Below are 57,671 nucleotides of genomic sequence, written 5' to 3'. Positions count from 1 at the left end.
CGCCGCACCGGGGCGAGGCTACGAGGTCCAGGATTTCGAGCTTCTGGCGTCCCTGGGCGGGTCGTCGGGGTATCTGTCGGTGCTCGTGCTAGCCCTCTACATCAACGACGTGGCCTCGCTGCACCTGTATGGACACCCGAAGGTGCTGTGGGTGGCGTGCCCGTTGCTGTTGTTCTGGTTGAGCCGGGTCTGGTTGATCGCGCACCGGGGGCGCATGAATGACGATCCGATCGTCTTCGCACTGCGTGACCGTGTCAGCCGCTGGATCGGCATTGCGTTCGCCGCCACTTTTGTTGCAGCCGCATTTTGAACTCGTCCGCACGCCTGTCGTGGGGGCGGTATCCCCACCACCCGCAAACGGCACACGCCGTTCATTGGCCGTCCGAGGTCGAAGGCGCTGCCGGATCCGCGCTGGCGCAAGGCAGTGGTGGCACGCTCGCGTTCGGCATGGGGCGCAGCTACGGCGACTCCTGTATGGCAGCGTCCGACCATGTCGTGGCGATGGCAGGCATGGACCGCGTGATCGCAGCGGACTGGGAAACCGGCGTGGTCGTCGCACAAGCCGGCCTCACCCTGGGAGCGCTCATCGACATCGCGCTGCCTCGGGGCTGGTTCCTGCCGGTCACACCGGGAACCAAGTTCGTCACGCTCGGCGGCGCCGTGGCCAACGACGTGCACGGCAAGAATCACCATGTGATGGGCACCTTCGGTTGCCACGTCAGGCGGCTGGCGCTGTTCAGGACGCAGGACGGGGTGGTGGACTGCTCGCCGCAGGACAACGCCGAGCTGTTCCGTGCGAGCGTCGGGGGGTTGGGCCTGACCGGCATCGTGCTGTCGGTTGAAATCCAGCTGCGTCGCGTGCCCTCTGCCTACATGGCGCAGCGCTCGATCAAGTTCGGTGGATTGGGCGAGTTTTTCGACCTGTCCGAGCAGCTCGATGCGCAGCACGAATATGCCGTGGCCTGGGTCGACTGCCTCGCCACCGGCCGGCAGGCGGGGCGAGGGCACTACATCGTGGGCAATCATGCACAGGAAGGTGGCTTGCAGGTCTCTTCCGCGAAGCCCAAGAGCATGCCGGTCGATCCTCCTGTGTCGCTGGTCAATGCGGCCAGCCTGCGGATCTTCAACACGCTCTACTACCACCGGCAGCAAGCCAGGCAGGTCCACGCGACGGTCGGCTATGACCCGTTCTTCTATCCGCTCGACAAGCTGCTGCACTGGAACCGGATGTATGGGCGCGCCGGGTTTCAGCAATACCAGTGCGTTGTGCCATTCGCCAGTTCGCGGGACGCGATTCGTGCGGTGCTCGCAGAGATCGCGCGCAGCGGCAGCGGCTCTTTCCTCGCGGTGCTCAAGCGGTGCGGCGATGTTCCGTCGCCCGGACTTCTGTCCTTCCCATTGCCGGGCGTCTCGCTGGCGCTCGACTTTGCGCAGCGCGACATTGCCAACGCACGGTTGTTCGCCAAGCTCGATGCATTGATTCACGAGGCCGGAGGACGCCTCTACCCGGCGAAGGACGCGCACATGAACGCGGTGCATTTTCAGCAAGCCTACCCGGCTTGGCCCCAAGTCGAAGCGCTTCGCGACCCGCATCTGAAATCGCGGTTCTGGAACCGCGTAACTCCCTGAGACCCATTCCATGTCAACAAGAAAAAAGATCCTCATCGTTGGTGCGACCTCCGGTATCGCCGAGGCCGTGGCGCGGCAATATGCCGCCGAAGGCTGCACCTTTGCGCTTGTGGCGCGCGCACAGGACAAACTCGAGGTCGTCGCAAGCGACCTGAGCGCCCGCGGCGCCACGGGGATGTGCAGCTATGTGTGGGACGCGGCCGAGCCAAAGCAGTTTCCCGATGTCGTCGAGCGCGCATGGCGCGACCTCGGCGAGGTCGACGTGGCGCTGATTGCCCACGGCACGCTGCCCGATCAGGCGCGTGCGGCAGTAGACCTCGACTATGCCATCGAGCAGTTCCGTACCAACGGCGAAAGCGCGATCGTCTGCATGCTCGCGCTGGCGCCTCGGTTCGAAGCGCAAGGAAGGGGCACGCTGGCGGTGATCGGCTCCGTAGCCGGAGATCGCGGCCGGCCGAGCAACTTTCTTTATGGCGCCGCAAAGAGCAGCGTGGAGGCTTTTGCTTCCGGCATGCGGGGAAGGCTTTTCAAGCGCGGCGTCAACCTGTTGCTGATCAAGCCGGGCTTCGTTGCCACGCCCATGACGGCCGGGCTCGATCTGCCCAAGAAGCTGACCGCGACACCGGAGCGCGTGGCCCGGACGATCGTCGATGCGGTGAGCGCAAGGAAGGCCGTCATCTATGTGCCCTGGTTCTGGCAAATCATCATGACGATCATCAAGATGATTCCGACATTCATTTTCAAGAAACTTGGGCTGTAAGGGTGAGGGATAACCTGATGAGTGAGTCAGTTCGAGGCAATTCTGCGGCCCGTGTCGAATGGCGATATTGGTGGATCGTATTTTTTGCCGTTTTTGCGATCGTCCTGGCAACTGCGGCTGGCTTCGTCTTCGGCCCCTACAGACTGGAGGTGGGCGATTTTGCGGCCAATGCGCTGAACATCATCCGCGCCAAGAGTTTCCATGAGATCTACGGGAACTACTCGAGATGGCAGTTCAACCATCCGGGCCCGTTCTTCTTCTATGTGTATGCCTTCGGCGAGATGGTTCTGGTCGACCTCTTGCACTTCGTTCCCTCGCCGCATCAGGCGCACGTGTTCTTCGGCATCGCTCTCCAGAGCGGATTCATTGCGAGTTCGGTCGCCATTTCATTGTTTCTGGTGCGCGACAAGAGAATTCTTCTCGCATGGATTCTGGTGGCGTGCCTGGGCGCGGGCATTGGCTACATCGCGGTATCGAGCATCTGGGCGCCGCATGTGCTGTTCGGCCCGTATCTGCTGCTTCTGATTTCCTCGGCGGCGCTGAGCTTGGGCTGGTTCCGCTTCCTGCCCGTGTGCGTCTTCTGTGTCTGCGTCCTGTGCCACGGGCACATCGCGCAGCCGGTGCTCACGTTTCCGGTTTTTCTTGCTGCAATCCTGAGCTTTGCATGGGCGGCGAAGGCGCGGCAGGTGATCGATCCTGCGTGGACTTCCGGCCGCAAGCGCATAGGGGTTTTTGCTGCCTCGTTCGTGATCATGGGCATCTTCCTGATTCCTATCATCATCGACCTGACCCGTTGCCCGGATTGCAACGCGGTGCGAGTCCTGACGTACATGAAGTCGAACCATGGTCAGACGCCCAAATTCAACCAGGCGATGAACTACGTCGCTTCCTTTTTCATCTTCGACAGAAAGCCGGAGTGGCTGGACACTGCCCGAGACGTGAAGCTGGGCAGCCTCAAGGTTCTTTTCGAACTGCTCATGGTGGCCGCCGCACTTGTGCTTCCGACGAAGTGGCTGCTGAACCTGAAGACCTCGAGGGTCGAACTGCAGCGCTTGGCCCTGTTCTGCATTCTGGCCTTGGCGTTCTCGACGCTGTGGGCGCTTCGGATCACGGGGCCTCTCTACGAATTCAATTCCTTCTTCGTGTACTCGATCGTCGGCCTGCTGGGATTGCTGGTCGTCTACTGCCTCATCGCGCGGCTGCCTCGCCCAGTGTTGCTGGTTTTTTCGCTTCTCTGGATCGCGGCCGCCTTTTTCATCGTGCCGCGGTACAACGCGAACTTCGAGGTTTTCAGCAAGCACTCGACGATACTGGGTGGCAGCGAGCCGTTTCATTTTGAAAAGCCCGGCAGCCGGATCGCTATCAACCAGATCGACGGACAGGATTGGGGCATCAATACCGGCCTGGCCGTGCGCTTGACCCGATCAAACGTTCCCTACTTCGTCCCGAACGACTGGACCTATGTCTTCGGCTGGGGAACCGGCTACACCGAAGAGCTCTTGAGAAACAAGAACAACTCGATGGAAATCTGGACCGCGAAGGTGGACCATCTTCCTCCCGAGTTCACCGAGAGCGACTATTGCCGGATCCATGACGATTCGCCGATCCTGGACACCCGCGGCGAGATCGAAAAATTCAATCCGCTGAAAGCGAAATGCGAAATCGTTGCTGCACCGTCCGCGCGTCCCGGCAAGCCGGACGAATGGGAATGGTTGTCCGCCAACATGATCGCGTTGCAATTCAAGTCAAAGAGCGCGTCGAAGCCAGTCGACCTGAGCTTTGAGGTCTTTCCTTATCTGGGCAACGGAAAGATCAAGTCGCAGCACGTGGGTGTGCTTGTCAATGGCGAGGAGATCGGCGGCGAGGAAGTTTCAGGTCAGGGCGTCGTGCACGTGAGCGTCGCCCCGACGCTGTGGAACAGATCTCCCATCACGACGGTCGTGCTGAAGCTCGATGGAAAGCAGTCTCCCAAAGAGTTGGGTCTTTCCGGCGACGACCGGCGTCTCTCCATCGGATTGCTCGGCGTTGGCGTTCGCTACGCGCAATAGCATGTGTCTCATTTTGTTTGTTAGGGCTTCGGTATGAAAATAATTCTTCCTGGAGGGGCTGGTCTCGTCGGGCAAAACTTGGTTGCCCGCCTGAATCGCGAAAAATTCACGCAGATCGTCGTGCTGGACAAGCACCGTCCCAACCTCGAGGTGCTGGCGCGAGCGCATCCCGACGTGGTTGCGGAATACGCGGATGTTTCCAAGCGCGGCGACTGGCTTGCGCATTTCGAAGGTGCCGACGTGGTAGTCATGCTGCAAGCGCAGATCGGCGGCATCGACTACCAGGAATTCGTGGACAACAACGTGACTTCCACGGAACTCATCCTCGAAGCCGTCAAGAAGAACAAGGTGCCCCAGTTGGTCCATATCAGCTCATCGGTGGTGGAGTCCGTGGCCGACGATTTCTATACCCGCAGCAAGAAGGACCAGGAGCGTATGGTCCTGGACAGCGGCATCGAATGCCCGATCCTGCGACCGACCCTGATGTTCGGCTGGTTCGATCGAAAGCATCTCGGATGGCTGTCGCGTTTCATGGCGAAGGTGCCCGTGTTTCCCGTGCCGGGAAACGGTAAGTTCATGCGCCAGCCGCTGTACGTCGGCGACTTCTGCAACGTGATCATCAGTTGCATCGAAAACACCGTCCGCACCGGGATCTTCAACATCACCGGGCATCAGCAGGTCGACTACATCGACATCATTCGCGAGATCAAGCGCGCCACGAAGGCGAAGGCTCGGATCGTCAAGATTCCCTATGACTTGTTCTACGGCTTGCTGTGGACTTGGTCGTTGTTCGATCGCAATCCGCCGTTCACCACACAGCAGCTCCAGGCCCTGGTGGCGCGCGACGAGTTCGAGGTGATCGACTGGCCCGGAATCTTCGGTGTGCGCAGCACGCCGTTCAATGAGGCTGTCGAGGAGACGTTCAATCATCCGGTCTACAGCAAGATCGCACTGGAGTTCTGACGTGGCGGAATCGAACCTTGTCGCTCCGGGCTCGCCGCACGGGCAACGCATCGCCGTTCTGGGAGCCGGCCCTATGGGTCTGGCTGTCGCCTACCAACTGGCCCTCGACGGGCATCGGCCCGTCGTGTTCGAAGCCGACGACCGCGTGGGCGGAATGACCGCGGCCTTTGATTTCGGCGGGCTGCAGATCGAGCGCTACTACCATTTTCATTGCACCTCGGACACGGCCTTTTTCCAGATGCTCGAAGAACTCGGCCTCTCCTCGAAGATGTACTGGGTGGCCACGAAGATGGGCTACTGGTACCAGAACCGTCTTCAGCCATGGGGAAATCCGATGGCCTTGCTGACGTTCAAAGGCTTGGGGTTGGTCGCCAAGTTCCGCTACGGCCTGCACGCTTTTCTTTCAACCAAGCGAAACGACTGGAAGCCGCTCGACCACGTCGAGGCCACCGGCTGGATCAAGCGATGGGTCGGTGCCGAAGCCTACGAGGTGCTGTGGAAGCGTCTGTTCGACTACAAGTTCTACGAGCACAGCTCCAACCTGTCGGCCGCGTGGATCTGGAGCCGCATTCGCCGCATCGGGCGTTCCCGCTACAGCCTGTTCAAGGAAAAGCTCGGCTACCTGGACGGCGGATCGCAAACGTTGCTGGATGCGCTGAAGGCGGCGATCGAGGCCAAGGGCGGCGAGGTCCGTCTCGCGTCTCCGGCCTCCAAGGTGGTGATCGAAGATGGCGCCGTGAAGGGGGTGCAAACGGCGGCGGGGATGGAGGTCTTCGACAAGATCGTCAGCACCGTTCCCTTGCCCTATGTGCCGCGCCTGATGCCGGGGCTGCCGGCGCAGACGTTGCAAGCTTTTGCCGCACTGAAGAACATCGCCGTGGTCTGCGTCATCGCCAAGCTGCGCAAGCCCCTGACCGAGAATTTCTGGCTAAACATTAACGACCCCGAGATGGACATTCCGGGGTTGGTGGAGTACAGCAATTTGCGACCCCTGGACCCTCATGTCTTGTACGTTCCGTTTTACATGCCGGGTGAGCATCCGAAGTTCCAGGATGCGGACGAAGTCTTCCTGGCCAAGGTTCGCCGGTACTGCATGAAGATCAATCCGGCGCTGACGGAAGACGACTTCATCGACATGCGCGCCAGCCGCTACCGTTACGCGCAGCCGATCTGTGACCCGGGCTATCTGGATCGCCTTCCGCCTGCCGCCTTGCCGGTACAGGGTTTGTGGGTGGCGGATACGTCGTACTACTACCCCGAAGACCGAGGCATCTCGGAGAGCATCGGATTCGGACGCGAACTGGCGAAGTCGGCCGCGGCCGCGCAAACCCGATGAATAGCGCGTTGCTGACGCCGCAGTTCCTCCGGTTTCTTATGGCAGGCGGCATTGCCGCCGCCGCAAACTATGGGTCGCGCTTCCTGTTCAGTCTTTGGCTGGGCTACGGCACGGCCATTGTCCTGGCCTACCTGGTGGGGATGGTGGTCGCCTTCGTGCTGATGCGCCAGCATGTGTTTGACGCAAAGAAGAGCGCGCTCGGCCCGCAGATCATGAAGTTCGTCGGCGTGAATGTGCTCGCTGTGCTGCAGACGCTGGCTATCAGCCTCGTTCTTGCCCGCTGGGTGTTTCCGAAGCTGGGCATCGTCGAGCATGCCGAGGCCGTGGCGCACCTGGTCGGTGTTCTCGTGCCGGTCGTCACGAGCTACTTCGGCCATCGGATGCTGACGTTCAAGTAGCCTTGCCGGATCCGGCCGCCTGCAGCATTCGCTGCAGCGTTTCCTCCAGCGGCGGACTGAGCAGCGTGACGCCGTGCGTTGCAAAAAGTGCCTGCAGCTTCGTCGCACTGCCGCAAAGCCGATGCACCTCATTGGCCCGGACGAACGCGGGGTTCACCTCGATGCGCGGCGAATATCCCGTGAGGCGCGCAAAGGTGTCGATGACGAAACGCAAGGCGTAGGGCTGGCCGGAGCAGATGTTGTAGGTTTCGCCGGGCTCGCCGTGCGAAAGCAGCAGCAGGTACGCGTCGCAGACCATTCGCACATCGTTGAACTCGCGCTCCACGTCCAGGTTGCCCAGCGCGATGGAAGGCTCGCGGGCCGCGAAATGCATCGCAAGCTTGGGAATCAGGAAATGGTCGTCCTGGCCGGGCCCCGTGTAGTTGAACGGGCGCGTGATCACGAGATCCAGCCGGTCGGCATACGTTCGCGCCATGTACTCCATGGCGAGCTTGCTCATGCCGTAGTGGTTGACGGGTGCCGGTGCGTGCGTCTCGCCAATGGGCGACTCGGCCGTGTTGCCGTAAATGTTGGCGCTGCTGGCTAGCAGCACGCGCCGCGGGCGAACCGGTAGCTGCACCAGCGCGTTGAGCAGGTTGGTCGTGCCGATCACGTTGACGGCATAGAACGCTTCGTCATGGGCATGGCCAACGAAACTGATCGCGGCAAGATGCACGACGGCATCCGGCGCGGTGTTCAGGACTTCGTCGCGCAGGGCGTCTGCGTTCGTCAGGTTGGCCTGCAGTGCGACCACGGTGTGGCCCGCCGCGGTTGCATGCTCGGCAAACAGGCGACCGGTGAACCCTTCCGCCCCGGTCAGCAGGATCTTCAAAACGAGAAGCCTTGTGCGTTGCGCCGCAGATCGGCCTCGACCATCATCTGGCACAGTTGCTCCAGCGTGGTGGTTGGTGCCCAGCCCAGCTTGGCCTTGGCCTTGGCGGGGTCGCCGATGAGCAGCTCGACTTCCGCCGGTCGGTAGAACTTGGGATTCACGCGCATCACGGTCTTGCCGGAGGCGGTGTCGACCGCGATCTCGGATTCCGCGGCGCCCTTGAACTCGACATCGATGCCCGCGCCCTTGAACGCGAGCGTGACGAAGTCGCGCACGGTCTCGGTGCGGTTGGTGGCCAGCACGAAGGTGTCGGGTTCGTCGGCCTGCAGCATGCGCCACATGCCTTCGACGTATTCTTTGGCAAAGCCCCAGTCGCGCTTGGCGTCGAGGTTGCCGAGCTCAAGCACGTCGAGCTTGCCGAGCTTGATCTTGGCGACGCTGTCGGTGATCTTGCGCGTGACGAACTCGCGGCCGCGCAGCGGGCTCTCGTGATTGAACAGGATACCGCTGGCGCCGAAGATGTCGTAGCTCTCGCGGTAGTTGATCGTCATCCAGTGAGCGTAGAGCTTTGCCACGCCGTAGGGGCTGCGCGGATAGAACGGCGTGCTCTCGATCTGTGGAATGGCCTGAACCTTGCCGAACATCTCGGAGGTCGATGCCTGATAGAAACGAATCTTCGGGTTGACTAGGCGAATGGCCTCAAGCAGATGGAGTGCGCCGACGCCGGTGATCTGGGCGGTTGCGGCAGGCTGGTTGAAGCTCACGCCAACGAAGCTCTGTGCGGCGAGGTTGTAGATCTCGTCAGGATTCGCATCCTTGATCAGCGTGATCGAACTGCCCAAATCAGTCAGGTCGTATTCCACGAGGTGAAGGTCGGGATTGCCCTGAATGCCGAGCTCTTCGATGCGCCAGAAATTGACGGAGCTCGTGCGGCGATAGGTTCCATAGACCACGTAGCCCTTGGCCAGCAGCAATTCCGCCAGGTAGGCACCGTCCTGGCCTGTGATACCTGTTACAACAGCGCGCTTTTTCATCGAAGTCCTCTTTCCTTTTCTAACTGAATGACTGAGTGGCGCATGAGCAGCCTGGGCGGCATTTCCTGAATGCTGACGCAAGGTCTGCGCAATGCACCTCGGGTTGAAATCAATTGGACCGCGATGGCACGGTCCGTGGGCAAGACGGGTCGAGAAGGGCCGCCTTGAATTGTTCTGCGCTCTGTTGCCAGGTCAGGAACGACATTGTCTCCGAGCGCGGATGCCGGCCCAACTTGAACAGTTCGAGCCACTGCATAACGGCTGCCGCAATGTCTTCGCCTTTCGTGCCATCGAAGTAAAACGCGTGGCCTGCCGCGACCTCCCTGAAGACGGGCAAATCCCTCGCGAGAATCGGCAGCTTGTGCATCGCGGCTTCGATCAACGGCAGTCCAAAGCCCTCGCCCTCGGAGGCCAGGATCAGGCAAGCGCTGTCGTCGTAGAGCCGCTCCAGGTATTCGTCGCTGATCCCTTCGAGCCAGAACAGCCGCCGGCCCCGCTGCGGATGCTGCTGCAGCCGTTCGACGACCTCTTCGACCATCCAGCCCTTCTTGCCCGCGATCACGAGGTTGACGTCGATGCCGTTGCGCCAGAGTTGCTCGAACGCGTCGAGCGTTTGCGCATGTCCCTTGCGGGGCTCGACCGTGCCGACCATCAGGAAGGCCGGCGCTGCCGCGATCTGGGCCAGCGTCGACTTGGCCGCGAGCGGCAGGCCGCTCGTCGGCAACGAGTACGAAATATCCGCCCCCAGGTGGAACGCCCGTACCTTCAGGCCCGCCGCGATGCGTTCGGGCGCGTGCTCGCAAGCCCATGCCGTGAACTCGTCCGCGACGGCATTGGAAATTGCGAGAACACCATCGCTCTGGGCAACGACCTTCAACCAGCGCTCGTGCACCGACTTGGCGTCCTGGAAGAATCGGTGGCTCAACAAGACAGGCAACAGGTCGTACACGACGAATTCGACGCGGACACCCTGCTGCCTCAGCGCCTTGTAGAAGTCGGCCTGCTCCGGAACGATATGTGGCTGCAGGTCCAAGCCCACAAAAACGTCGCCGTCGCGCGCATCGATGGGCGCGTCATCAAGGCCCTGGGTCGAGCAGCCGAGAAAACGCAGCGAGAATTTCCGTGCGTAGTTGTATCCCGGCTCGCCCTTCAGGGCGTAGACCGGCTCGATCCGATAGCCCTCGGGCGGACTGTCGAACAGCGAGCGGAGCAATGACCTCACCAACCGTTGAATGCCGCTTTGCCAGTCGCGTTGCACGAGTTCCGACACATCGACGAAGAGTTGGCGCTTCGCAGCCGGCATCGGCAGGGCGCGCGCAATGCCCTGCGCAGCTTCGGCCAAGCCGTCGTCGGACAACGAAGTGTCCGCTGCAATCGACTTGATCAGCCCCGAGCGCGCGTATTGCGCGCGCGATGCGAACAACTCGATCGCCTCGGCATACTGTTGGGCGCAATCGGCTGGCGCATGCGTCGTGCTGATCAGTTCCTTGCCTTTCTCTCCGAGAGCACGCGCCGTGGCAGGCGATTGACGCAAGTCTTCCAATGCCTTGATTAGTGCTTCGTCGCTGAACTCTTCGGGCAGCATCACGACCGCATCGGACGGCAGGTACGCCATCGATCCATTGGCGTTGACCACCGTGGCAACACCCCGACCCAAGGCATCCAGGACGGCGGCCGAGGTTTCGCCGCGCGAAAGTGTTCGCAGTTGAACCGCGACATCCGTCGAACTCAAGTAGCGCTGGAATGTTTCGGAGTCAACCCAGCCGGTGATGCTCACTTGTGCGGCTCGGTCGCGACGGGCAACAACCTGCTCGAGCTGCTCCCCGTAGTGTCCCTTGTCGTTCTCTCCGACAAACACGAGCCGGCATTTGGGATCTGTGGCCAGGGACGATTGCAGCCATGCGTCGAGCAGGCGGTGGTTCAACTTGGTCGGCCCGAGCAGGCCAAATGCGCAAACCATGAACTGGTAGTCGTCCAGGCCCAATTCCTTGCGTGCGCGACGTCTTGCCTCGTCGATCGATTCGGGCATCACGCGCAGCAGGGGAATCAGTGTCCAGTTGTCCGTGCTCTTGCTGCCGAACCATTGCCTTGCAAGCTCCAGCGAGTAGGGCGAATGAACGATGACACCCGACGCGAGCCGCAGCACGTCGAAGTTGCACGGGTATTTGAAGATCACATCCGCTGTGTCTGCCGCCTTTGCACGCTCGGCAACGGCGCCATATCCGTGGGACTCGTAGAGTGCGCGTGTCCATGCAAACGCTTCGCCGCCGACGCTCTCTCTGTGTGCCTGGATTCCGCTCAGATAAAAATCATGCAGGACAACGGTCCCGGGAATCTCTTCCAGCAGCGAAAACATATGCTGGTGAAACTCGGAATTTCCGAAGTGATAGAGGACCCGATCGAAAGCGGATGCGTTGTTGCGGAACCATTCGACGCTGTGCAACGGAAACGATTCGCTCAGTTCGCGCTTGTCAATGGCCTGGAGGTCGGTCACCAGTTCGATGTCGTAGAACTTGGCAAGCTCTGGCAACAGCTCGGCGCTGTAGTTCGAGATGCCGCTGCGTTCGGGGGGCAATGGCGATACATATGCCAAACGAGGGCGCGTTGCACCGGCTGGAGTGCTGGCACCGGACTTCGCAGGGCGTGTCGAGTCGTGCAGTTGCTCGAAGGCCCGCAGCGCGCGCCGTCCCGACTCATCCCACGAGAACTTCTTGCTCTGCTGCTCGCCGTGCGCGAGCAGGGCGCGTCGGAAAGCGTCATCACTGAGCGCTTGCGACATCTTTGCTGCAATGGACTTGTCGTCTCGCGGATCGAACATCGCGTCTTCCCGCCCGATGACTTCGGGCAGGCTGGACGTATTGGCGCCGATCACGGGGGCACCGCACAACATCGCCTCGAGCGCCGGCAGGCCGAACCCTTCGTGCCACGATGGGAAAACGAACAGCGCGCATAGGTTGTAGAGATCGACCAGGTCTTCCTCTGGCACAAACCCTGTGACCGCCACATCTCCTTCGGCCAGCCCTTGCTGGCGGGCCAATGCCATCAACGCTTCGCGGTCCTCGGGGCGGGCCGAACACACCACCGCGAGTTGGTACTCAGAACGCAATTCGGGAGGGAGCAACGCGAACGCCCGGATCAGGCCATCAATGTTCTTGCGATGGTCGATGCCGCCTGTGTACATCACGAACGGCTTGTGAAGGCTGTACCGGGCACGCAATGCATGTGCGCGCTCGGGAGCAACGTCGAGCTTCCTGAAATGGTCGCCCGCGGCCGTGGACACATTGACGCAGCGTGCCGCATCCAAGTCCAGGTGAGAAAGGCCTTCCTGTCTCGACGACTCCGAAATGGCGAGCCAGAGGTTCGCCTTGCGCATCGCCTCCACCTTGCCCATGTACCAGTCGCGGATGACCGGGTTGTCGAGGTAGGGTTGCGGGTTGATCAGCGGGATGAGGTCGTAGAGCGTGACGGCCGTGGGTGTGCGCGCGAAGCGGCCCACGCTGGTGACCGTGGCATCGCCCAAGCCTTCGAACAGGCTCGACACATGCACCGCGTCGGGCTTAAGGCTGGCCAGGAATGCTTCGTAGAGTTTCTCGTCGGCAAGTACTTCGCTCGGCGCCCGGGCGCCGGCGCCCGATTGCGCGGCCGGGTACCAAACCTTGATGTTCGCCGGATCGATCAGCCCGTTGAAGGCGGCTCTGATGTCGTCCGCCGCTTCTGGGAAACGCCCATTCAATGCAAGCAGAAGCTCGTGCTTTCCTGCTTGCCGCGCCATCGACTGCGCCAGAGACAAGGAGTAGCGTCCGATGCCGCGATGTCTGTTGCCGGTGGATTGGGCGCCCTGAAGGTCAATGACGATCCGCATCAGGCATGCCCCGATCTTTGCTGGCTTTGACGCAGCTGCCGGTACACCAAGGCGGTGTCGGGAGACATGGACTGAGGTTTCTCCAATGGGCTATGCGATGCAGAAGGGGGTGGGGGCGCGAGCATCGTTTGCAGGCGCCGCCTCAGTGGCGGGACACAGCTCAAGGTGAGTATTGCCGCTCGCTTGAGCTGGGGATGGCGACCTACCGTAATCGCCACAACGCGAAGGACAGTCTTGATGCGACGCTTGAGGCCGCTGGTAATGCGGCCTTCCATCGCAGCGGAAGCCAGTCGCTGCAGCGGCGTAGTCGTCGCTAGTGATGCACGCGCCTCGGCATCGAGGGTTCGCTCATTTGCATGGGTGGCACTCGCTTCAGCAATGGTTGCCCGCGCCTCAGCCTTGACGGTGCGCATCGCAGCTTCGTGGGCCCGATTCTTTGCATCGTCGAGCGCCGAGCGTGCGCGATGGAGTTCGGTGCGAGATCTCAGTTCGAGTTGTACTCGTTCGGCACGCTCGGCTTCGAGTTGAGCCGCACACGCGCGCAATTCTTCCTTGTGGCGCGCGATGAGGCCGTTGCACCACGTTCCGGATTGGCCACTGAGTTCGGCGTAGTCGAACACGTTGGGCGGGATCTTCAGTGCTGGCAGCAGATCCGCATGTTCCACCGCCACGTAGAAGCGATTGAGCCCATCGAAGTAGGCGAATTGGTAGCCTGCGTCGACCAGAATACGTTCGGCGCCGTCGTAGCGGAGTTCAGTCGACATCGGCACGGTGGCCTCGATCACGATGATCCAGGGCCGCAGCGTCTTGCTGTCCCAACCTCGAAGCACCTCTTCCTCCAGTCCCTCGACGTCGATCTTCAGCCAATGCACGGGACAGCCGTCCAGCGATGCCAAGGCGGTCTTCATCGGCAGCATGGGCGTCGGTACTGTCTTGTATGCAAAGCCATGCTCGGTTCGATGGATGTCGGCATAGGCCTTCACACCCGTACTGAGGCCCGTATCCTCGATCACGTAAAGTTCAAGAATGCCCGCCGCGTCAGAAAGCGCAACCTGCAGGACGACCTCGTCGGGCCTGTCCTGCCTCAGCAATTCCGCATAGTGCGGAACAGGTTCGACATGCACGCCGCGCCACCCCTGCTCGTAGAAAGCCTTGCTGACGGAGTCCACCACGGGATGCTGGGCACCGATGTCGACGTAGACGCCCGCAGGCACGTGCTTCAGCGCCCGCCAGAGCATTACGTCCTCGAAGTTCTGTGCGTACGAAGTAAAAACCTTGGAACTGTTGTGTTGAGTCATGTGCGACTTGCGGCTGAGCCGATGGTCCTCCCAGGGAAATGCATGCTTTCGCGCATACCGCTATTTTACGAGGCGGAAACAGGTGATCATTAGCATGATGACCGCACTCGAATAAGACTCGCCATGATGAAGTTACGTTTATTAGCGAAATTGCCGCGTTGCCATGCGAAGGCTTGATGTGCTGCGCCGGGCCGCGCGCAAGGTTCCCAAGGCCGCTTATTGGCTGATGACGCCTTGGCGCATGCCGGAACGACTGCAGTTTCTTCGGGAACGCGCTATCCGTGATGCAAGAGCGCAGTCTCTGAAGTTGCTGTTTGATGAGGAGCGCTCACGCCAAGAGGCTCTGCAGCTGGAGGGGGGGGGAGCTCTCGTTGCCGCCCTTGATCTTTATAGTGCCGGCGACGCCCTCGAAGCTGCGGGTTTGCCTCGAGACCAGGTTTTCTGGCCGCAGACGAACGCCCGGTCAGTTGTAGATCGAAAGAGTGCCGCACGCTTCTTGATGGATACGTTGCGTCAGCGAGGGGATCTTCGTGATCGTTTTCCCTACGTGTTTTCCGCTCCAGGCGGGAATGGCGTTGCCGAATGGCTGCTCAGTCGCGACGGACAACAGGCTCTGGAGTTGACGTCCGAGAGCGTGCAGCATTTGGTTGCACTTCTTTCGGGAGACTTTGCCGAGCGGGCGAGGCAGTTTTTTCTGGCGAATGATGATGTTCGGGCGGTCTTCCCACACGGGCTGATGCCGTCGGGCCGACGCGGTCTTTTCCGGTGGTTCATGCAGCACGGACTGGAAACTGGCGACTTGGCGCTCGAAGAAGTCTGGTGGCTGTTCCTGCAGGCGCAGGAGAACCCGCAAGCCGAGTTGGTGCAGGCCTTTTTGTTTACACCGGAATGGCAGCAGCGTTTCCCTGACGCACTGACAGTTTTTGGCTGGACCCGATTTTCGGCCTGGATTGCGAATACCTATGGCTTAGACCGGTTCCCGTCGGGTTCGGCCGAGATTTCTGGGTTTCCGGAGCCAGCACTGCAAGTGCGTATGGAGTATTTGGCGCAAGCAGCATGGCAGCGTGCACATCCCGATGCATTTTCAAGCATCGCTGCCGCTCGAGCGTTGCTCGTGTGGCTTGCATCCGGCGCAGAGGCCTCAATTACGCCGGAGGCGCGCGCATGGTGTGCTGGGCTCGATATCGACGCGGTGGCCCCCGAATTGCTCAACGGTGGAGTCAATGTCATTGGCCATTTCTGCTATCCCTCAGGGTTGCGCGTTTCTGTGGAGGCCATGATCGAGTCGTTGAGACTCGTGGGCATTCGGACGTCGTTGCGCGATGTCAGGACGGATGTGCGGGATGACCCTCGCCATGTGCGTTTCGATGGCCTCGAGTCCAGCGATATCACAATCATCCACGTGCAGCCCGAGCCTTTCTTTGCAAGGGCTTACGCCAGGGCGGATTTGGCTGAGCGCACGCCGCGTACCTATCGCATCGCCTATTGGTACTGGGAGTTCGATTCGATACCGCAATCTTGGTGTACCTACGCCGATCAAGTCGACGAGGTTTGGACGGCCACTGAGTTCATTGCAAGCGGTCTTCGCGAGCGGTTATCCGTGCCAGTGCGAACGCTCTTTCCGGGCGTGACCTTGGCTCCTTTTCAGATTCGTGATCGCGCGTATTTCAAGCTGGATGCGAACCGCTTCACTTTTCTTTTCACTTTTCACATGGTGAGTGTGATGGAGCGCAAGAACCCGCTCGGACTCATTCGCGCATTCAAGATGGCGTTTCGCGGCGACGAGTCAGTGACGCTGGTGTTGAAGACATCGTTCGGGGATCGATATCCCGTCCAGTTTCAGGAGTTGTGCGATGCGGCCGCCGATTTTCCGACGATCAAGATCATTGACCAGGTTTTAAGTTCAGACGAGGTGCTTTCGCTGATGGATGCGTGCGACGCGTATGTATCGCTCCATCGCAGCGAAGGACTTGGACTGACCATGGCCGAAGCGATGCTGATGGGAAAGCCCGTGATTGCAACGGCCTTCTCGGGAAACATGGATTTCATGAACGACGAGAACAGCCTCCTGGTGCCCTACGAGCGGGTGAAGGTCGGCAGGCCTATTCCACCGTACGACGCCGATTTGGAGTGGGCTGAACCTTCGGTCGAGCATGCGGCCCAGTTGATGCGTCGCTTGTACGAGGATCAGCAATGGGCGCGCGAGATAGGGGCTCGCGGCAAGCAGAGCGCTGAAATCAATCTGTCGCTCGGCGCGGCGGGGCGCCGCATTGCTGAACGCCTCGATGAAATCGGGGCGCTTCGACGGCGTGCGCCGAGCTAGCGTTCGACGATCCGCCCATGCTCCAGGTGGATCACCCGGTTGCACTCCTTGGCGATCAGGTCCGGCGAATGCGAGGCGAGCACCAGAATGCCGGATTTGGCCACCACGTCTTTCATCCGTTTCTCCGCCTTTTCTGTAAAGGCGGCGTCGCCAACTGACAGCCACTCATCCATCAGCAGGATGTCGGCCTCGACGCTGGTCGAGATCGAGAACGCGAGCCGCATCAGCATCCCGGTCGAATAGGTCCGCACCGGCATGTTCACGTATTCGCCCAGGCCGCTGAATTCGCAGATGTCGGGCGTGAGGCGGTCGATGTCCTTCTTGCTCATGCCCATCACGAGGCCGCGAAGCATGATGTTCTCCACACCCGTCGCATCCATTTCGATACCTAGCGAAGGGTCGATCAGGCTGGCCACCGATCCTTGACGCGCGAACTCGCCTGAGGACGGCTCGTAAACGCCGGCAAGTGTGCGCAGCAATGTCGACTTGCCCGCACCGTTGTGACCAACCAGTCCGAGTCTGTCCCCACTCTTCAATTCAATATTGATGCCGCTGAGCGCCTGCACCACGGTCACGCCGGTTTCCTTGCCAAAGCGTCCACCGGTCACGGAGGCTGCGAGCGTCTTCTTGAGTGAATTGGCTCCAGCGCCGTAAATTGGAAAGTTGACCGCGACGTTTTTAAGTGAGATGAATGCCATGGATCAGAGCCAGTAGACGACGCGACGGCGGTACTTCGAGAACAGCAGAGTGGCTGCGGCGAGGCACAGGACCGTCCAGAACAGGATGCCCAGCCAACTGTGGACGTGTGCCACTCCCCCCATCAATGGTGTTCGAAGCAAGTCCAGCATCTGCGCAAACGGGTTCCACAGCACGTATTTGGCGCGGCCAGGAAGGCTCTCGGGCAACCAGAACACCGGCGTCAGGAACATCAGCATCTGCATCACACTGGTGACGATCTGTGTGACGTCGCGGTAGCGCGTGCAGACTAGGCCGAGCAACAAGCCCAGCGCGTGCGCATTGATGATCAGGATGACAAACGCCGGCACGACAAGCAACACTGACCAAGACAGCGAGATGCCAGCCCAGATCGCCACCGGAATGTAGAGCACGATCTGGTGCGCAAACTGGATCAGGTTACGCGCCAGGCTGCGCCAGACGAACAGGCTAATCGGAAAGTACCCCTGCTTGAGGTAGTTGGACGACCCGACGAAGGCGTTGCACGCGTCGGTCACGATGCTGGAGAAGAAGCCCCAGAAGATGATGCCCAGCGCCAGATGTGGGAAGAAGCGGGAAAGCTCCGTGCCGAACAGCGAACTGTACAGCGGCCCCATGCCGCCGATCATCACGCCCATGCTCAGGGTGAGCCACATGGGGCCCAGCATCGAGCGGCGATAGCGCAGGACGATGTCGAACCAGGCGAGGGTCCACCAGATGTCTGTGCGGCGGGTGCCCTGCCACCACTCGGACAGGGCGCTTCGATGGAGATTGGAATGGACTTGACTCATGTACGGCCGTAGGTGTCTGCAAGGCGGACAATGTCGTCTTCGCCCAGGTACCCGCCGCATTGGACCTCGATGAGCACCAGTTCCTCATCGCCGATGTTGGTCAGGCGATGCTTTTCCTTCAGGGGAATGTAGCGGTATTGGCCGGGGAGGGTTTCGTACTCGGTTTCTCCGATCTGCACGATGCCACGCCCTTGCACCACAACCCAATGCTCCGCGCGCTGATGGTGATACTGCAGCGACAGCGCCTCGCCAGGACGCACCGTGATGCGCTTGACCTTGTAGCCTTCTTCTTCCTTGAGCGAGGCGTAGGTTCCCCAGGGACGATGGACCACCGGCGGGAGATGAACCGTCTCGTGTTTGCGTGCCTTGAGCACATCGACGACCTTCTTCACCTTCTGCGCACTGTCCTTGTGCAGTACCAACAGGGCATCGGGCGTGTCGACGATCACGAGGTCGCGGACACCCACGGTGGCAACAACCTTCGGGCCATAGCTTTCGACCTGCACGTGGGTGCCCGTCGTGTCGAGGGCCACGACGTCGTCGGGGAGTGTGTTGCCGCTGGCATCGGGTGTCAGCGCATTGGACACCGAAGGCCATGAGCCGACGTCGCTCCAGCTGAACTTGGCGGGAACGACATGCACGTTGGAGGCATGCTCCAGCACTGCGTAATCGATGCTGATGTCCGGCTGCAGGCCGAACGCGTGCAGGTCGAAGTTGACCGAATTGCCGGAGGTCTTCGAGGTTTCCAGCGCATGCCTTGCCGCCCGGATCACGTCGGGAGCATGCTTCTCGAGAGCCGCGATGATCGTGTCCGCTGTGAAGGCGAACATGCCGCTGTTCCAGTAGTAGCGGCCCGTGGCCAGGTACTTCTGCGCGGTCTCCAGGTCGGGCTTCTCGACGAAACGCTTGACTGCCTGGCTCTCGCGCGAGACGTGCTCGACCTCGATGTAGCCGAAGCCGGTGTCGGGGCTCGTGGGGCTCACGCCGAACACGACGAGGTTGCCTTCCTGCGCCAGGCGGAAGGCTTCGGTGGCGCTTGCGACGAAAGCTTCCACATCCGGGACGAGATGGTCTGCGGACAGAACGAGCATCACCGTGTCGCCGCTGAACTGGCGAACACACTGGAGTGCGGCCAGCGCGATCGCCGGACCGGTATTGCGCCCCTTGGGTTCGAGGAGAAAAGTCGTCGATGGCGGATCGCTCATCTGCCCGAGCACGTCCTTCGTCAGGAACAGGTGATCCTTGTTGGTCACAACCATCAGGTCACCGGTGCCGCAGGCCTGCCCGCGCTCGACGGCCTGTTGAAGCAGAGTGGAATCACCGAGCTTCATGAACGGCTTGGGAAAGGCCTGGCGCGAAGCAGGCCAGAGCCTGGAACCGGCGCCTCCCGAAAGCACCACAGAGAGTAGCCTCATCGTTTTCCTTTAGCTTTTTAACCGGCCAATTTTACGGGAGCCCTCCGGCTGGCTGGCGGGGCGGACAAAACGCCGGCCTTCGGCTCTCATTGTTGCGGCTGGTTGCGAAGATAATCCCCTCCCGCAAGGCCCGCGATGTCATGTTCCGGTGCCCCGGCTGATTCAGCTACTCCTCGAGGCTCCGCTTCGCCCGCCCACGGGTGCCCAATCTCTCTATGAAATCTGTCTATCGATTCTTCCTCGGCCTGGCCGGACTCTGGCAAGGCCCCGGAATGATGGGGCGTGTGCAGCGGGCATGGCGAATGTTCAATAAGTCGGGCTGGCCGGGCATCCGCTGGGAGCTGGGGCGGCGATTCGGCGGCTACAACGACTATACGAAGTGGGTGCAGCGCTACGACACCCTGACTCCCGAACTGCGCGAGAAGATCGCCCAGCGCGTCGCTGCGATGAAGGACCGGCCGCTGATCTCGGTCGTGATGCCTACCTACAACCCCAACCCGGCCTGGCTGCGCGAGGCCATCGAGTCGGTGCGCGGCCAGATCTACCCCAACTGGGAGCTCTGCATCGCTGACGACGCCTCGCCTTCGGCAGAAGTGCGCGAGATCCTCAAGTCGTACAGCGAGAGCGATCCGCGCATCAAGGTCGTATTCCGGCCGAAGAACGGCCACATCTCGGCCGCTTCCAACAGCGCACTCGAGCTGGTCTCCGGGCCCTGGGTCGCACTCATGGATCACGACGACCTGCTGCCGGCCCACGCGCTCTTCTGGGTGGCCGATTGCATCGCGGCTCATCCTGACGTGAAGCTGATCTACTCCGACGAAGACAAGGCCGACGAAGGCGGTCATCGCTTCGGCCCCTATTTCAAGTCGGACTGGAACGTCGACCTTTTCCGTTCGCAGAACATGTTCAGCCACCTGGGCGTGCTCTCGACCGAGCTCATGCGCTCGGTTGGCGGCTTCCGCGTGGGCATGGAGGGCTCGCAGGACTGGGATCTCGTGCTGCGCTGCATGGAGCGTATCGAACCCGGCCAGATTCGCCACATTCCCCGCGTGCTTTACCACTGGCGTGTGCACGTCGAGAGTACGGCCAAGTCGATGAACGCCAAACCCTATGCCGCCATCGCGGGCGAGCGCGCGCTGAACGAGCATTTCGAGCGCACCGGTGTGCGCGCCACGGCCGAGCACCTCGATTTCGGGTATCGCGTGCATTACGCCTTGCCTGATGTCTTACCGCTGGTTTCCGTGATCATCCCGACGCGCAACGCATTGCAGCTGACGCGGCAGTGCGTCGAGTCGATCCTCCGTAAAACCAGCTATTCGAACTACGAAATCATCATCGTCGACAACGGTTCCGACGATCCGGACGTGCTGGCCTGGTTCAAGCGCATTGCCGCCGAGAAGCCGAATGTCCGCGTGCTACGCGACGACCGCGATTTCAACTACGCGGCGCTGAACAACGGCGCGGTGGCGATAGCCAATGGCGAGCTTGTGGCACTGGTCAACAACGACATCGAAGTCATCACGCCGGACTGGCTGAGCGAGATGGTGAGCCTTGCGCTGCAGCCGGGCGTGGGTGCCGTGGGCGCGCGACTCTGGTTTCCGAACAGGACGCTGCAGCATGCAGGCGTGATCCTCGGTGTGGGCGGAATCGCCGCGCATTCGCATCGCCGTATGCCCATGGGTCGTGAAGGCTATGCCGGTCGCGCGGCGTTGATCCAGACGCTCTCCGCAGTCACCGCAGCCTGCCTTGTGATCCAGAAGCGTCACTACCTCGAGGTCGCAGGCCTCGACGAGGTGCATCTGAAAGAGTCCTTCAACGACATCGACTTCTGCCTCCGGTTGCGTGAAGCAGGCCTGCGCAACGTATGGACGCCCTATGCGGAACTGTTCCACCACGAGTCCGCAACCCGCGCCAAGGATGTCTCGCCGCAGAAGCAGGCGCAGTTCCAGGAAGAAGCCGCCTACATGCACAAGCGCTGGGGCGACCTGATCCAGAACGACCCCGCCTACAGCCCCAACCTCATGCTGGCCCGCGAGGACTTCAGCTACGCCTGGCCGCCCCGTCTGCCTCCGGTCTGATCCGATGGCCCTCCAAGTCTCCGTCGCGCTCTGCACCCGCAACGGCGCGCGCTATCTCCCCGAGCAAATTCGAAGCATCTGCGTGCAGGCGCCTTTGCCGCGGGAGATCGTGCTGTCCGACGACGGCTCCACCGACAACACGCTGGCCGTCGTGCGTGAAACCCTTGCGGAATGCGGCATGGCGGATCGCATCGCCCTGCGCGTGTTCAGCAACTCGCCGCCGCTGGGTGTCACGCGTAATTTCGAGCAGGCCGTGCGCGCTTGCAGCCACGATCTCATCGCGCTGTGCGACCAGGACGATGTCTGGCACCCAGGCCGTCTGGCGCGCATGGTGGCGCAGTTCGAGGCACGGCTCGATCTGCTGCTGCTGCACACCGACGCACGTCTCGTCGATGGCGAATTGAAGCCGCTGGGCTCCACGCTCTTCCATGCGCTCGAGGTTCAGCCTGCCGAACTGGAGGCCATCGCGAGCGGCGAGGCCTTCGGCGTGCTGCAGAGGCGCAATCTCGTGACTGGCGCGACCACCATGTTCCGCAAGACGCTGCTCGAAGTTGCGCTGCCGTTCGCCCCCGAGTGGGTGCACGACGAATGGCTGGCCGCCGTGGCCGCGGCTACCGGGCGCATGGACGTGCTGCCCGAGCCGACCATCGACTACCGCCAGCACGGCAACAACCAGATCGGCGCACGGCGCCTGACGCTGTCCGAGAAGTTGGCCAAGGCTTTTGTCGAGCGGGGCGACAAGCATGTGGCGCGGCTGCGCCGGGCCGAGGCTCTGTTGCAACGTCTGCAGCTCCTCGGAGAGCGAGTGCGGGCAGGCTACATGGACGCGCAGCGCGAAAAAGTCGCCCACCAGCGATTCCGGGCCGGATTGCCGGCGGCGCGCCCGCTGCGCCTGCTGCCGATCCTTCTCGAGGCCGCGCGCGGCCGCTATGCACGATTCGGCCGTGGCAAGCAGGCCATCGTGCAGGACGTTTTCGAGCGCGGCTGACTGATCGGATCAGCGGCTGGCTATTGGCCCCGCAGCCGCCAGTACCGCCAGAACGACCCCGACAGCCACACCTTCAGCAGGCTGGTCACATGCCAGTACAGGTATTTCCTGCTCCGGTGGCTTTCGCGCTGCGCGTCGTGCCGGGCGAGCAGGTTCTCGCCCACCTGCAGCTTCCAGCCTGCGAGCCGGGTACGCGCGCAGATGTCGAAGTCCTCGCCGTACATGAAGAACTTTTCGTCGAAACCGCCGACCTGCCGGTAGGCCTCGCTGCGAAACAGCATGAACAGTCCCGGGATCCATGCCGGCACCGTCGGCCGCACGTAGCCGGGCTTCTTTCTTCCTACGATTTCCAGCGGCGTGAGCAGCGCCCGGTGCGGCTCCGGCTCGGTCTTGCCGGGCTCCAGGATACGCGGCGTCAGCAGGCCGGCGTCGGCCGCGGCCTGGGCGAGCAGCGGCGACAGCACGTCGTTGTCGAAGCGGATGTCCGGGTTCAGCACCAGGAACCACTCCGTGTCGCAGCGCTCGAAGGCCTGGTTGTGATTGGCGCCGAAGCCCTTGGGGCTCGCGTTCTCGATCCGCTCCACTGCGAAGCCCCAGCTGCGGCCGGCGAGCACATCGGGCTCCGGAATGTTCAATGTGAGCAAAACCTTGTCGATGACGGCACTGCTGTGCCGGTCCAGTTGCTCGAGCAGCGGCAGCACCAGCGCGAGCTGGCCGTGGCTCACGATTGAAACGGTGATCGGGGGGCGGGGGGAGGGGGGCGTGGGCATGGTCTAATTTCGCCCGGGAATTCTAGGGTTCCCCAACCCCCACACATGATTGCTCTGATCGTCATCAGTTTCTTCGTCGCCGCCTTCTCGGTCCAGGTGTTCATGCGCCGCGCCAGGCGGCACGCGCGGCTCTACGGCGCCGACATGCCCCAACGCTTCCACAAGGGCCATGTGCCGCGCCTGGGCGGTGCGGGCATCCTGCTGGGCATGGGGGGGGCCTGGCTGGCCGCCGGCATCACGGGTACCGATCCGTTCAACGTCTCGTGGCCGGTCCAGACCTCGATGCTCACGCTGGTGTGCATCGCCCCGGCCGTGCTCGGTGGCATCGTCGAGGACGTCACCCAGAACGTGAAGGTGCGCTATCGGCTGGGGCTGACCATCGGCTCGGCGCTGCTGGTGTGCTGGCTGCTGGGGTTGGGCGTGGCGCGCACCGGCTTCGAGACGGTCGACAGCTGGCTGGCGATGATTCCCTTTGCCACCGTGATCTTCGCTGCCCTGGCCATCGGCGGCCTGCCGCATGCCTTCAACATCATCGACGGCTACAACGGGCTCGCCGGCACGGTCGCCGTGCTGGTCTGCCTTGCGATCTCGCACGTGGCGCTGCAGGTCGGCGACCGGCAGCTGGCGGCCATGGTGATCTGCCTGGTCGGCGCCACCTTCGGCTTCCTGGTCTGGAACTATCCGCGCGGCAAGATCTTCGCCGGCGACGGCGGGGCCTACGTCTGGGGCATGGTGATCGCGGTGGCCTGCGTCACGCTGGTGCAGCGGCACCGCGTGGTGTCGCCCTGGTTCCCGATGCTGCTGCTGATCTACCCGGTGTGGGAGACGCTGTTCTCCATCTACCGCAAGCTGGCGCGCGGCCAGTCGCCCGGCACGGCCGATGCGCTGCATTTCCACCAGCTGATCTTTCGCCGCATCGTGCGCGTGGCCTTCGCGGACGACGAGGCCCGCCAGCTGCTGGCGCGCAACAACCGCACATCGCCCTATCTCTGGATGTTCGCGGCCCTGTCGGTGGTGCCGGCGGTGCTGTTCTGGAACAACACCATCGTGCTGATGTTCTTCTGTCTGCTGTTCGTCACCACCTACGTGGGCGCCTACCTGATGATCGTGCGCTTCAAGGTCCCCCGCTGGCTGCGCCCCTGACGACATCTTTCTTTGCGAGAATTTCCCCCGTCCTTCGCTTTGGAGCCTGACCGCCCATGACCGACCCCGTCCTCAACATCCCCCCGCGCGACAAGGCCGAGATCCTGGCCCAGGCGCTGCCGTACATCCGCAAGTTCCACGGCAAGACCATCGTCATCAAGTACGGCGGCAACGCCATGACCGATCCGGCGCTTCAGGCCGACTTCGCCGAAGACGTGGTGCTGCTCAAGCTGGTCGGCATGAACCCGGTGGTGGTGCACGGCGGCGGTCCGCAGATCGAGGCGGCGCTCAATCGCCTGGGCAAGAAGGGCAGCTTCATCCAGGGCATGCGCGTGACCGACGCCGAGACCATGGAAGTCGTCGAATGGGTGCTGGCCGGCGAGGTGCAGCAGGACATCGTGGGCCTGATCAACCAGGCCGGCGGCAAGGCCGTGGGCCTCACCGGGCGCGACGGCGGCCTGATCCGCGCGCAGAAGCTCAAGCTGGCCGACCGCACCGATCCCAACGTGCACCATGACGTGGGCCAGGTCGGCGACATCGTCTCCATCGACCCCAGCGTGGTGAAGGCGCTGCAGGACGACGCCTTCATCCCGGTGGTCAGCCCCATCGGCTTCGGCGAGGAGAACGAGAGCTACAACATCAACGCCGACGTCGTCGCCGGCAAGCTGGCGACCGTGCTCAAGGCCGAGAAGCTGATGCTCCTGACCAACACGCCCGGCGTGCTCGACAAGGACGGCAAGCTGCTCACCAACCTGAGCGCCCGCGAAATCGATGACCTGTTCGCTGACGGCACCATCTCCGGCGGCATGCTGCCGAAGATCGAAGGCGCGCTCGACGCGGCCAAGAGTGGCGTGAATGCGGTGCACATCATCGACGGCCGCGTGCCGCACGCGATGCTGCTGGAGATCCTGACCGACCAGGCCTACGGGACGATGATCCGCGCCCGCTGACCGGTCGGGTGGGCGCGTGCTTACTGCGCTGTGCGAGAATCAATTGATTACATCTTTGCACGCGCTCCCATGCAGAACGAAGAGACGACAGGTGCTTCCGGCGTAGACACGCCGACGGAAACGTCCACCCCTCCGGTGCGCAAGCGCCCGAAGCCGGGAGAGCGGCGCGTGCAGATCCTGCAGGCGCTGGCCTCCATGCTGGAGCAGCCCGGTGCCGAGCGCGTGACCACCGCCGCCCTGGCCGCCCGGCTCGAGGTGAGCGAAGCCGCCCTGTACCGTCACTTCGCCAGCAAGGCTCAGATGTTCGAGGGCCTGATCGACTTCATCGAGCAGAGCGTTTTCACGCTGGTCAACCAGATCCTCGAGCGCGAAGGCGCCACCGGCGCCCAGCAGGCTGCGCGCATCCTCACGCTGCTCGTGCAGTTCGCCGAGCGCAACCCCGGCATGACGCGCGTCATGGTGGGCGATGCCTTGGTCTACGAGAACGAGCGCCTGCAGCAGCGCATGAACCAGTTCTTCGACAAGATCGAAGCCACGCTGCGCCAGGTGCTGCGCGGCGCCGCCGCGGCCGACGGCTCGGCCACGCCCAGCGTCGACGCACAGGTGCGCGCTGCGGCGCTCACGGCCTTCGTGGTGGGGCAGCTGCAACGCTTCGCTCGCTCAGGCTTCCGCCGCGCGCCGTCCGAGCACCTCGAAGCGACGATCGCGCTGATCGTCTGAGGGTACCCAGCAGGGGTATCGACCGGCTCGCCTCGAGCCTTCGAGCGGCGTAGCATCATCCACAACCCCTCGCAGCCGGACTTCGGTGGCGAGCCTATGTTTGCGCGGTTTCCTCCACGGAGGGTGCATGAGCCATGGCACGGTCGGTCTGGTGGAGCCCCGCCTGTCGCGGGTGTCTGCGCATGCCCGGTGATGAAGCGGGCGACAGCCTGCGGCCGACGCTGCGGACATTCCTCCTCACGGCGCTGGCCATGCTGGCGTTCGCCGCCAACTCGCTGTTGTGCCGGCTCGCGCTGCAGCACAAGGGCATCGACGCGGCGAGCTTCGGCAGCGTCAGGCTCGTGGCGGGAGCGCTCATGCTGGGACTCATCGTGCGGTTCAAGGCAAAGCCGCCGGCCTCGCCCGCTCGCGTCGACTGGTTGGCCGCGCTCATGCTGTTCGGCTATGTCGCGTTCTTCTCCTTCGCCTACCTCAGCCTGCCGGCGGGCACGGGCGCGCTGATCCTGTTCGGTGCGGTCCAGCTGACGATGTTCGGAGTGGGCCTGCGCTCCGGCGGCGAGCGCTTCGGGGCGCTCGCGTGGTTCGGCTTCGTGCTGGCGGCGGGCGGGCTGGTCTATCTCGTATCCCCGGGCGTTGCCGCGCCGCCGCTTCTCGGGGCCGTGCTGATGGCCGTGGCGGGCGTTGCCTGGGGTGTGTATTCCCTGCGCGGCCGCGGCGTGGCCGATCCGCTGGCCGCCACGGCGCGCAACTTCACGCGAGCCGTGCCGCTCGCCCTGGCGCTCAGCCTGGTGTTCGCGGCCAGTGCCCGTGCGGATGGGGCCGGCATCTTGCTCGCCGTGATTTCCGGCGCGCTGACCTCGGGCCTTGGCTATGCCGTCTGGTACGCGGCGCTGAGCCGCCTGACCGCGATGCGGGCGGCCACCGTGCAGTTGTCGGTTCCGCTCCTGGCAGCGTTCGGCGGCGTGCTGTTCCTGTCGGAGGCGATCACGCCGCGACTGGCGGCGGCTTCAGTGGCGATCCTGGGCGGCATCGCGCTCGTGCTGAGCCAGAAGTCGCGAGGCGCCCGCCGTCCGTAGCTGGGGCCTTACGAGACCTGCACGCCCACCTTCGCTCCCGCCGCGACGATCTCACCCCACGTCGCATCGTCCACCCAGATCCCGTCCTTGCGCCGCGCCGCGCGCGCCTTGCGCTCCGGCTCGCCGGCGATCTGCACTTCTTCGAAGCCCTGGCCGGGCGGGCTCTGCCGCAGCCAGCCGACGAACTCCCGCGCTTCCTCGTCGAAGGATTTCTGCGTGCCCAGCCGCATCGGGTCGATCAGCACCGTGAGCATGCCGTTGAGCACCGTGCGTGCCGTGTCCGCCGGCCGGTGCCAGGTGCCGCCGCCCGTGAGCGCGCCGCCCAGCAGTTCGCAGGCCACCGCCATGCCGTAGCCCTTGTGCTCGCCGAAGGTCATGAGCGCGCCGAAGAGCCCGTTGCCCTGCGGCACCACCACCACGCCCGGGTCGTTGGTCGGCGCGCCGCTCTCGTCGATCAGGTAGCCGTCGGGCACGCGCTCGCCCTTGTTGTGCGCCACGCGCATCTTTCCCTGCGCCACGCGGCTGGTCGCGTAGTCGAGCACGAAGGGCTCCGCGCCCGCGAGCGGGATGCCGATGCAGCACGGGTTGGTGCCGAAGCGCCCGTCGCCGCCGCCCCAGGGGGCGACCACCGGCCGCGACAGCACGTTGACGAAGTGCATGGCCACCAGCCCCTGCGCCGTCGCCATCTCCGCGAAGTGGCCGATGCGCCCCAGGTGATGCGCATGCGCCAGCGTGAAGATGCAGCTGCCGTGCTGCTTCGCCCGCGCGATGCCCAACTCCATCGCCTGCACGCCGACGATCTGCCCGTAGCCGTGCTGGCCATCGAGATTCATCAGCGTGCCGATGTCGAGGTTCACGCGCACGGCGGCATTCGGCTTCAGACCGCCCTCGGCCACTGCGTCGACATAGCGCGGCAGCATGCCCACGCCGTGCGAATCGTGGCCGCTCAGGTTGGCCAGCACGAGGTTGGCCGCCACCTGCTGCGCCTCGGCGGGCGAGCTGCCCGCGGCTTCGAGGATGCGGGTGACGGTGGCCTGCAGGTCGTCGGCCTTGAGCGTGTGGGACATGGATCAGGCTCCTTTCGCGTTCAGCGTGATGGCGTAGAGCGACGTGGTCGCGCAGATGAAGAGGCGGTTGCGCTTGGGCCCGCCGAAGCAGACGTTGGCCACGCGCTCGGGAAGAAGGATCTTGCCCAGCAGCGTGCCGTCGGGGTGGTAGGCGTGCACGCCGTCGAGCGCGCTGGTCCAGATGCGGCCTTCGGTGTCGAGGCGGAAGCCGTCGAACAGGCCGCTGGTGCATTCAGCGAACACCTCGCCGCCATCCAGCCTTTTCGCATAAGGGCCGACACTGAAGCGGCGGATGTGCCGCGGCCCGCCCGCTTCATGGCTCGCGCCCGTGTCGGCGATGTACAGCAGCGTTCCGTCTGGCGAGAAGGCCAGTCCGTTGGGCTTCACGAAGTCGTCGGCCATCAACTCGACCTCGCCGCTGGCCGGATCGATGCGGTAGACGTGGCAAGCGCCGATCTCGCTGTCCGCCTTCAGGCCCTCGTAGTCGGAGAGGATGCCGTAGCTCGGGTCGGTGAACCACACGGCGCCGTCCGAATGAACCACCACGTCGTTGGGCGAATTGAGCCGCTTGCCCTTCCAGTGCGAGGCCAGCACGGTGATGGTGCCGTCGTGCTCGGTGCGCGTCACGCGCCGCGTGAGGTGCTCGCAGCTGACGAGCCGGCCTTCGTGGTCGACCGTGTTGCCGTTCGTGTTGTTCGACGGCTCGCGGAAAGTACCCACCGTGCCGTTGACCTCGTCGAAGCGCAGCATGCGGTTGTTCGGAATGTCCGACCACACCAGCGTGCGGTGCGCCGCGAACCACGCGGGGCCCTCGCACCAACGCGCGCCGGTCCACAGGCGCTGCACGCGCTCGGGGCCCGGAATGCAGCCCTTGAAACGCGGGTCCAGTTGCTCGAAGCCGGTGCCTTCCAGGAAGCCGAAGGGGAGAGTCGCCATGCCGTTCCTCGTCGATGGGGTGGTTCAGGTCACATCACCGCGCCGACCTGCCACGGCACGAACTCGTTCTGGCCGTAGCCGTGCTGCTCGCTCTTCGAGTGCGAGCCCGAAGCGGTCGCGAGCACCAGCTCGAAGATGCGTTGGCCCATTTCCTGGATCGACGCCGTGCCGTCCACGATCTCGCCGCAGTTGATGTCCATGTCTTCTTCCTGCCGCTGCCACAGCGCCGAGTTGGTCGCGAGCTTGAGCGAGGGCGAGGGCGCGCAGCCGTAGGCCGAGCCGCGCCCGGTGGTGAAGCAGATCAGGTTGGCGCCGCCGGCCACCTGCCCGGTGGCGCTTACCGGGTCGTAGCCGGGCGTGTCCATGTAGACGAAGCCGTGCGCCGTGACGGGCTCCGCGTATTCGTACACCGCCTCGAGGTTGCTGGTGCCGCCCTTGGCGACCGCGCCCAGCGACTTCTCGAGGATGGTGGTGAGCCCGCCCGCCTTGTTGCCCGGCGAGGGGTTGTTGTTCATCTCGCCTTCGTTGATCTCGGTGTAGTGCTCCCACCACTTGATGCGGTCCACCAGCTTCTGGCCGACCTCGCGCTTCACGGCGCGGCGCGTCAGCAGGTGCTCGGCGCCGTACACCTCGGGCGTTTCGCTGAGGATGGCGGTGCCGCCATGCGCCACCAGCAGGTCGACCGCCGCGCCCAGCGCCGGGTTGGCGCTGATGCCCGAGTAGCCGTCCGAGCCGCCGCACTGCAGCCCGATCGTGATGTGCGCCGCGCTGCAGGGCTCGCGCTTCACCGCGTTGGCGCGCGGCAGCATCTCCTCGATGAGCGCCACGCCTTTCTCGACCGTCTTGCGCGTGCCGCCCGTGTCCTGGATGTTGAAGGTGCGGAAGTTCTCGCCCTCGGCCAGGTGGCCGGTCGCGAGCCAGGCGTTGATCTGGTTGGCCTCGCAGCCGAGCCCGACCACCAGCACGCCCGCGAAGTTCGGGTGCGTGGCGTAGCCCGTCAACGTGCGTTCCAGGATCTGCATGCCCATGCCCTGCGTGTCCATGCCGCAGCCGGTGCCGTGCGTGAGCGCGACCACGCCGTCCACGTTCGGGAAGGCAGCGAGTGCCTGCGGGTTGGTCTTGCGCGAGAAGTGATCGGCGATGGCGCGCGCGGCCGTGGCCGAGCAGTTCACGCTGGTCAGCACGCCGATGTAGTTGCGCGTGGCCACGCGGCCATCTGCGCGTTTGATGCCCATGAAGGTGGCTTCGCGCTTCGCAGGCGCGGGCTTCACGTCGGCACCGAAGGCGTAGTCGCGTTCGAAGTCGCCCTTGTCGGGGCCCATGTTCAGGTTCTGCGTGTGCACGTGCTCGCCGGCGGCGATGGGGCGGCTCGCGAACCCGATGATCTGGTTGTAGCGGCGCACCGGCTCGCCCTGGGCGATGTCGCGCATCGCGATCTTGTGGCCCGGCGGGATCAGGCCGCGCACGGCCACGCCTTCGACGGCGGTGCCGCCGAGCAACTGGGAGCGCGCGATGGCGACGTCGTCGGCGGGGTGGAGTCGGATGTAGGGAGTCATCGTGGGTTTTCTTCTCGTATTCAGGAGGCCGGATTCAGGAAGCCTTGGTGCGGCGCCAGCTCGCGCTGAACCGCTGGTGGAACTTGTCCATGTGGTGATGCATCGCCTCGCGCGCGGCCGCCGGGTCGCGTGCGGCGACGGCGTCGAGGATGGCTTCGTGCTCGCCGATGGCGGCCTGCCACGACTCCATGGTCTCGAAGTAATCGATCATCCGGGCGAAGATCGGCCCGTGCCGTGATTCCCAGAAGCCCTGCACCGTCTCGGTCAGCACCACGTTGTCGCAGGCGTTGACGATGGCCAGGTGGAAGGCGCGGTCGCCCTCGTGCGGCACCTCGCCGCGCGCGGCCATGTCTCGCATCATCCTGATGGCGCGGCGCATGGCGTCCACGTCCTTGCGCTTGCCGTACTGGGCCGCGGTGGCGGCCGTCTCGCCTTCCACCATGCGGCGTGCGCGGATGATCTCGAGCGGACCCCATTCGGTGCCGGCTGCTCCGCTGGCGGGTGGGGCCGTGCGTTGCGAGCGGTCGAGCACGTAGACGCCGGAGCCGGTGCGGATCTCGACCCAGCCCTCCACCTCCAGCGCAATCAGCGCCTCGCGCACCGACGGCCGGCTCACGCCCAGTTGCCTCGCAAGGTCGCGCTCGGCGGGAATGCGCGCGCCCACCGCGAACTCGCCCTTGCCGATGAGCTCGCGCAACTGTTCGGCAATCTGGCGGTAGAGGCGTTGGGGTTCGAGGGTCTGGATCGGCACGGAAACGGTGGGGAGGGAAGGAGGCGGAAGGAGTTAAGGGTTGTCCTGAATTGGCCAAGTGGTCAGGCCAATTCAGAATACGCCAGATCGCCCGCACCATCATCGGGCCTAACCCGAGGAGATGCCCCAATGAGATCGAAGCGAAAGGCCGCACCGGTCGCCGCCGCCGGGCAGGGCATCGCGGCATGAACCAGCTCGACTTCAACGGCCGCCACGCGGTCGTCACCGGCGGCGCCACGGGGCTGGGCTTCGGCATCGCGCAGCGGCTCATCGCCTCGGGCGGCAGCGTCACGCTGTGGGACCGCGACGAGGAGGCCGCCGCGAAGGCCGCCGAATCGCTGGGCGCAAGGGCCTTCGCGCTGAAGGTCGACGTGTCGCAGCAGCCTTCGGTCGCCGCAGCCGTGGCCGCCACGCTGGCGCATGCGCCGCATATCGACGCACTGGTCAACAGCGCCGGCATCACCGGCCCCAACACGAAGCTGTGGGACTACCCGGTGGACGCCTGGCGCCAGGTGATGGACGTCAACATCAACGGCGTGTTCCTGTGCTGCCGCGAGGTGGTGGCGCAGATGCGCAGGCAGGGTGACGGCGGCGGCTATGGCCGCATCGTCAACATCGCCTCGGTGGCCGGCAAGGACGGCAACCCCAACGCCAGCGCCTACAGCGCGAGCAAGGCGGCCGTCATCGGCCTGACCAAGTCGCTCGGCAAGGAGCTGGCCGACACCGGCATCCGAGTGAACTGCGTGACGCCCGCTGCGGTGAAGACGGCCATCTTCGACCAGATGACGCCCGAGCACATTGCCTTCATGCTCTCGAAGATTCCCATGGGCCGCTTCGGCACGGTGGAAGAGGTGGCTGCGATGGTCGGCTGGCTCTGCACCGAAGATTGTTCGTTCTCTACCGGCGCGGTCTTCGACCTCTCCGGCGGGCGCTCCACGTACTGAAGTACTGATGCTCGCCCCCAGGCTTCGCGCACTTCGTGTCGCTTCTCCAACCCCCTACCGGGGGCGAGCCGGCCGCTTCGGGCGGCCGTGCGCGGCGGCCCCTGGAATTCCCGGTCACTCAAACTCTGCTCATTGATCTGAAAACTGAAAGGAAAGCATGAAACTCGTCCGCTACGGCAACCCCGGCAAGGAAAAGCCCGGCCTCATCGACAACGACGGCAAGCTGCGCGACCTGAGCGCGGTCGTCAAGGACATCGGCCCCGAGCAGCTCGGCGATGCCGCCATTGCCAAGCTGCGCAAGCAGAAGGTCGACAAGCTGCCGCTGGTCAAGGGCAAGCCGCGCTTCGGCAGCCCCGTGGCCAACGTCGGCAAGTTCATCGCCATCGGCCTGAACTACGCGGACCACGCGGCCGAATCCGGCCTGCCGGTGCCCAAGGAACCCGTGGTGTTCACCAAGGCCAACAGCTGCATCCAGGGCCCGAACGACCCGGTGATGCTGCCCAAGGGCTCGGTCAAGACCGACTGGGAAGTCGAGCTCGGCGCGGTCATCGGCACGCGCGCACGCTACGTGTCGCAGAAGAGCGCGCTCGACTACGTGGCCGGCTACTGCACCATCAACGACATCAGCGAGCGCGAATACCAGATCGAGCGCGGCGGCACCTGGGACAAGGGCAAGGGCTGCGACACCTTCGGCCCCCTCGGCCCCTGGCTGGTGACGCGCGACGAGATCGAGAACCCGCAGAAGCTCTCGATGTGGCTCGACCTGAACGGCCAGCGCGTGCAGACCGGCAACACGAAGACCATGATCTTCACCGTGGCCAAGATCGTCAGCTACGTGAGCCAGTTCATGACGCTGATGCCGGGCGACGTCATCACCACCGGCACGCCCCCTGGCGTCGGCATGGGCATGAAGCCGCCGCTCTTCCTGAAGAAGGGCGATGTGATGACGCTGGGCATCGAAGGTCTCGGCGAGCAGCGCCAGGAAGTGATTCCCTTCAAGCTCTGAGCCCCGGCCGGCTCCAGGCCACCGCGCGGCGCATTCGCGTGCGCCGCGCTCCCCCGAAGAATTTCAACAACAGCGGTGGAGACAGACGATGAGACGGTTGGTGATGAAGGCGCTCGTGCTGGGCGCAGGGTTGATCGCGGGCGCGACGGGCATCCAGGCCGCGCCGGTCACGCTCAAGTGGGCGCACGGCTACGAGACCAGCGAGCCTTTCCACACGCAGGCCGAGGCCATGGCGCAGAAGATCAAGGCCGCCACCTCGGGCCGCGTCGAGATCCAGCTCTTTCCGGCCAGCGCACTCGGCGGTGAGGCCGACTACAGCAAGAAGCTCGCGTCCGGCGAGATCGACATGGCCTACATCGGCCTCAACGTGCTCTCGCGCGACTACGCGCCGCTGGGCGTGGTGGGCTTTCCCTTCCTGTTCTCCGACCCGGACCATGTGCGGCGCTTTCTCGTGAGCCCGGTGTTCGACGAACTGCGCAAGGGTTACGAGGCGCAGAGCCGCAACCACCTGATGGCCGCCATCTATTACGGCGCGCGGCATGTCACCTCGAACAAGCCGGTCAACGTGCCGAAGGACATGCAGGGCCTGAAGCTGCGCGTGCCCGATGCGCCCACCTACAAGCTCTTTGCCAAGAGCATGGGCGCCACCGCCACGCCGATGCCCTTCGCCAAGGTGTACGACGCGCTCAAGAACGGCGAGATCGACGCGCAGGAGAACCCGCTGCCGACCATCCTCGCGAAGAAGTTCTACGAGGTGCAGAAGAGCGTCACGCTCACGGGCCACATGTACGACATGCTCGGCATCGTGATCTCGCCCGGCGCGCTGCAGCGCATGAGCGAGAGCGATCGCACCATCGTGAATGACATCATCCGCAAGGATGCCGTGTGGGCCAGCGTGCAGATCATCGCTCGCGAACTCGTGGCCGAAGGCAAGCTGGGCGAGACCGGCATCAAGGTCATCCGGCCCGACCGGTCGGGCTTCGTCGAGGCGGCACTGAAGACCGTGTCGCCGGCCGAGCTGCAGGCGCGGCCGGGCGACTACGAGAAGATCCGCGACCTCGTGAAACCCGGGGCGCATTGAGGCGCATCGAGGCTCTCCGCCGCCTGTCTGCGATCATCCGTCGCATGCAGGCGCTTCCCGTCCATCGCTGCCAGGTCTTCGGCTTTCCGTGGGAGGGCGTGTACGGCACGTCCATCGACAGCGCGCTGCACTACGGCCGGCACTGGCACGCGACCTACGGGCTGGGCCTGCTCGAGCAGGGCGCCCAGAGCTCGGCCAGCGGCCGCGGCAAGGTCGACGCCTATGCGGGCGACCTGATCACCACCAACCCCGGCGAAGTGCACGACGGAAGGCCGCTGGGCGGTCCTTCGCGGCGCTGGCGCATGGTGTATCTCGATCCGGGCGTGATGGACGGCATCAAGGGCGACGCCGGGCCGGAGGTCGAATTCACGCGGCCCGTGCTCAGGGACGCCCGGCTGGGCCACACGCTGCGGCGGCTGTTCGAGCGCCTCGACGCGTGGCGCGTCAACGCGGATGGCGCGGAGGCGCTGGCCTGCGAGGAGTCGCTGGCCGAAGTCTGCGGCTTGTTGCTCGAAGCGCATTCCACGACGCAGCCTGCGCCTTCATCCACGGCCGGCGGCGACATGCGGCGCCTGCGCGATCGGCTGGCCGACGACCTGCACGAGGCGCCGAAGCTCTCGGATCTCGCCGCGATGGCGGGCCTCAGCCGCTACCAGGTGCTGCGCCGCTTCGAGAAGACCTACGGCGTGCCGCCCCATGCATGGCTGCTGCAGCAGCGCGCCGAACGCGCACGCGGCCTGATCCGTCGCGGCGAGAGCCTTGCCGATGCCGCGGCCGCCAGCGGCTTCGCGGACTAGAGCCACATGACCCGCATCTTCGCGCGCCACTTCGGCTTCACGCCCGGCGCGTGGCAGCGGGCCTGCCGATAGGGCGGCTCAGCGCAGCACGCGGATCAGCTCGTCGTACACCAGCCGCACCCGTGCCGGCACCGGCGCCCGCTGTGAGCGATACACGTAGACCGGCCACGGCTCGGGCGCCTCGGCTTCCAGCACCGGCACCAGTGCGCCGCTCTCGATCGCGGGCTCGGCCAGCGAGCCGATCAGCTGGGCGAAGCCCAGGCCAGCGAGCACCGCCGAGCATTCGGCGTCGAAGTCGTCGGTGACGAAGACCGGCGAGGTGATCGCGAGCTGCCGCTCCTTGCGAAACACCATCGGCCACGGTCGACCCGACTTGCGGTCGATCAGCGCGGTGAGCGGCAGCGAGGCGAGCGCCTCGATCTTCTTCGGCACGCCGGTGCGCGCAATCAGCGAGGGCGCGGCCACCATGTGCAGCGCCATCTTGCCGACCGGCCGCGCGACAAAGCGCGCGTCGCGCAGCGGACCGACGCGCACGCCGATGTCGATCTGCTCGCCGACCACGTCGGCATGCGATTCGGAAATGCGCAGGTCGAGCACCAGGCCCGGGTGCGCGGCCAGCATCGGCGCCAGCGCCCGCGGAAGGAACTGCCGCCCGAAGATGCCCGGCGCCGTGACCCGCACGGTGCCTTCGTGCTGCGAGAGTGCACGGCGATCGGTGCGATGGAACAGTTCGTCGACTCCGCCCAGCGCGGTGCGCGCGCGTTCCGAGAGCCGCCGGCCGAAGTCGGTGAGCTGCACGCCGCGCGTGCTGCGGTGGAAGAGGGGCTCGCCGAGCTCGTCTTCCAGTTCGCGTATCGCGCGCGTCACCACCTGCGGCGACACCGAAAGCCGCGCCGCCGCCTCGCGGAAGTTGGCGGCATCGGCGGCGGCGCAGAACACGCGCAGGGCTTCGAGGCGGTTGGACATGGTGTGGGGAGTTCCTTTTTCAGGAATTCTGAAGTCGCCAGAGTTTCATTTACGGGAACGCATGGATTTTCCACACTGCATGCACTTCTTCAACACCCGTTCAAGCCAACCGAAAGGAATTTCCCATGACATCCGTTCAAGACAACATCAAGGGCAAGGTCGCCATCGTCACCGGCGCGAGCAGCGGGCTCGGCGAATCGACGGCGCGCCACCTGGCCGCGCGCGGCGCCAGGGTGGTGCTGGCTGCGCGCCGCACCGACCGGCTCGACAAGGTCGTCGCCGAGATCCGCGAAGCCGGCGGCGAGGCGATCGCCGTGGCCACCGACGTGTCGAAGCGCGCCGACCTCGACAGCCTTGCCGCCGCCACCGTCGAGGCCTTCGGCCGCATCGACGTGCTGGTCAACAACGCCGGCGTGATGCCGCTGTCGCCCCTCGAGAAGCTCAGGGTCGACGAGTGGGACCGCACCATCGACGTCAACATCAAGGGAGTGCTCTACGGCATTGCCGCGGTGCTGCCGCGCATGCAGGCGCAGGGCAGCGGGCACATCGTCAATGTCGCGTCCATTGCGGGGCTGAAGGTGTTCACGCCGATCGGCACCGTCTACAGCGCGACCAAGCATGCGGTGCGCGCCATCTCCGAGGGCCTGCGCGTGGAGGTGGGCAACAGCGGCGTGCGCGTGACCATCGTGTCGCCCGGCGCGGTCGATTCGGAACTCAAGTTCGGCAGCTCCGACGCCGAGAGCGCAGCCGGCGTGAAGGCGTTCTACGACGCCAACCAGATCCCGGCGGACTCGGTGGCTCGTGCTGTCGTTTATGCGGTCGAGCAGCCGGCGAACGTGGACATCAACGAAGTCGTGCTGCGTCCGGTGTCGCAGGAGTTCTGAGCCGAAGCGCCCCGAGCAAGAGAGAAAGAGATGAGGGACGGACCCGATTGCGGGCCGTCCCGCATCAATTAACCTTCGATAGAGGAAGGTTAATTTGCGGACCAAAGTGCAAAAGACCTGCAAAATAGAACGACCGTTCGTTTTTGCATGGAAATTCCACGATGACCGCAGCAGCCGTTCCCGCCAAGCCCGCTCGTGCCGCCCAGAAGGGCCAGCAGACCAAGGCCGTCATCGTCGACGCCGCGCTGGCGCTGGCCGCGCAGATCGGGCTCGAGGGCCTGTCGATCGGCGCGGTGGCTGAAATCACCAAGATGAGCAAGTCGGGTGTCTTCGCCCACTTCGGCTCGCGCGAGGAACTGCAGATCTCGGTGGTGCGCGAATACCACGCGCGCTTCGAGCAGGAAGTGTTCTTCCCCGCCCTGAAGGCGCCGCGCGGCCTGCCGCGCCTGCGCGCCATGTTCGCCAACTGGATGAAGCGCACCTCGACCGAAATCGACTCGGGCTGCATCTACATCAGCGGCGCTTCCGAATTCGACGACCGCCCGGGCCCGGTGCGCGATGCGCTGGTCGAGTCGGTCAGCATCTGGCAGGCCGCCGTGCTGCGCGCCATCGTGCAGTCGCAGAGCGAAGGCCACCTGCGCGCCGACGCCGATGAACGCCAGGTGGCGTTCGAGATCCACGGCCTGATCCTCGCGCTGCACTACGAAGCGCGCTTCCTGCAGGTGCCCGGCTCCATCGGCCGCGCCAACACCGGCTTCGACAACATCCTCGCGCGCGCCGCCACGCCCGACGCGCCGAAGCCCGAAGCGGCCGCCGCGCCGGCAGGCCGTCGCCTCAAGACCGTGCGCTGAAGAAGCGCGCGGCTCGTCCCCTTTTCGTTTTCCCTTTTCTTTTTCTATCTAGCTTCGACCAGGAGAGTCCCGGATGCCTACCTACAACCCCCCCGTGCGCGATATGCAGTTCGTGCTGCACGAAGTGCTCAACGTCGCCGAGGAACTCAAGGCGCTTCCGGCCCATGCCGAGACCGATGCCGACACCATCAACGCGGTGATCGAAGAGGCCGGCAAGTTCGCCGCCGAAGTGACCTTCCCGTTGAACATCAGCGGCGACGAAGAGGGCTGCACGCTCGACAAGAACACGCACGAAGTGAAGACCCCCAAGGGCTTCAAGGACGCCTACGCCAAGTACGTCGAAGGCGGCTGGCCCGCGCTGTCGTGCGACCCGGCCTTCGGCGGCCAGGGCCTGCCCTTCGTGGTCAACCAGTGTCTGTTCGAGATGCTCAACAGCGCCAACCAGGCCTGGACCATGTACCCCGGCCTCTCGCACGGCGCGTACGAAGCGCTCGCAGCGCACGGCACCGACGAGCAGAAGAAGACCTACCTGCCCAAGCTCACCAGCGGCGAATGGACCGGCACCATGTGCCTGACCGAGCCGCACTGCGGCACCGACCTCGGCCTGCTGCGCACCAAGGCAGAGCCGCAGCCCGACGGCACGTACCGCATCACCGGCAACAAGATCTTCATCTCGGCCGGCGAGCACGACATGACCAGCAACATCATCCACCTGGTGCTGGCACGTCTTCCCGACGCGCCCAAGGGCAGCAAGGGCATCAGCCTGTTCGTGGTGCCGAAGTTCAAGGTCAAGGCCGACGGCTCGCTGGGCGAGCGCAACCCGATCTTCTGCGCCGGCCTGGAGCACAAGATGGGCATCCACGGCAACGCCACCGCGCAGATCGTGATCGAAGGCGCCATCGGCACCATGGTGGGCGAGCCCAACAAGGGCCTGGCCGCGATGTTCGTGATGATGAACGCCGCGCGCCTGGGCGTGGGCAACCAGTCGCTGGGCCTGACTGAAGTGGCCTACCAGAACGCGCTGGCCTACGCCAAGGACCGCATCCAGATGCGCTCGCTCTCCGGCGTGAAGGCCAAAGACAAGGAAGCCGACCCCATCATCGTGCACCCCGACGTGCGCAAGATGCTGCTCACGGCCAAGGCATACGCCGAAGGCGGCCGTGCGCTGCAGATCTTCTGCACGCTGCTGCTCGACAAGGCGCACAACCACCCGGACGAGAAGGTGCGCAAGGACTCCGACGAACTGGTCGCGCTGCTGACCCCCATCGTCAAGGCCTTCATCACCGACAACGGCCACACCGCCACCAACGCCTGCATGCAGGTGTTCGGCGGCCACGGCTTCATCAAGGAATGGGGCATGGAGCAGTTCGTGCGCGACAACCGCATCAACATGATCTATGAAGGCACCAACACCATCCAGTCGCTGGACCTGCTGGGCCGCAAGGTGCTGGGCAACAACGGCGCTTCGCTGAAGAAGTTCGGCAAGCTCGTGGGCAAGCTGGTGGAAGAAGAGGGCGTGAACGAGAAGATGGCCGAGTTCATCAACCCGATCGCGGGCCTGGGCGACCAGCTCACCAAGTTCACGACCGAGATCGGCTTCAAGGGCTTCCAGAACCCCGACGAAGTGGGCGCCGCTGCCGTCGACTACCTGCGCGTGGCCGGCCACTTCGTGTTCGGCTACCTGTTCGCCCGCATGGCGCAGGTCGCGCTGCGCGAAATCGCCGCCGGCAACACCGACCCGTTCTATGTCGCCAAGCTGCAGACCGCGCGCTTCTACTTCGCCAAGCTGTTCCCCGAGACCGCGACGCTGATGCGCACCGCGCGCGCCGGCAGCAAGGTGCTGATGGACACCGACGCCGCGCTGGCCTGAGGCCAGGAGTCTTTCTTCAACCGACATCCAACCTGGAGCCGCTCATGAAAGCAACGCTTGCAGCCGTCCTGTTCACCGTCACAGCCGCCTCGGCCATGGCCCAGGGCGCCGGCGTCTCGCCGGTGGGCCTGTGGCGCAACGTCGACGACAAGACCGGCGAGGTCAAGGCCGAGATCCGCATCGGCGAGGCCAATGGCGCGCTGCTCGGACGCATCGAGAAGTCGTTGAAGAAGGACACCAAGCCTGACGCGGTCTGCGACGAATGCAGCGACGACCGCAAGGGCAAGCCCATCGCGGGCCTGGAGATCATCCGCGGCGGCAAGAAGGCCGAGGGCAAGGACGTCTGGGAAGGCGGAAAGATCCTCGACCCCGAGAACGGCAAGGAATACCGCGCGAGCTTCACGCCCGTCGATGGCGGCAAGAAGCTCGAAGTGCGCGGCTATCTCGGCCCCTTCTGGCGCACCCAAACCTGGAACCGCGTGCAGTAAGCGGCACACGGCTCCCCACAACTCATACCAATCAACATGTCCCGATTTCAAGTGAAGAAGGTCGCCGTGCTCGGCGCCGGCGTGATGGGCGCGCAGATTGCGGCCCACCTCGTCAACGTGCGCGTGCCTGTCGTGCTGTTCGACCTGGCCGCGAAAGACGCGACCGGAGCTGTCGCTCAAGGTGCAGCGAAGAACGGCATCGTCACGCGCGCCATCGACAACCTCAAGAAGCTCAAGCCCGCGCCGCTCGGCGACGTGGCCGACGCGGGCCTGATCGAGCAGGCCAACTACGAAGACGACCTCGCCAAGCTCGGCGAGTGCGACCTCGTCATCGAAGCCATTGCCGAGCGCATGGACTGGAAGCTCGATCTGTACAAGAAGATCGCGCCGCATGTCGCCAAGCATTCGATCCTGGCCTCGAACACTTCGGGTCTTTCGATCACCAAGCTCAGCGAGGCATTGCCCGAAGCGCTGAAGCCGCGCTTCTGCGGCATTCACTTCTTCAACCCGCCGCGCTACATGTTCCTGGTGGAGCTGATCAACACGCCCACCACGCAGCCGCAGGTGCTCGACGACCTCGAAGCCTTCGTCACCAGCACGCTCGGCAAGGGCGTGGTGCGCGCGCACGACACGCCCAACTTCATCGCCAACCGCGTCGGCATCGCCGGCATGCTGGCCACGCTGAAGGAAGTCGAGAAGTTCGGCCTCACGCCCGACGTGGTGGACGACCTCACCGGCAAGAAGCTGGGTCGCGCGAGCTCGGGCACCTTCCGCACCGCCGACGTGGTGGGCCTCGACACGATGGCCCACGTCGTGAAGACGCTGCAGGACAACCTCAACGCCGAGACCGATCCGTTCTACGCCAACTTCGCGACGCCGCCTGTGCTCGCCAAGCTGCTCGAGCTGGGCAACCTGGGCCAGAAGACCAAGGCCGGCTTCTTCAAGAAGGCCGGCCGCGACATCCTGCGCTTCGACCTGAAGAGCGGCGAGTACGTGCCCGCCGGCGCCAAGGCCGACGAGGTGTACGGCCGCATGCTCAAGAAGCCCGCGGGCGAGCGCCTGAAGCTGCTGCGCGAGAGTGAAGGACCGCAGGGCCAGTTCCTCTGGGCCATCCTGCGCGACGGCTTCCACTACGCCGCCGTGCACCTGGGCGACATCGCCGAGAGCGCGCGCGACATCGACTTCGCCATGCGCTGGGGCTTCGGCATGAAGCAGGGCCCCTTCGAGCTCTGGCAGGAGGCCGGCTGGGCGCAGGTCGCCAAGTGGGTGCAGGAAGACATCGACGCCGGCAAGGCGCTGAGCACTGCACCGCTGCCCAAGTGGGTGTTCGAAGGCCCAGTGGCCGAGGCCGGCGGCGTGCACGCGCCCGAAGGCTCTTGGAGCGCGTCGCAGAACAAGTTCGTGCCGCAGCGCCGCCTGCCGGTGCATGACCGCCAGCTCTTCCCCGAGAGCGTGCTCGGCGCGAACGCAGCCGATGCCAACACGGCCGGCACCACCATCAGCGACGAAGGCGACGTGCGCGTGTGGACGCTCGACGGTGAAGTGCTCATCGCCAGCATCCATTCGAAGATGCACGCCATCAGCCCCGACGTGGCCGAGGCGCTGGGCGCCGCGGTCGACCTGGCCGAGGCCGAATACAAGGGCCTGGTGATCTGGTCGCCCGACGAGGTGTTCTCGGTCGGCGCCGACCTGCAGGCGATGCTGCCGGCCTTCGTGGTCGCGGGCATCGGCGCGGTCGAAGGCGCGGAAGAAGAGCTGCAGAACGTGATGCTCAAGATCCGCTACGCCAACGTGCCGGTGATCTCCGCCGTGCGCGGCATGGCGCTGGGCGGCGGCTGCGAGCTGGCGATTCATTCGGCCAAGCGCGTTGCCGCGATGGAAAGCTACATCGGCCTGGTCGAAGTGGGCGTGGGCCTGATCCCCGGCGCGGGCGGCCTGACCTACATCGCGCGCCGCGCGGCCGAGAACGCATCGGCCTCGACGGGCACCGATCTGCTGCCCTTCCTCACCGAAGGTTTCACCGCTGCTGCGATGGCCAAGGTGGGCACCGGCGCGCTCGACTCGAAGAAGCTGGGCTACCTGCTCGACAGCGACGTGATCGTGCCGAACAAGGACGAGTTGCTGTACGTGGCGCTGCAGCAGGCCAAGGCCATGGCTGACGCCGGCTACCGCCCGCCGCTGCGCCGCACGTTCCGCGTCGCGGGCCGCAGCGGTGCCGCGACCATCAAGGGCCAGTTGGTGAACATGCGCGACGGCGGCTTCATCAGCGCGCACGACTTCCACATCGCCAGCCTGATCGCCAACGTGGTCACCGGCGGCGACGTGGACGCGGGCTCGCTCGTGACCGAGGAATACCTGATGACGCTGGAACGCAAGGCGTTCTGCTCGCTCATCGTGCATCCCAAGACGCAGGAGCGGATCATGGGGATGCTGAGCACCGGCAAGCCAGTAAGAAACTAACCCCCAGTCTTCGCGCACTTCGTGTCGCTACGCCAACCCCCTTGCAGGGGGCAACACCTGCGGCCCGGCAAAGCCGGTTCCGCGGTGTTTCCCGAACAGAGAAAGCCCCTCAGGAGCTATCCATGAAACAGATTCAAGACGCCTACATCGTCTCCGCCACCCGCACCCCCATCGGCAAGTCGCATCGCGGCTATTTCCGCAACTACCGTCCCGACGACCTGCTGGCCACCACGCTGCGCGCTGCGCTGGCTGCCGTGCCGAGCCTCGATCCGAAGGCCATCGAAGACATCATCTGCGGCTGCGCGATTCCCGAATCGCAGCAGGGCCTGAACGTCGCGCGCATCGGCGCGGTGCTGGCCGGCCTGCCGACCAGCGTCGGCGGCATCACCGTCAACCGCTTCTGCGCATCGGGCCTGTCGGCCGTGCAGATGGCGGCGGACCGCATCCGCGTCGGCGAGGCCGACGTGATGATCGCGGCCGGCGTCGAGAGCATGAGCATGGTGCCGATGATGGGCAACTCGCCGTCGCTGTCGCCCTCGATCTTCGAGCGCGAAGGCGACGTGGGCATCGCCTACGGCATGGGCCTCACGGCCGAGAAGGTCGCGCAGCAGTGGAAGGTGAGCCGCCAGGCCCAGGACGAGTTCGCGCTCGCCTCGCACCAGAAGGCGCTGGCCGCGCAGCAGGCCGGCAAGTTCGCCGACGAGATCACGCCGATCGAGGTGACCGACCGCACGCCGAACCTCGAGACCGGCGAAGCCATCGCCAAGACCCGCACCGTCAACCTCGACGAGGGCGCGCGCCCCGACACCAGCCTCGAAGGCCTGGCCAAGCTGCGCACCGTGTTCGCCGCGCGTGGCACCGTGACGGCCGGCAACAGCTCGCAGACCTCGGACGGCGCCGGCGCGCTGATCCTGGCGAGCGAAAAGGCCGTGAAGCAGTTCGGCCTCACGCCGCTCGCGCGCTTCGTGAGCTTCGCCAGCAAGGGCGTGCCGCCGCACATCATGGGCATCGGCCCGATCGAGGCCATTCCCGCCGCGCTGCGCTATGCCGGCCTGAAGCACGAGGACATCGACTGGTTCGAACTGAACGAAGCCTTCGCCGCGCAGTCGCTGGCCGTCATCAACACGCTGGGCCTCGATCCGTCGAAGGTCAACCCGATGGGCGGCGCGATCGCGCTGGGCCATCCGCTGGGTGCAACCGGCGCCATCCGTTCGGCCACTGTGGTGCATGCGCTGCGCCGCGAGAACCTGAAGTACGGCATGGTCACGATGTGCGTGGGCATGGGCCAGGGCGCAGCCGGCATCTTCGAACGGGTCTGATCCGTAGCGCGCAAGGCACCGCGACGAGTGCCGGCACAAAGAAGGAGACAGCTTCATGCAGACGCAGCAGCAGCTTCCGGTCGACGGCGGCGCACAGCAACTGGCGGTGCGCCGCTACGAACCCGCCGGCACGCCTCGCGCGAGCGTGGTGATCGGCGGCGCGATGGGCGTGCGCCAGTCCTTCTATGAGCCTTTCGCGCAATGGCTCTCGCAGCAGGGCCTGCGCGTCTGGACCTTCGACTACCGGGGCTCGGGCGACTCGCGCGGCAGCGTGCCGCTGCGCGAGGTCGATGCCGACCTGTTCGACTGGGCCTGCGACTACGAAGCGGTGATCGACGCGGCCAAGGCCGCATCGCCCGATGCACCGCTCTATCTGCTGGGCCACAGCCTTGGCGCGCAGTTGCCGGGCTTCCTGCAGCGACCGGAGCAGGTCGACGGCCTCGTGAGCATCGCGGCGGGCAGCGGCTACTGGCGCGAGAACGCGCCGAAGCTCAAGCGCACCATCCTCTACTTCTGGTTCGTGCTGGTGCCGCTGGTCACGCGGCTGTTCGGCTATTTCCCGGGCCGCAAGCTGAAGAAGGTCGGCGACCTGCCGCGCGGCGTGATCCTGCAGTGGCGGCGCTGGTGTCTCAACCCGCGCTACAGCGTGGGCGCCGAGGGCGAGCTCGCATCGCAGAGCTACAACCGCGTGCGCTTCCCCGTGCTCGCGTTGTCGATGACCGACGACGAGCTCATGACGCTCGCCGGCACCAAGAGCCTCGTGAGCCTCTACGGCGGCGCGCCGAGCGCTGTCGAGCGCATCGCGCCGGCCGACGTGCAGGCGCGGCGCATCGGCCACTTCGGCTTCTTCCGCGAGCAGTTCAGCCAGAGCCTGTGGCCCAGCACGGTCGACAAGCTGCACAGGCTCGCATCGCTTACTGCGGTGCAGCACGCCAACGTCCCGCACACGACTGCGTGACGCCGGTCACCGGAGGCACACTGCCGATCATGAGCACGCAGCAGCACCCCTTCGACAAGGCCCTGAAGATCCACCACAGCGACATTCGCGTGGGGCACTTCACGGGCACGACCAGCCCCGACTACTGGAACATGGTCGGACCCTTCGGCGGCACCACCGCGGCGCTTGCGCTGCAGGCCGTGATGCAGCACCCCGACGTGCTCGGGACGCCCATCGCGCTCACGGTCAACTACGCGGCGGCGCTCGAAGCCGGCGCGTTCGACATCCAGGCTACTGCCGTGCGCACCAATCGCTCGACGCAGCACTGGACGGTGCAGATCACGCAGGCCGGCGCCGGCGGCGCGCCCAGCATGACGACCACCGCCACGGTGGTGACTGCCGCGCGTCGCGAGACCTGGGGCGAGAGCGACATGCCGATGCCCGAGTCGCCGAGGCCCGAGACGGTCGATCGCATGAGCATCGGCCCGTCGGGCGTGGCGTGGATCAACCAGTACGAGATGCGTCCCTTCAGCGGCGGCATTCCATCGAAGTGGGACGCCAGCCTGCATCACAGCGAGACCCGCATCTGGCTGCGCGATGCGCAACCGAGGCCGCTCGACTTCGCCTCGCTGGCCGCGATGAGCGACATGTTCTATCCGCGCGTGTGGCTGCGCCGCGCGAAGCATGTGCCCGCTGGCACGGTGTCGATCACGACCTACTTCCATGCCGGGCCGGAACAGCTCGCCGAGGTCGGCACCGGCTACCTGCTGGGCCGCGCGGCGGGGCAGCAGTTCTTCAACGGCTTCTTCGACCAGACGGCGCATCTGTGGAGCGAGAAGGGCGTGCTGCTGGCTACCTCGAACCAGATCGTCTACTACAAGGAATGAACATGGCTGCCCTGCAGAAAGCCGCACTCATCGTCGGCGCCGGCGACGCCACCGGCGGTGCCATCGCCCGCCGCTTCGCGCGCGAAGGCTTCGCCACCTGCGTCACGCGGCGCAGCCTCGACAAGCTGCAGCCGCTGGTTGCGCAGATCGAGGCCGACGGCGGCCGCGCCCATGCCTTCGCGTGCGACGCGCGCAAGGAAGAAGAGGTGATCGCGCTCGTCGAGCAGATCGAATCGACCATCGGGCCCATCGAGGTGATGGTGTTCAACATCGGCGCCAACGTGCCCGAAAGCATCCTCAACGAGACCGCGCGCAAGTACTTCAAGGTGTGGGAGATGGCCTGCTTCTCGGGCTTCCTGAATGGGCGCGAAGTGGCGAAGCGCATGGTGGCGCGCGAGATTCCGCAAGGCGGCCATCGCGGCACGATCATCTTCACCGGCGCGACGGCCTCGCTGCGCGGCGCGGCGAACTTCGGCGCCTTCTCGGGCGCGAAGATGGCATTGCGTGCGCTGGCGCAATCGATGGCGCGCGAACTGGGGCCGCAGGGCATCCACGTTGCGCATGTGGTGGTCGACGGCGCCATCGACACCGAGTTCATTCGCAGCAACTTTCCCGAGCGCTATGCGCTGAAGGAAAACGACGGAATCCTGAACCCCGACCACATCGCCGACACCTACTGGATGCTGCATTCGCAGCCGCGCGACGCCTGGACGCACGAGATCGACCTGCGTCCGTGGTCCGAGAAGTTCTGAAGAATTCCGCGAAGGAGACAACACCCATGACGAAATCCGTCGACTTCTATTTCGACTTCGGCAGCCCCGCCGCCTACCTGGCCGCGACGCAGCTGCCGCACATCTGCGCCGACACCGGCGCGAAGCTGGTGTGGAAGCCCATGCTGCTCGGCGGCGTGTTCCAGGCCACGGGCAACCACTCGCCGGCCGAGATCAAGCCCAAGGGCCCGTACATGACGACGGACCTCAAGCGCTTCGCGAAGCGCTACGGCGTGCCCTTTGCGCACAACCCGCACTTTCCGATCAACACGCTGTTGCTGATGCGCGGCGCCACCGGCATCCAGGCGCAGGAGCCGGCGCGCTTCGGCGCGTATGTCGATGCGATCTTCCATGCGATGTGGGTCGAGCCGAAGAACCTCAACGACCCGGCGACCGTCGGCGCCGTCCTGCAGAATGCCGGCTTCGACGCGAGCGCGCTGCTCGCGCTGGCCGGTGCGCAGGAAACCAAGGACCGGCTCAAGGCCGTCACGCAGGAAGCCGTGGAGCGCGGCGTGTTCGGCGCGCCCACCATGTTCGTTGGCGACGAAATGTTCTGGGGCCAGGACCGGCTCGATTTCGTACGCGAAGCACTTGTCGCCGCCTGACCGCGGCACCAACCGTTCTCTTCAAGGATCTTTTATGAGCGACATCCTCGTCCACACCGAAGCCGGTGTGATGACCATCACCTTCAACCGCGTCGACAAGAAGAACTCGATCACCAGCAGCATGTACGCCGAGCTGGCCGATGCGCTGGCCACCGCGGAGAGCGAAGCAGCCGTGCGCTGCGTGCTGATCCAGGGCGACCCGACGATCTTCAGCGCGGGCAACGACATCGGCGACTTCCTCAACGGCCCGCCGTCCACGGAGCAATCGCCGGTGTTCCGCTTCCTGCGCGGCATCGCGACCTTTCCGAAGCCCATCGTCGCGGCGGTGTGCGGCCCGGCCGTGGGCATCGGCACCACGATGCTGTTCCACTGCGACCTCGTCTACGCGGGCGACAACGCCGCCTTCTCGATGCCTTTCGTGAACCTGGGCCTGTGCCCCGAGGCCGCGTCGAGCCTGCTGGTGCCGCAGATGCTGGGCTACCACCGCGCGGCCGAGGCGCTGCTGCTGGGCGAGCCCTTCATGGCCGAGGCCGCGCTCGAAGTGGGCCTGGTCAACCGCGTGGTGCCGCCGACCGAAGCCAATGCCATCGCGCAGACGCAGGCCCGCAAGCTCGCCGCCAAGCCGCTGAGCGCGCTGGTCGAGACCAAGCGCCTGCTGAAGAAGGGCCAGATGCCCGCCGTGCTGGAGCGTATGGGCGAGGAGGGCGCGAGCTTCGGGCGCATGCTGCGCGAGCCGGCGGCGCGCGAGGCTTTCGGCGCTTTCATGGAGAAGAGGAAGCCCGACTTCTCGAAGGTCTGATGCGTGTTTCGGGGCCTGCGCGCGTACACTGGCCGACGTGCAAGTTCCAGAGACAAGAACGCTCGCAACGCCCGGCCAGCGGGCAATCAATGCTACTGAAAAAGTAGCAAATCGACTGTCGCGCCGGCGTACTTTAGGTTTGCTGGCGGGCGCCCTGGCGGCGCCTTCGCTGGCCTTGGCGCGCGTGCGCCCGTTGCGCATCGGCGTCATCGGTTCGTGGTCCGGCCCCTATGCGGGCGGCGGCCGGCAGTTCGACGCCGGCATGGCTGTCTGGCTGGCGGCGCACAAACAGCAGATCGCGGGCCGGCCGGTCGAGCTGCTGCGGCGCGACGTGCCCGGCAGCGCGCCGGAGCAGGCACGCCGACAAGCGCAGGACCTCGTGGAGAGCGAGCGCGTCGAGCTGCTTGCGGGTCTCGATTTCAGTTCCAACGCCTACGCCGTGGGCAACGTCGCCACGCAGGCCCGGCTGCCGCTGGTGGTGATGAACGCGGCCTCCTCGGGCATCACGGCGCGCTGCCCGTTCGCGGTGCGGGTGTCCTTCACCATTGGCCAGGTCACGCTGCCGCTGGCGCGATGGGCGCTGCAGCAGGGGCTGCGCAACGTCTGCACCGTGGTGGCCGACTACGCCTCGGGTGTCGATGCCGAGAGCGCCTTCGTCTCGGGCATCACCGCGGGCGGCGGGCAGGTCGGCGCGATGCTGCGGGTGCCGCTGTCGACGCTGGACTACTCGGCCTACATGCTGCGGCTGCGCGAACTCAAGCCGCAGGCGGTGTTCTTCTTCCTGCCCTCGGGGCAGATGCCGGCCACCTTCCTCAAGTTCTGGCGCGACCGCGGCATGGCCGACACCGGCATCCGCCTGCTGGCCACGGGCGACGCCACCGACGACCACTACCTCGAGGGCATCGGCGAGCTGGCTGACGGCCTCGTCACCAGCCATCACTACTCCTTCGCCCACGAATCGCCGGCCAACCGGCGCTTCACGGGCATCTTCGAGACGGAGTACGGCAGCCATCTGCGGCCGGGCTACTTCGCTGTGGCGGCCCACGACGCGCTCGAGGCCGTCGATGCCGCCATGACCTCGCCCGCCGCGCGAGGCAACGCGAGCGGGGAGCGGCTGGTGGATGCGTTTCGCGGCCTGAAGCTCGACAGCCCGCGAGGCCCGGTCGAGATCGACGCCCACACCCGCGACATCGTGCAGACCGTGTACATCCGCCGCGTGGAGCGGCGCGACGGGCGCTGGGTCAACCGCGAGTTCGAGCGCTTCGAGCGCGTGCGCGACCCTGGCGTCTGAGAGGGGGCGTCTTCACTGGAAACACCGCGGAACCGGCTTTGCCGGGCCGCTGGTGTTGCCCCCTGCAAGGGGGTTGGCGAAGCGACACGAAGTGCGCGAAGCCTGGGGGTTTACTTTTGGATAGGGCGCGGGCGACCGTTGTCGTCGATGGCCACGTAGGTGAAGGTGGCCTGCGTCACCTTGATGTACTCGCCCTGCGCCCGGAAGCGTTCGGCGAACACCTCGACTGTCACCGTGACCGAGGTGCGCCCGATGCGCACCAGCTTCGAATAGAACGACAGGATGTCGCCCAGCCGCACCGGCTGCTTGAAGATGAACTCGTTGACCGCCACCGTGGCCTGGCGGCCCTTGGCATAGCGCGCCGGGATCACCGAGCCGGCCAGGTCGCACTGCGCCATGACCCAGCCGCCGAAGATGTCGCCGTTGGCGTTGCAGTCCGCTGGCATCGGAATGACCTTGAGCACCAGCTCCATGTCGGTGGGCAGGCTCTTGAGGGTGGCAGCGGCGGCGGCACTGGAAGTATCTGACATGGGCACAATCTGGAACAAACAAGCAACCACGATTGTCCTCCATGCGCCGCAGCGGCGAAGCCCTTCCTTCCCCCCATACGGCCGGCGGCCATCCGCCGGCGCCCGCCGATCGCACCGACTGGGCGACCCTGCGCCGCCTGTTCCCCTACCTCTGGCAGTACAAGTGGCGGGTGGCCGCGGCGCTGGCCTTCATGGTGGGCGCCAAGGTGGCCAACGTCGGCGTGCCGGTGCTGCTGAAGAACCTGGTCGACACCATGACGCCCAAGCCCGACATGGCGCAGGCGCTGCTCATCGTGCCCATCGGGCTGCTGCTGGCCTACGGTCTGCTGCGCTTCTCGACCTCACTGTTCAGCGAGCTGCGCGAGCTGATCTTCGCCAAGGCCACCGAGGGCACGGCCCGGCAGATCGCGCTGGAGGTGTTCCGCCACCTGCATTCGCTGAGCCTGCGTTTCCACCTGGAGCGCCAGACCGGCGGCATGACGCGCGACATCGAGCGCGGCACGCGCGGCGTGCACTCGCTCATTTCGATGTCGCTCTACAGCATCGTGCCGACCATCATCGAGCTGGTGCTGGTGCTCGCGATCCTGGGCGTGAAGTTCGATTCGCTGTTCGTCTGGATCACGATGGCGGCGCTGGTGCTGTACATCACCTTCACCGTGACGGTGACCGAGTGGCGCACGCAGTTCCGCAAGACCATGAACGAGCTCGATTCGGTGGCGCAGAGCCGCGCGGTCGATTCGCTGCTGAACTACGAAACCGTCAAGTACTTCAACAACGAGGACTTCGAGGCCGGCCGCTACGACGCCAGCCTCGACCGCTACCGCAAGGCCGCCATCAAGAGCCAGCGCACGCTGAGCATGCTCAACACCGGGCAGCAGGCGCTGATCGCCATCAGCCTGGTGCTGATGCTGTGGCGCGCCACCTCGGGCGTGGTCAACGGGCACATGACGCTGGGCGACCTGGTGATGGTCAACGCCTTCATGATCCAGCTCTACATTCCGCTGAACTTCCTGGGCGTGATCTACCGCGAGATCAAGCAGAGCCTGACCGACCTCGACAAGATGTTCGTGCTGATGGAGAAGGAGCGCGAGGTGCGCGACGCGCCCGACGCGCAGCCGCTGGCCGGCGCCGACGCCACCGTGCGCTTCGAGGACGTGAGCTTTGCCTACGAGCCTGCGCGGCCCATCCTCAAGCACGTGAGCTTCGAGATTCCGGCCGGCAAGACGGTGGCGGTGGTCGGACCCTCCGGCTCGGGCAAGTCGACGCTCGCGCGGCTGTTGTACCGCTTCTACGATGTGCAGCAGGGCCGCATCACCATCGGCGGCGAGGACATCCGCGAGGTGACGCAGTCGAGCGTGCGTCATGCCATCGGCATCGTTCCGCAGGATACGGTGCTGTTCAACGACACGGTCGAATACAACATCGCCTACGGCCGCCCCGGCGCCACGCGCGACGAAGTGGAGGCGGCCGCTCGCGCCGCGCGCATCCACGACTTCATCGCCGCCACGCCCAAGGGCTACGAAACGACGGTGGGCGAGCGCGGCCTGAAGCTCTCGGGCGGCGAGAAGCAGCGCGTGGCCATCGCCCGCACGCTGCTGAAGAACCCACCCATCGTGATCTTCGATGAGGCCACTTCGGCGCTCGACTCGGCCAACGAGCGGGCCATCCAGTCGGAGCTCAAGAGCGCAGCGCAGGACAAGACCACGCTGGTCATCGCGCACCGGCTGTCGACGGTGGTCGACGCGCACGAGATCCTGGTGCTTGAAAGCGGCGTGATCGTCGAGCGCGGTACGCATGCCGAGCTGCTGGCGAAGCAGGGCCGCTACGCCCAGATGTGGGCTTTGCAGAAGAGCGAAGCAGCGCCGCTGATGTAGCGCGATCATCCCGTTCTTTCTTTTTCATCGATCCCAGGAGTTCAGACGTGTCGACCAAGATTCCCCTGCTGGTGCTCAACAGCCTCTCGAGCGCCCACCAGGCCCAGATTGCCGAGGTCTACGACCTGACCTACGCCTTCGGCCCCGCCGAGCGCGCGGCCGCCATCGCCGGCCACGGCAAGAAATTCCGCGCGGTGCTGACCATCGGTGTCATCGGCATCACGCCCGAGGAAATCGCGGCCATGCCTGCGGTGGAACTGATCTGCTGCCTGGGCGCCGGCTACGAAGGCGTGCCACTCGAGGTGACGCGTGCGCGCGGCATCGCGACTGCCAACGGCGCCGGCACCAACGACGACTGCGTGGCCGACCACGCCTTCGGTCTGCTGATCGGCATCGTGCGCGAGTTCCGCAAGCTCGACCGGCTGTGCCGCGAAGGCGTGTGGCGCGAAGCCATTCCGCAGCCGCCGAACGTGTCGGGCAAGAAGCTGGGCATCCTGGGGATGGGCACCATCGGGCAGAAGATCGCGAAGCGCGCCGCGGCATTCGACATGGAGGTCGGCTATCACAACCGCAAGCCGAAGGAAGGCGTGGCGCAGCGCTATTTCGACGACCTGAGGTCGCTGGCCGCATGGGCCGACTTCCTCGTGCTGGCCGCCCCGGGCGGTCCGGCGACGAAGCATCTGGTCAATGCCGAAGTGCTCGACGCGCTGGGCCCGCAGGGCTACCTCGTGAGCATCGGCCGCGGCAGCGTGGTCGACACCGAGGCGCTGGCGGCGGCGCTGCGTGAGAACCGCATCGCCGGCGCCGGCCTCGATGTGTACGAGAGCGAGCCGAAGCGGCCCGAGCAGCTGATCGGCCTCGACAACGTGCTGCTGACGCCGCACATGGCCGGCTGGTCGCCCGAGGCGACGCAGAAGTCGGTGGACCACTTCCTCGCGAATGCCGAAGGGCACTTCGCGGGGCGGGGTGTCGTCACGCCGATCTGAGGCTTCAGCCCAGGGCGGGCGGCCGATGCGCCGCCCAGCCGCATGCCTGGTCGTAGGCATGCCCCAGCCGCAGCACGTCGAGATCCGAATGGATCGGCCCTGCCAGCTGCAGCCCCATCGGGAGTCCTCCTTCGCCGAAGCCGGCGCGCACGTTCAGCGTCGGCAGCCCCGCCAGCGTGAAGGGCGTGACGATCTCCATCCAGCGGTGGTAGGTGTCGCTCTTCACTCCGGCGACCTCGGACGGCCAGTGCAACTCGGCGTCGAAGGGGAAGACCTGCGCTGTCGGCGCGAGCACGAAGTCGAAGCGCTCGAACAGCTTGAGGAAGGCGCGGTACACATTCGAGCGGTACAGCGAAGCCTGGTACAGCGATGCCGCGTCGAGATGCCGGCTCTGCTCGATCTCCCATCGCGCCTCGGGCTTGAGCTGCGCGAACAGCTTCGGGTCGCTCAGGTAGGCGCCCAGCTTGCCGCCCACCAGCAGTTGCCGCAGGCGCAGCCAGGCGCTCCAGTTGTGCTCGCGCGGCACGTCGAGCGTGCAGGGCTCGACCTCGCAGCCGATGTCGCGGAAGGTGCCGAGCGCCTTCTCGCCCAGTTCGCGGATGCCTGGCTCCAGCGGCAGGTCGGGCCAGATGCTGCCGAGCCAGCCGATGCGCAGGCCCTTGCCGTCGCCGTCGAGCCGTAGTTCGTCGGGCGAGGGCAGGGCGTGCGGCGACGACAGCGGCACGCGGGTGTCGAAGCCGGCCTGCACGGCCAGCAGCCGCGCGGCGTCTTCCACCGTGCGAGCCATCGGGCCTTCGCAGCCCAGCTGCTGGAAGAACAGTTCCTCGTCGGGGTTGCCCGGCACGCGCCCGCGCGAGGGCCGCATGCCGATCACGTTGTTGAAGGCCGCCGGGTTGCGCAGCGAGCCCATCATGTCGCTGCCGTCGGCCACCGGCAGGATGCCCAGGGCCAGTGCCACCGCGGCGCCGCCGCTGCTGCCGCCCGCGCTGCGATCGGGCGCGTAGGCGTTGCGCGTGATGCCGAACACCGTGTTGTAGGTGTGCGAGCCGAGGCCGAATTCAGGCGTGTTGGTCTTGCCGATGACGACTGCGCCGGCCGACTTTGCGCGCGCGACGTGCAGGCTGTCGGCCCGGGCCGGCGAGCGCGGCGACAGCGGCGAGCCCATCGAGGTCGGCAGGCCGGCGGCATGGCTCAGGTCCTTCACCGCCAGCGGAAAGCCGTGCATCCAGCCGCGCCGTTCGCCGCGCGCCAGCTCGGCGTCGCGCTCGTCGGCCTCGGCCAGCGACTGCGCCGGATCGCGCAGCGACACGATGGCGTTGAAGCGCGGGTTCAGCGCCTCGATGCGGGCCAGCGAGGCCTGCATCACTTCGCGGCAGGACACCTCGCGCGCGGCGATGCGGCGGGAGAGTTCGGTGGCGCTGAGGTCCGGAAGGTCGGCTGAGGGCATGGCGAATGCGGGAAAAGGAGGGGGCGCCCAGTATGGCGCGGCGCTCGCATAATCGCCGCGTATGGAAACAAAGTGGCTCGAAGACTTCATCAGCCTTGCGGAAACGCGCAGCTTCAGCCGCTCGGCCCAATTGAGGCACGTGACGCAGCCGGCGTTCTCCCGCCGCATACAGGCGCTCGAAGGGTGGGCGGGCACCGACCTGGTGGACCGCAGCTCGTACCCAACGCGGCTCACCCCGGCAGGACAGACGCTCTACAGCCAGGCCATCGAGATGCTGCAGTCGCTGCAGAGCACCCGCGCCATGCTGCGCGGCCACTCTGCCGCGGGGCAGGACGTGATCGAGATCGCGGTGCCGCACACGCTGGCCTTCACCTTCTTCCCCTCGTGGGTGACCAGCCTCAGGGAGCATTTCGGCCCCATCAAGAGCCGCCTGATCGCGCTGAACGTGCATGACGCGGTGCTGCGGCTGGTCGAAGGCAGCTGCGACCTGCTCATCGCCTACCACCACCCCTCGCAGCCGCTGCAGCTCGACGCCAACAAGTACGAGATGGTCAGCCTCGGCGAGGAAACCGTGGCGCCCTGGGTCAAGGCCGATGCCGAAGGCGCACCGCGCTACCGGCTGCCGGGCCGGCCCGGCCAGCCGCTGCCCTATCTGGGCTACGCGCCGGGCGCCTACCTGGGCCGCGTGGTCGACCAGCTGCTCAAGGAATCGGGCACCGCCATCCACCTCGACCGCGTCTACGAGACCGACATGGCCGAGGGCCTGAAGGTCATGGCGCTCGAGGGCCACGGCATCGCCTTCCTGCCGCAGAGCGCGGTGCGCAAGGAGATCAAGGCCCGCAAGCTCGTGAGCGCGCTGCCGCCCGAGATCGACAGCCTGGAGGCGACCATGGAGATCCGCGCCTACCGCGAACGCCCCGGAACTCCACCACCCGTCAAGGCCGGCGCCGGCCGCGCCGCCATCAAGGCCGCCGACAGCCTGCAACCCAAGCGCACGGCCGATGCGCTATGGTCTTACCTGGTCGGCACCCAACCGCAACGCTGACCACTACCACCGAGTCAGTCACCACGGAGATTTGTGCACCGCACAATCTATAAATGCCGCGCATAGGGCTTCCCGCAAAAGGCATTGGCGCCTTGAATCCGGCGCCTCTACAGTCGCGGCTGCTTTTTAGCTGCTGTCACAGCAACCCCCACGGCACGCGCCCTGCGCGTGCTTTTTTTTAAGCCGAGGAACCTCCCATGAGCTCCAATTTCAGGACGGAACACGACTTCCTCGGCGACAAGCAGATCCCCGCCATCGCCTACTGGGGCGTGCACACGGCGCGCGCGGTCGAGAACTTCCCCATCTCCGGCACGCGCATCTCGGCCATGCCCGACCTGGTGCGTGCGCTGGCCTACGTGAAGAAGGCCGCCACCCGCGCCAATGCAGACCTGGGCGCCATCGACCGTGACAGCGCGGCGGCCATCATCCTGGCCTGCGACGACATCGTCGACGGCAAGCTGCTCGACGAGTTCGTGGTCGACGTGATCCAGGGCGGCGCCGGCACCTCGACCAACATGAACGCCAACGAGGTCATCTGCAACCTCGCGCTGGAAAAACTGGGCCACGAGAAGGCGCGCTACGACGTGCTCCACCCCAACGACCACGTCAACGCCTCGCAGAGCACCAACGACGTGTACCCCACGGCGGTGCGCCTGGCGCTGTGGTTCGCCATCGCCCGGCTGCTCGAATCGATGGCCTCGCTGCGCCGTGCCTTCGAGGCCAAGGCGCTCGAGTTCAAGGACATCCTCAAGATCGGCCGCACCCAGCTGCAGGACGCCGTGCCCATGACGCTGGGCCAGGAGTTCCTGACCTACGCCATCATGATCGGAGAGGACGAGGCCCGCCTCGGCGAGGCGCGCGCGCTCATCGAGGAAATCAACCTCGGCGCCACGGCCATCGGCACCGGCATCAACGCGCCGCACGGCTACGCCAACCTCGCCTGCCAGTACCTCGCCGAGCAGACCGGCGTGCCGCTCAAGCAGGCCGCCAACCTCATCGAGGCCACGCAGGACACGGGCGCCTTCGTGCAGCTGTCGGGCGTGCTCAAGCGCGTGGCCACCAAGCTCAGCAAGACCTGCAACGACCTGCGCCTGCTCTCCAGCGGCCCGCAGGCGGGCTTCGGCGAGATCAGGCTTCCGGCGCGGCAGGCGGGCTCGTCGATCATGCCGGGCAAGGTCAACCCGGTGATCCCGGAAGTCATGAACCAGGTGGCCTTCGAGGTCATCGGCAACGACATCACCGTGACGCTTGCGTCCGAAGCCGGCCAGCTGCAGCTCAACGCCTTCGAGCCGATCATGGGCTGGAGCCTGTTCAAGAGCATCCAGCACCTGAGCCGGGCCTGCACTACGCTGCAGCACAACTGCGTCGAGGGCATCGAGGCGAATCGCGAATTCCTTGCGAAGAGGGTGCGCGAGTCGGTCACGCTGGTCACGGCGCTCAACCCGCTCATCGGCTACGAGAAGGCCGCGCTCATCGCCAAGACTGCGCTCGCTACCGGCGGGCCGATCGACCTGGTGGCCGAGTCGCTGGGCATCATGACCCGCGCCGAAATGGACGCGCTGCTCGTGCCCGAGAACCTCACGCAACCGGTGCGCCTCACGGCCGCGCCGGTTCCGCCGGCTGCCGAGCCGTCGGGCCAGGCTTCGGGCATAAAGGCTGCTTAGTGAAAGTCGGACAATGCCAGGAGGCAGGATCGCACCAGGCTGGCGCTGCGATGCGCATGGCCGGTGCAGCGCGTGTGTGTATGCACCGGGTTGGTCCGGGTATCACGCAAAATGCGAGTGTCTAGAATTTAGTTGTATCTGTTTCAGTCACCCTCAGGAGTTTTCCGTATGAAAAAACAAGTATTGGCATTGGCGGTTGCGGCTCTGGCCGCTGGCGGCGCGATGGCGCAGGCCAACGACACGCTGGCCAAGATCAAGGCTTCCGGCGTCATCACCGAAGGCGTGCGTGAATCTTCCGGCCTGTCGTACACGCTGGGCAATGGCCAATACACCGGCTTCCACTACGACGTCTGCGCCAACATCATCAAGGACCTCGAGAAGGCCGCCGGCAAGAAGCTCGAAGTCAAGTTCCAGCCCGTGACCTCGCAGAACCGCATTCCGCTCGTGCAGAACGGCACCGTGGACATCGAGTGCGGCTCCACCACCAACAACGCCACCCGCCAGAAGGACGTGTCCTTCGGCGTGACCACCTACGTCGAAGAAACCAAGATCGTCGTCAAGGCCAACTCGGGCATCAACTCGCTGGCCGACCTGAAGGACAAGACGGTCGCCACCACCACCGGCACCACGCCGCTGCAGACCGTGCGCAAGCAGAAGCGCGCCGAGAACCTGACCTTCAAGGAGGTCTACGGC

Annotated in this window: 50 protein-coding genes (2 of these 50 cut by a window edge); 35 read left to right on the top strand and 15 right to left on the bottom strand. The window is 65.2% G+C overall.

Translation table 11 applies throughout. From position 1 onward, the window contains the following. The 7 genes in view from EJO71_RS09985 to EJO71_RS09955 are tightly spaced (at most 33 nt apart) and all read left to right on the top strand, a layout consistent with a single transcriptional unit that may run on beyond the window. Positions 1–310 carry the 3' portion of a UbiA family prenyltransferase gene (locus EJO71_RS09985; RefSeq protein WP_164546780.1) on the top strand. The gene continues 1,154 nt to the left of window position 1, outside the view, so only the last 310 of its 1,464 coding nucleotides appear in the window; the start codon falls outside the window, past its left edge; the stop codon is at positions 308–310. Further along, positions 307–1,629 carry an FAD-binding oxidoreductase gene (locus EJO71_RS09980; protein ID WP_164546781.1) on the top strand — a complete coding sequence of 441 codons (1,323 nt, stop codon included), beginning with the start codon at positions 307–309 and terminating at the stop codon, positions 1,627–1,629. The genes EJO71_RS09985 and EJO71_RS09980 overlap by 4 nt, the downstream gene beginning before the upstream one ends. A 10-nt stretch (positions 1,630–1,639) precedes the next feature. Continuing rightward, positions 1,640–2,389 carry an SDR family oxidoreductase gene (locus EJO71_RS09975; RefSeq protein ID WP_125948157.1) on the top strand — a complete coding sequence of 250 codons (750 nt, stop codon included), beginning with the start codon at positions 1,640–1,642 and terminating at the stop codon, positions 2,387–2,389. Between the two features lie 17 nt (positions 2,390–2,406). Beyond that, positions 2,407–4,437, top strand: a complete 2,031-nt coding sequence (locus tag EJO71_RS09970) for a hypothetical protein (RefSeq protein ID WP_125948158.1) — start codon at positions 2,407–2,409, stop codon at positions 4,435–4,437. Between the two features lie 33 nt (positions 4,438–4,470). After that, positions 4,471–5,400: an NAD-dependent epimerase/dehydratase family protein gene (locus tag EJO71_RS09965; protein WP_125948159.1), complete on the top strand. Its 930-nt coding sequence runs from the start codon at positions 4,471–4,473 to the stop codon at positions 5,398–5,400. A 1-nt stretch (position 5,401) separates the two neighbouring features. Then, complete coding sequence (locus tag EJO71_RS09960; protein ID WP_125948160.1) at positions 5,402–6,736, top strand: NAD(P)/FAD-dependent oxidoreductase; 1,335 nt, start codon at positions 5,402–5,404, stop codon at positions 6,734–6,736. Beyond that, complete coding sequence (locus tag EJO71_RS09955) at positions 6,733–7,134, top strand: GtrA family protein (protein WP_206169001.1); 402 nt, start codon at positions 6,733–6,735, stop codon at positions 7,132–7,134. The genes EJO71_RS09960 and EJO71_RS09955 overlap by 4 nt, the downstream gene beginning before the upstream one ends. Here EJO71_RS09955 and EJO71_RS09950 read toward each other — a convergent pair. The 4 genes from EJO71_RS09950 to EJO71_RS09935 form a co-directional block, all read right to left on the bottom strand. Beyond that, entirely contained in the window at positions 7,127–8,005 is an 879-nt protein-coding gene (locus EJO71_RS09950) for an NAD-dependent epimerase/dehydratase family protein (RefSeq protein WP_125948161.1), read from the bottom strand. The genes EJO71_RS09955 and EJO71_RS09950 overlap by 8 nt on opposite strands. Next, positions 8,002–9,039, bottom strand: a complete 1,038-nt coding sequence (gene gmd, locus EJO71_RS09945) for a GDP-mannose 4,6-dehydratase (RefSeq protein WP_125948162.1) — start codon at positions 9,037–9,039, stop codon at positions 8,002–8,004. Before gmd ends, EJO71_RS09950 begins: the two co-directional genes overlap by 4 nt. 109 nt (positions 9,040–9,148) lie before the next feature. Further along, positions 9,149–12,901, bottom strand: a complete 3,753-nt coding sequence (locus tag EJO71_RS09940; protein ID WP_125948163.1) for a glycosyltransferase — start codon at positions 12,899–12,901, stop codon at positions 9,149–9,151. After that, entirely contained in the window at positions 12,901–14,199 is a 1,299-nt protein-coding gene (locus tag EJO71_RS09935; RefSeq protein ID WP_125948164.1) for an FkbM family methyltransferase, read from the bottom strand. The genes EJO71_RS09940 and EJO71_RS09935 overlap by 1 nt, the downstream gene beginning before the upstream one ends. Positions 14,200–14,362: 163 nt before the next feature. Between EJO71_RS09935 and EJO71_RS09930 the strand changes: the two genes are divergently transcribed. Continuing rightward, entirely contained in the window at positions 14,363–16,522 is a 2,160-nt protein-coding gene (locus tag EJO71_RS09930) for a glycosyltransferase family 4 protein (RefSeq protein ID WP_164546782.1), read from the top strand. Here EJO71_RS09930 and EJO71_RS09925 read toward each other — a convergent pair. Genes EJO71_RS09925 through EJO71_RS09915 form a run of 3 tightly spaced genes read right to left on the bottom strand, consistent with a single transcriptional unit; the run spans position 16,519 to position 19,442 of the window. Further along, positions 16,519–17,220 carry an ABC transporter ATP-binding protein gene (locus EJO71_RS09925; RefSeq protein WP_125948165.1) on the bottom strand — a complete coding sequence of 234 codons (702 nt, stop codon included), beginning with the start codon at positions 17,218–17,220 and terminating at the stop codon, positions 16,519–16,521. The genes EJO71_RS09930 and EJO71_RS09925 overlap by 4 nt on opposite strands. A gap of 3 nt (positions 17,221–17,223) precedes the next feature. After that, a complete protein-coding gene (locus EJO71_RS09920; protein ID WP_125948166.1) occupies positions 17,224–18,027 on the bottom strand; it encodes an ABC transporter permease in 804 nt (267 codons plus the stop codon). Next, the gene (locus EJO71_RS09915; protein ID WP_125948167.1) at positions 18,024–19,442 is read right to left on the bottom strand and encodes a mannose-1-phosphate guanylyltransferase/mannose-6-phosphate isomerase; all 1,419 of its coding nucleotides are present in this window, start codon (positions 19,440–19,442) and stop codon (positions 18,024–18,026) included. Before EJO71_RS09915 ends, EJO71_RS09920 begins: the two co-directional genes overlap by 4 nt. A 302-nt stretch (positions 19,443–19,744) precedes the next feature. Between EJO71_RS09915 and EJO71_RS09910 the strand changes: the two genes are divergently transcribed. Next, positions 19,745–21,520, top strand: a complete 1,776-nt coding sequence (locus EJO71_RS09910; RefSeq protein ID WP_125948168.1) for a glycosyltransferase family 2 protein — start codon at positions 19,745–19,747, stop codon at positions 21,518–21,520. A gap of 4 nt (positions 21,521–21,524) precedes the next feature. Next, positions 21,525–22,508, top strand: coding sequence for a glycosyltransferase family 2 protein (locus EJO71_RS09905; RefSeq protein WP_125948169.1), 984 nt, complete (start codon positions 21,525–21,527; stop codon positions 22,506–22,508). A gap of 20 nt (positions 22,509–22,528) precedes the next feature. Here the strand turns inward: EJO71_RS09905 and EJO71_RS09900 are convergent, their stop codons facing one another. Continuing rightward, positions 22,529–23,278, bottom strand: a complete 750-nt coding sequence (locus EJO71_RS09900) for a glycosyltransferase family 2 protein (protein WP_125948170.1) — start codon at positions 23,276–23,278, stop codon at positions 22,529–22,531. A 45-nt stretch (positions 23,279–23,323) separates the two neighbouring features. Here EJO71_RS09900 and EJO71_RS09895 point away from each other — a divergent pair, with 45 nt between their 5' ends. The 4 genes from EJO71_RS09895 (at position 23,324) to EJO71_RS09880 (ending at position 27,167) form a co-directional block, all read left to right on the top strand. After that, entirely contained in the window at positions 23,324–24,421 is a 1,098-nt protein-coding gene (locus EJO71_RS09895; protein ID WP_125948171.1) for a glycosyltransferase, read from the top strand. Positions 24,422–24,477: 56 nt separating this feature from the next. Further along, positions 24,478–25,371, top strand: a complete 894-nt coding sequence (gene argB / locus EJO71_RS09890) for an acetylglutamate kinase (RefSeq protein ID WP_125948172.1) — start codon at positions 24,478–24,480, stop codon at positions 25,369–25,371. 69 nt (positions 25,372–25,440) lie between these two features. Continuing rightward, complete coding sequence (gene slmA / locus EJO71_RS09885; RefSeq protein ID WP_125948173.1) at positions 25,441–26,091, top strand: nucleoid occlusion factor SlmA; 651 nt, start codon at positions 25,441–25,443, stop codon at positions 26,089–26,091. A gap of 182 nt (positions 26,092–26,273) precedes the next feature. Further along, positions 26,274–27,167, top strand: coding sequence for a DMT family transporter (locus EJO71_RS09880; RefSeq protein ID WP_125948174.1), 894 nt, complete (start codon positions 26,274–26,276; stop codon positions 27,165–27,167). Positions 27,168–27,175: 8 nt separating this feature from the next. On the opposite strand, the gene EJO71_RS09875 is transcribed toward EJO71_RS09880, so the two are convergent. From EJO71_RS09875 to EJO71_RS09860, 4 genes are read right to left on the bottom strand one after another with little or no spacing between them, the layout of a single operon-like run. Further along, a complete protein-coding gene (locus tag EJO71_RS09875; protein ID WP_125948175.1) occupies positions 27,176–28,234 on the bottom strand; it encodes a malate/lactate/ureidoglycolate dehydrogenase in 1,059 nt (352 codons plus the stop codon). 3 nt (positions 28,235–28,237) lie between these two features. After that, positions 28,238–29,170, bottom strand: a complete 933-nt coding sequence (locus EJO71_RS09870; protein WP_125948176.1) for an SMP-30/gluconolactonase/LRE family protein — start codon at positions 29,168–29,170, stop codon at positions 28,238–28,240. Positions 29,171–29,199: 29 nt separating this feature from the next. After that, positions 29,200–30,726 carry an altronate dehydratase family protein gene (locus EJO71_RS09865; protein WP_125948177.1) on the bottom strand — a complete coding sequence of 509 codons (1,527 nt, stop codon included), beginning with the start codon at positions 30,724–30,726 and terminating at the stop codon, positions 29,200–29,202. Positions 30,727–30,760: 34 nt separating this feature from the next. Beyond that, positions 30,761–31,477 (bottom strand): FadR/GntR family transcriptional regulator, encoded by a 717-nt coding sequence (locus tag EJO71_RS09860; RefSeq protein WP_125948178.1) that lies wholly within the window; start codon positions 31,475–31,477, stop codon positions 30,761–30,763. 185 nt (positions 31,478–31,662) lie between these two features. Between EJO71_RS09860 and EJO71_RS09855 the strand changes: the two genes are divergently transcribed. The 4 genes from EJO71_RS09855 (at position 31,663) to EJO71_RS09840 (ending at position 35,305) form a co-directional block, all read left to right on the top strand. Beyond that, positions 31,663–32,421, top strand: a complete 759-nt coding sequence (locus tag EJO71_RS09855) for an SDR family NAD(P)-dependent oxidoreductase (RefSeq protein WP_125948179.1) — start codon at positions 31,663–31,665, stop codon at positions 32,419–32,421. 157 nt (positions 32,422–32,578) lie between these two features. Next, entirely contained in the window at positions 32,579–33,427 is an 849-nt protein-coding gene (locus EJO71_RS09850) for a fumarylacetoacetate hydrolase family protein (RefSeq protein ID WP_125948180.1), read from the top strand. 88 nt (positions 33,428–33,515) lie between these two features. Beyond that, on the top strand, positions 33,516–34,508 hold the full coding sequence (locus tag EJO71_RS09845; protein ID WP_125948181.1) for a sialic acid TRAP transporter substrate-binding protein SiaP: 993 nt from the start codon (positions 33,516–33,518) through the stop codon (positions 34,506–34,508). A 44-nt stretch (positions 34,509–34,552) separates the two neighbouring features. Next, on the top strand, positions 34,553–35,305 hold the full coding sequence (locus tag EJO71_RS09840; protein WP_240651316.1) for an AraC family transcriptional regulator: 753 nt from the start codon (positions 34,553–34,555) through the stop codon (positions 35,303–35,305). A 78-nt stretch (positions 35,306–35,383) separates the two neighbouring features. Here the strand turns inward: EJO71_RS09840 and EJO71_RS09835 are convergent, their stop codons facing one another. Then, the gene (locus EJO71_RS09835) at positions 35,384–36,271 is read right to left on the bottom strand and encodes a LysR family transcriptional regulator (protein WP_125948182.1); all 888 of its coding nucleotides are present in this window, start codon (positions 36,269–36,271) and stop codon (positions 35,384–35,386) included. A 125-nt stretch (positions 36,272–36,396) separates the two neighbouring features. Here EJO71_RS09835 and EJO71_RS09830 point away from each other — a divergent pair, with 125 nt between their 5' ends. From EJO71_RS09830 to EJO71_RS09775, 12 genes are all read left to right on the top strand, one after another. After that, complete coding sequence (locus tag EJO71_RS09830; RefSeq protein ID WP_125948183.1) at positions 36,397–37,155, top strand: SDR family oxidoreductase; 759 nt, start codon at positions 36,397–36,399, stop codon at positions 37,153–37,155. Between the two features lie 161 nt (positions 37,156–37,316). Further along, complete coding sequence (locus EJO71_RS09825) at positions 37,317–38,006, top strand: TetR/AcrR family transcriptional regulator (protein ID WP_125948184.1); 690 nt, start codon at positions 37,317–37,319, stop codon at positions 38,004–38,006. Positions 38,007–38,079: 73 nt separating this feature from the next. Next, positions 38,080–39,876: an acyl-CoA dehydrogenase C-terminal domain-containing protein gene (locus EJO71_RS09820; RefSeq protein ID WP_125948185.1), complete on the top strand. Its 1,797-nt coding sequence runs from the start codon at positions 38,080–38,082 to the stop codon at positions 39,874–39,876. 44 nt (positions 39,877–39,920) lie between these two features. Beyond that, on the top strand, positions 39,921–40,364 hold the full coding sequence (locus EJO71_RS09815; protein WP_125948186.1) for a DUF2147 domain-containing protein: 444 nt from the start codon (positions 39,921–39,923) through the stop codon (positions 40,362–40,364). 36 nt (positions 40,365–40,400) lie between these two features. Next, positions 40,401–42,824 (top strand): 3-hydroxyacyl-CoA dehydrogenase/enoyl-CoA hydratase family protein, encoded by a 2,424-nt coding sequence (locus EJO71_RS09810; RefSeq protein WP_125948187.1) that lies wholly within the window; start codon positions 40,401–40,403, stop codon positions 42,822–42,824. A gap of 122 nt (positions 42,825–42,946) precedes the next feature. Beyond that, positions 42,947–44,143 carry an acetyl-CoA C-acyltransferase gene (locus EJO71_RS09805; RefSeq protein WP_125948188.1) on the top strand — a complete coding sequence of 399 codons (1,197 nt, stop codon included), beginning with the start codon at positions 42,947–42,949 and terminating at the stop codon, positions 44,141–44,143. A 55-nt stretch (positions 44,144–44,198) separates the two neighbouring features. Beyond that, positions 44,199–45,101 carry an alpha/beta fold hydrolase gene (locus EJO71_RS09800; protein WP_125948189.1) on the top strand — a complete coding sequence of 301 codons (903 nt, stop codon included), beginning with the start codon at positions 44,199–44,201 and terminating at the stop codon, positions 45,099–45,101. 29 nt (positions 45,102–45,130) lie between these two features. After that, a complete protein-coding gene (locus EJO71_RS09795) occupies positions 45,131–45,967 on the top strand; it encodes a thioesterase family protein (RefSeq protein WP_125948190.1) in 837 nt (278 codons plus the stop codon). A gap of 2 nt (positions 45,968–45,969) precedes the next feature. Beyond that, positions 45,970–46,719 carry an SDR family oxidoreductase gene (locus tag EJO71_RS09790; RefSeq protein WP_125948191.1) on the top strand — a complete coding sequence of 250 codons (750 nt, stop codon included), beginning with the start codon at positions 45,970–45,972 and terminating at the stop codon, positions 46,717–46,719. Positions 46,720–46,745: 26 nt separating this feature from the next. Continuing rightward, complete coding sequence (locus tag EJO71_RS09785) at positions 46,746–47,342, top strand: 2-hydroxychromene-2-carboxylate isomerase (RefSeq protein ID WP_125948192.1); 597 nt, start codon at positions 46,746–46,748, stop codon at positions 47,340–47,342. A 34-nt stretch (positions 47,343–47,376) separates the two neighbouring features. After that, entirely contained in the window at positions 47,377–48,141 is a 765-nt protein-coding gene (locus EJO71_RS09780) for an enoyl-CoA hydratase (protein ID WP_125948193.1), read from the top strand. A 139-nt stretch (positions 48,142–48,280) separates the two neighbouring features. Then, positions 48,281–49,432 carry an ABC transporter substrate-binding protein gene (locus EJO71_RS09775; protein WP_240651317.1) on the top strand — a complete coding sequence of 384 codons (1,152 nt, stop codon included), beginning with the start codon at positions 48,281–48,283 and terminating at the stop codon, positions 49,430–49,432. A gap of 110 nt (positions 49,433–49,542) precedes the next feature. Here EJO71_RS09775 and EJO71_RS09765 read toward each other — a convergent pair whose 3' ends face one another. Next, the gene (locus tag EJO71_RS09765) at positions 49,543–49,962 is read right to left on the bottom strand and encodes an acyl-CoA thioesterase (protein ID WP_125948194.1); all 420 of its coding nucleotides are present in this window, start codon (positions 49,960–49,962) and stop codon (positions 49,543–49,545) included. Between the two features lie 41 nt (positions 49,963–50,003). On the opposite strand from EJO71_RS09765, the gene EJO71_RS09760 reads away from it, so the two are divergent. Continuing rightward, positions 50,004–51,836, top strand: a complete 1,833-nt coding sequence (locus tag EJO71_RS09760) for an ABC transporter ATP-binding protein/permease (protein ID WP_125948630.1) — start codon at positions 50,004–50,006, stop codon at positions 51,834–51,836. 47 nt (positions 51,837–51,883) lie between these two features. Continuing rightward, positions 51,884–52,822 (top strand): 2-hydroxyacid dehydrogenase, encoded by a 939-nt coding sequence (locus EJO71_RS09755; protein WP_125948195.1) that lies wholly within the window; start codon positions 51,884–51,886, stop codon positions 52,820–52,822. A gap of 4 nt (positions 52,823–52,826) precedes the next feature. On the opposite strand, the gene EJO71_RS09750 is transcribed toward EJO71_RS09755, so the two are convergent. Next, entirely contained in the window at positions 52,827–54,269 is a 1,443-nt protein-coding gene (locus EJO71_RS09750) for an amidase (RefSeq protein WP_125948196.1), read from the bottom strand. Between the two features lie 61 nt (positions 54,270–54,330). On the opposite strand from EJO71_RS09750, the gene EJO71_RS09745 reads away from it, so the two are divergent. The 3 genes from EJO71_RS09745 to EJO71_RS09735 all read left to right on the top strand — a co-directional run. Next, entirely contained in the window at positions 54,331–55,314 is a 984-nt protein-coding gene (locus EJO71_RS09745; RefSeq protein ID WP_125948197.1) for a LysR substrate-binding domain-containing protein, read from the top strand. Positions 55,315–55,511: 197 nt separating this feature from the next. Then, complete coding sequence (locus EJO71_RS09740; protein ID WP_125948198.1) at positions 55,512–56,978, top strand: aspartate ammonia-lyase; 1,467 nt, start codon at positions 55,512–55,514, stop codon at positions 56,976–56,978. Between the two features lie 168 nt (positions 56,979–57,146). Then, a protein-coding gene (locus EJO71_RS09735) for an amino acid ABC transporter substrate-binding protein (protein WP_125948199.1) crosses the window boundary here: on the top strand, positions 57,147–57,671 show its 5' portion. 375 nt of this gene lie beyond the right edge of the window; 525 of the gene's 900 nt are visible here — the first part of the coding sequence; its start codon is at positions 57,147–57,149; the stop codon falls past the right edge of the window.

It is taken from the genome of Variovorax sp. 679, assembly GCF_003952185.1.
Lineage (GTDB): Bacteria > Pseudomonadota > Gammaproteobacteria > Burkholderiales > Burkholderiaceae_C > Variovorax.
Note: the sequence above shows the minus strand (reverse complement) of the source record. Positions and strands in the feature narration are given on the sequence as shown.

Coding starts and splice junctions, on each gene's coding strand:
- EJO71_RS09975 (WP_125948157.1), top strand. CDS start 1,640: ATGTCAACAAGAAAAAAGATCCTCATCGTTGGTGCGACCTCCGGTATC.
- EJO71_RS09970 (WP_125948158.1), top strand. CDS start 2,407: ATGAGTGAGTCAGTTCGAGGCAATTCTGCGGCCCGTGTCGAATGGCGA.
- EJO71_RS09965 (WP_125948159.1), top strand. CDS start 4,471: ATGAAAATAATTCTTCCTGGAGGGGCTGGTCTCGTCGGGCAAAACTTG.
- EJO71_RS09955 (WP_206169001.1), top strand. CDS start 6,733: ATGAATAGCGCGTTGCTGACGCCGCAGTTCCTCCGGTTTCTTATGGCA.
- gmd (WP_125948162.1), bottom strand. CDS start 9,039: ATGAAAAAGCGCGCTGTTGTAACAGGTATCACAGGCCAGGACGGTGCC.
- EJO71_RS09940 (WP_125948163.1), bottom strand. CDS start 12,901: ATGCGGATCGTCATTGACCTTCAGGGCGCCCAATCCACCGGCAACAGA.
- EJO71_RS09935 (WP_125948164.1), bottom strand. CDS start 14,199: ATGACTCAACACAACAGTTCCAAGGTTTTTACTTCGTACGCACAGAAC.
- EJO71_RS09930 (WP_164546782.1), top strand. CDS start 14,363: ATGCGAAGGCTTGATGTGCTGCGCCGGGCCGCGCGCAAGGTTCCCAAG.
- EJO71_RS09925 (WP_125948165.1), bottom strand. CDS start 17,220: ATGGCATTCATCTCACTTAAAAACGTCGCGGTCAACTTTCCAATTTAC.
- EJO71_RS09920 (WP_125948166.1), bottom strand. CDS start 18,027: ATGAGTCAAGTCCATTCCAATCTCCATCGAAGCGCCCTGTCCGAGTGG.
- EJO71_RS09915 (WP_125948167.1), bottom strand. CDS start 19,442: ATGAGGCTACTCTCTGTGGTGCTTTCGGGAGGCGCCGGTTCCAGGCTC.
- EJO71_RS09910 (WP_125948168.1), top strand. CDS start 19,745: ATGTTCAATAAGTCGGGCTGGCCGGGCATCCGCTGGGAGCTGGGGCGG.
- EJO71_RS09905 (WP_125948169.1), top strand. CDS start 21,525: ATGGCCCTCCAAGTCTCCGTCGCGCTCTGCACCCGCAACGGCGCGCGC.
- EJO71_RS09900 (WP_125948170.1), bottom strand. CDS start 23,278: ATGCCCACGCCCCCCTCCCCCCGCCCCCCGATCACCGTTTCAATCGTG.
- EJO71_RS09895 (WP_125948171.1), top strand. CDS start 23,324: ATGATTGCTCTGATCGTCATCAGTTTCTTCGTCGCCGCCTTCTCGGTC.
- argB (WP_125948172.1), top strand. CDS start 24,478: ATGACCGACCCCGTCCTCAACATCCCCCCGCGCGACAAGGCCGAGATC.
- slmA (WP_125948173.1), top strand. CDS start 25,441: ATGCAGAACGAAGAGACGACAGGTGCTTCCGGCGTAGACACGCCGACG.
- EJO71_RS09880 (WP_125948174.1), top strand. CDS start 26,274: ATGCCCGGTGATGAAGCGGGCGACAGCCTGCGGCCGACGCTGCGGACA.
- EJO71_RS09875 (WP_125948175.1), bottom strand. CDS start 28,234: ATGTCCCACACGCTCAAGGCCGACGACCTGCAGGCCACCGTCACCCGC.
- EJO71_RS09870 (WP_125948176.1), bottom strand. CDS start 29,170: ATGGCGACTCTCCCCTTCGGCTTCCTGGAAGGCACCGGCTTCGAGCAA.
- EJO71_RS09865 (WP_125948177.1), bottom strand. CDS start 30,726: ATGACTCCCTACATCCGACTCCACCCCGCCGACGACGTCGCCATCGCG.
- EJO71_RS09855 (WP_125948179.1), top strand. CDS start 31,663: ATGAACCAGCTCGACTTCAACGGCCGCCACGCGGTCGTCACCGGCGGC.
- EJO71_RS09850 (WP_125948180.1), top strand. CDS start 32,579: ATGAAACTCGTCCGCTACGGCAACCCCGGCAAGGAAAAGCCCGGCCTC.
- EJO71_RS09845 (WP_125948181.1), top strand. CDS start 33,516: ATGAGACGGTTGGTGATGAAGGCGCTCGTGCTGGGCGCAGGGTTGATC.
- EJO71_RS09840 (WP_240651316.1), top strand. CDS start 34,553: ATGCAGGCGCTTCCCGTCCATCGCTGCCAGGTCTTCGGCTTTCCGTGG.
- EJO71_RS09835 (WP_125948182.1), bottom strand. CDS start 36,271: ATGTCCAACCGCCTCGAAGCCCTGCGCGTGTTCTGCGCCGCCGCCGAT.
- EJO71_RS09830 (WP_125948183.1), top strand. CDS start 36,397: ATGACATCCGTTCAAGACAACATCAAGGGCAAGGTCGCCATCGTCACC.
- EJO71_RS09825 (WP_125948184.1), top strand. CDS start 37,317: ATGACCGCAGCAGCCGTTCCCGCCAAGCCCGCTCGTGCCGCCCAGAAG.
- EJO71_RS09820 (WP_125948185.1), top strand. CDS start 38,080: ATGCCTACCTACAACCCCCCCGTGCGCGATATGCAGTTCGTGCTGCAC.
- EJO71_RS09815 (WP_125948186.1), top strand. CDS start 39,921: ATGAAAGCAACGCTTGCAGCCGTCCTGTTCACCGTCACAGCCGCCTCG.
- EJO71_RS09810 (WP_125948187.1), top strand. CDS start 40,401: ATGTCCCGATTTCAAGTGAAGAAGGTCGCCGTGCTCGGCGCCGGCGTG.
- EJO71_RS09805 (WP_125948188.1), top strand. CDS start 42,947: ATGAAACAGATTCAAGACGCCTACATCGTCTCCGCCACCCGCACCCCC.
- EJO71_RS09800 (WP_125948189.1), top strand. CDS start 44,199: ATGCAGACGCAGCAGCAGCTTCCGGTCGACGGCGGCGCACAGCAACTG.
- EJO71_RS09795 (WP_125948190.1), top strand. CDS start 45,131: ATGAGCACGCAGCAGCACCCCTTCGACAAGGCCCTGAAGATCCACCAC.
- EJO71_RS09790 (WP_125948191.1), top strand. CDS start 45,970: ATGGCTGCCCTGCAGAAAGCCGCACTCATCGTCGGCGCCGGCGACGCC.
- EJO71_RS09785 (WP_125948192.1), top strand. CDS start 46,746: ATGACGAAATCCGTCGACTTCTATTTCGACTTCGGCAGCCCCGCCGCC.
- EJO71_RS09780 (WP_125948193.1), top strand. CDS start 47,377: ATGAGCGACATCCTCGTCCACACCGAAGCCGGTGTGATGACCATCACC.
- EJO71_RS09765 (WP_125948194.1), bottom strand. CDS start 49,962: ATGTCAGATACTTCCAGTGCCGCCGCCGCTGCCACCCTCAAGAGCCTG.
- EJO71_RS09760 (WP_125948630.1), top strand. CDS start 50,004: ATGCGCCGCAGCGGCGAAGCCCTTCCTTCCCCCCATACGGCCGGCGGC.
- EJO71_RS09750 (WP_125948196.1), bottom strand. CDS start 54,269: ATGCCCTCAGCCGACCTTCCGGACCTCAGCGCCACCGAACTCTCCCGC.
- EJO71_RS09745 (WP_125948197.1), top strand. CDS start 54,331: ATGGAAACAAAGTGGCTCGAAGACTTCATCAGCCTTGCGGAAACGCGC.
- EJO71_RS09740 (WP_125948198.1), top strand. CDS start 55,512: ATGAGCTCCAATTTCAGGACGGAACACGACTTCCTCGGCGACAAGCAG.